Source organism: candidate division WOR-3 bacterium, assembly GCA_039804165.1.
Lineage (GTDB): Bacteria > Hydrothermota > UBA3072 > UBA3072 > UBA3072 > JAFGHJ01.
In genome coordinates this window covers 1-47,262 of the sequence record JBDRZZ010000013.1, presented here as the reverse complement: position 1 = coordinate 47,262, position 47,262 = coordinate 1, and the positions used below count along the sequence as shown (strand labels likewise).

Annotated in this window: 56 protein-coding genes and 1 pseudogene; 47 read left to right on the top strand and 10 right to left on the bottom strand. The window is 35.5% G+C overall.

Going from position 1 to position 47,262, the window contains the following annotated elements; genetic code table 11:
* From tuf to ABIN61_05770, 35 genes and pseudogenes are all read left to right on the top strand, one after another.
* The coding region (gene tuf, locus ABIN61_05940) for an elongation factor Tu (protein MEO0293745.1) at positions 1-126 on the top strand (126 nt) is incomplete at its 5' end.
* Complete coding sequence (gene rpsJ, locus ABIN61_05935) at positions 127-432, top strand: 30S ribosomal protein S10 (GenBank protein ID MEO0293744.1); 306 nt, start codon at positions 127-129, stop codon at positions 430-432. It begins immediately after the preceding gene.
* A 12-nt stretch (positions 433-444) separates the two neighbouring features.
* Positions 445-1,047: pseudogene (gene rplC / locus ABIN61_05930) on the top strand (50S ribosomal protein L3).
* 160 nt (positions 1,048-1,207) lie between these two features.
* Positions 1,208-1,837 (top strand): 50S ribosomal protein L4, encoded by a 630-nt coding sequence (gene rplD, locus ABIN61_05925; GenBank protein ID MEO0293743.1) that lies wholly within the window; start codon positions 1,208-1,210, stop codon positions 1,835-1,837.
* A complete protein-coding gene (locus tag ABIN61_05920) occupies positions 1,834-2,127 on the top strand; it encodes a 50S ribosomal protein L23 (GenBank protein ID MEO0293742.1) in 294 nt (97 codons plus the stop codon). Before rplD ends, ABIN61_05920 begins: the two co-directional genes overlap by 4 nt.
* A 2-nt stretch (positions 2,128-2,129) precedes the next feature.
* Positions 2,130-2,969, top strand: a complete 840-nt coding sequence (rplB, locus tag ABIN61_05915) for a 50S ribosomal protein L2 (protein MEO0293741.1) — start codon at positions 2,130-2,132, stop codon at positions 2,967-2,969.
* A 2-nt stretch (positions 2,970-2,971) separates the two neighbouring features.
* Positions 2,972-3,244 (top strand): 30S ribosomal protein S19, encoded by a 273-nt coding sequence (rpsS, locus tag ABIN61_05910; GenBank protein ID MEO0293740.1) that lies wholly within the window; start codon positions 2,972-2,974, stop codon positions 3,242-3,244.
* Positions 3,234-3,584 (top strand): 50S ribosomal protein L22, encoded by a 351-nt coding sequence (gene rplV / locus ABIN61_05905; GenBank protein MEO0293739.1) that lies wholly within the window; start codon positions 3,234-3,236, stop codon positions 3,582-3,584. The genes rpsS and rplV overlap by 11 nt, the downstream gene beginning before the upstream one ends.
* Positions 3,584-4,198 (top strand): 30S ribosomal protein S3, encoded by a 615-nt coding sequence (gene rpsC / locus ABIN61_05900; GenBank protein ID MEO0293738.1) that lies wholly within the window; start codon positions 3,584-3,586, stop codon positions 4,196-4,198. The genes rplV and rpsC overlap by 1 nt, the downstream gene beginning before the upstream one ends.
* A 3-nt stretch (positions 4,199-4,201) precedes the next feature.
* Positions 4,202-4,621: a 50S ribosomal protein L16 gene (gene rplP, locus ABIN61_05895; protein ID MEO0293737.1), complete on the top strand. Its 420-nt coding sequence runs from the start codon at positions 4,202-4,204 to the stop codon at positions 4,619-4,621.
* Positions 4,622-4,639: 18 nt separating this feature from the next.
* The gene (rpmC, locus tag ABIN61_05890; GenBank protein ID MEO0293736.1) at positions 4,640-4,843 is read left to right on the top strand and encodes a 50S ribosomal protein L29; all 204 of its coding nucleotides are present in this window, start codon (positions 4,640-4,642) and stop codon (positions 4,841-4,843) included.
* Positions 4,812-5,120, top strand: coding sequence for a 30S ribosomal protein S17 (gene rpsQ, locus ABIN61_05885; GenBank protein ID MEO0293735.1), 309 nt, complete (start codon positions 4,812-4,814; stop codon positions 5,118-5,120). Before rpmC ends, rpsQ begins: the two co-directional genes overlap by 32 nt.
* Positions 5,083-5,451 carry a 50S ribosomal protein L14 gene (rplN, locus tag ABIN61_05880; protein MEO0293734.1) on the top strand — a complete coding sequence of 123 codons (369 nt, stop codon included), beginning with the start codon at positions 5,083-5,085 and terminating at the stop codon, positions 5,449-5,451. The genes rpsQ and rplN overlap by 38 nt, the downstream gene beginning before the upstream one ends.
* The gene (gene rplX, locus ABIN61_05875) at positions 5,451-5,765 is read left to right on the top strand and encodes a 50S ribosomal protein L24 (GenBank protein MEO0293733.1); all 315 of its coding nucleotides are present in this window, start codon (positions 5,451-5,453) and stop codon (positions 5,763-5,765) included. Before rplN ends, rplX begins: the two co-directional genes overlap by 1 nt.
* A gap of 1 nt (position 5,766) precedes the next feature.
* Positions 5,767-6,321 (top strand): 50S ribosomal protein L5, encoded by a 555-nt coding sequence (gene rplE / locus ABIN61_05870; GenBank protein MEO0293732.1) that lies wholly within the window; start codon positions 5,767-5,769, stop codon positions 6,319-6,321.
* Positions 6,321-6,506, top strand: a complete 186-nt coding sequence (locus ABIN61_05865) for a type Z 30S ribosomal protein S14 (protein ID MEO0293731.1) — start codon at positions 6,321-6,323, stop codon at positions 6,504-6,506. Before rplE ends, ABIN61_05865 begins: the two co-directional genes overlap by 1 nt.
* Positions 6,507-6,515: 9 nt before the next feature.
* Positions 6,516-6,911: a 30S ribosomal protein S8 gene (gene rpsH / locus ABIN61_05860; GenBank protein MEO0293730.1), complete on the top strand. Its 396-nt coding sequence runs from the start codon at positions 6,516-6,518 to the stop codon at positions 6,909-6,911.
* Positions 6,912-6,920: 9 nt separating this feature from the next.
* Positions 6,921-7,454, top strand: coding sequence for a 50S ribosomal protein L6 (gene rplF, locus ABIN61_05855; GenBank protein MEO0293729.1), 534 nt, complete (start codon positions 6,921-6,923; stop codon positions 7,452-7,454).
* The gene (gene rplR / locus ABIN61_05850) at positions 7,454-7,822 is read left to right on the top strand and encodes a 50S ribosomal protein L18 (GenBank protein ID MEO0293728.1); all 369 of its coding nucleotides are present in this window, start codon (positions 7,454-7,456) and stop codon (positions 7,820-7,822) included. The genes rplF and rplR overlap by 1 nt, the downstream gene beginning before the upstream one ends.
* Before the next feature lie 20 nt (positions 7,823-7,842).
* Positions 7,843-8,379 (top strand): 30S ribosomal protein S5, encoded by a 537-nt coding sequence (gene rpsE / locus ABIN61_05845; protein MEO0293727.1) that lies wholly within the window; start codon positions 7,843-7,845, stop codon positions 8,377-8,379.
* On the top strand, positions 8,366-8,548 hold the full coding sequence (rpmD, locus tag ABIN61_05840; protein MEO0293726.1) for a 50S ribosomal protein L30: 183 nt from the start codon (positions 8,366-8,368) through the stop codon (positions 8,546-8,548). The genes rpsE and rpmD overlap by 14 nt, the downstream gene beginning before the upstream one ends.
* Complete coding sequence (gene rplO, locus ABIN61_05835; protein MEO0293725.1) at positions 8,544-8,990, top strand: 50S ribosomal protein L15; 447 nt, start codon at positions 8,544-8,546, stop codon at positions 8,988-8,990. The genes rpmD and rplO overlap by 5 nt, the downstream gene beginning before the upstream one ends.
* Positions 8,980-10,293: a preprotein translocase subunit SecY gene (gene secY / locus ABIN61_05830; GenBank protein ID MEO0293724.1), complete on the top strand. Its 1,314-nt coding sequence runs from the start codon at positions 8,980-8,982 to the stop codon at positions 10,291-10,293. Before rplO ends, secY begins: the two co-directional genes overlap by 11 nt.
* A complete protein-coding gene (locus tag ABIN61_05825) occupies positions 10,290-10,937 on the top strand; it encodes a nucleoside monophosphate kinase (protein ID MEO0293723.1) in 648 nt (215 codons plus the stop codon). Before secY ends, ABIN61_05825 begins: the two co-directional genes overlap by 4 nt.
* Positions 10,930-11,154 (top strand): translation initiation factor IF-1, encoded by a 225-nt coding sequence (infA, locus tag ABIN61_05820; protein MEO0293722.1) that lies wholly within the window; start codon positions 10,930-10,932, stop codon positions 11,152-11,154. Before ABIN61_05825 ends, infA begins: the two co-directional genes overlap by 8 nt.
* Before the next feature lie 9 nt (positions 11,155-11,163).
* Positions 11,164-11,277: a 50S ribosomal protein L36 gene (gene rpmJ, locus ABIN61_05815; GenBank protein ID MEO0293721.1), complete on the top strand. Its 114-nt coding sequence runs from the start codon at positions 11,164-11,166 to the stop codon at positions 11,275-11,277.
* A 9-nt stretch (positions 11,278-11,286) separates the two neighbouring features.
* Complete coding sequence (gene rpsM / locus ABIN61_05810; GenBank protein ID MEO0293720.1) at positions 11,287-11,670, top strand: 30S ribosomal protein S13; 384 nt, start codon at positions 11,287-11,289, stop codon at positions 11,668-11,670.
* Between the two features lie 10 nt (positions 11,671-11,680).
* Entirely contained in the window at positions 11,681-12,070 is a 390-nt protein-coding gene (gene rpsK / locus ABIN61_05805; protein MEO0293719.1) for a 30S ribosomal protein S11, read from the top strand.
* Entirely contained in the window at positions 12,070-12,699 is a 630-nt protein-coding gene (rpsD, locus tag ABIN61_05800) for a 30S ribosomal protein S4 (protein MEO0293718.1), read from the top strand. The genes rpsK and rpsD overlap by 1 nt, the downstream gene beginning before the upstream one ends.
* 20 nt (positions 12,700-12,719) lie before the next feature.
* The gene (locus ABIN61_05795; GenBank protein ID MEO0293717.1) at positions 12,720-13,679 is read left to right on the top strand and encodes a DNA-directed RNA polymerase subunit alpha; all 960 of its coding nucleotides are present in this window, start codon (positions 12,720-12,722) and stop codon (positions 13,677-13,679) included.
* Between the two features lies 1 nt (position 13,680).
* Entirely contained in the window at positions 13,681-14,034 is a 354-nt protein-coding gene (rplQ, locus tag ABIN61_05790; GenBank protein ID MEO0293716.1) for a 50S ribosomal protein L17, read from the top strand.
* A 2-nt stretch (positions 14,035-14,036) separates the two neighbouring features.
* Positions 14,037-16,241: a hypothetical protein gene (locus tag ABIN61_05785; GenBank protein ID MEO0293715.1), complete on the top strand. Its 2,205-nt coding sequence runs from the start codon at positions 14,037-14,039 to the stop codon at positions 16,239-16,241.
* Positions 16,242-16,244: 3 nt separating this feature from the next.
* Positions 16,245-18,860, top strand: coding sequence for a valine--tRNA ligase (locus ABIN61_05780; GenBank protein MEO0293714.1), 2,616 nt, complete (start codon positions 16,245-16,247; stop codon positions 18,858-18,860).
* Between the two features lie 9 nt (positions 18,861-18,869).
* Positions 18,870-19,976, top strand: coding sequence for a redox-regulated ATPase YchF (ychF, locus tag ABIN61_05775; protein MEO0293713.1), 1,107 nt, complete (start codon positions 18,870-18,872; stop codon positions 19,974-19,976).
* Between the two features lie 8 nt (positions 19,977-19,984).
* A complete protein-coding gene (locus tag ABIN61_05770) occupies positions 19,985-20,845 on the top strand; it encodes a histidinol-phosphatase (GenBank protein ID MEO0293712.1) in 861 nt (286 codons plus the stop codon).
* On the opposite strand, the gene ABIN61_05765 is transcribed toward ABIN61_05770, so the two are convergent.
* A complete protein-coding gene (locus ABIN61_05765) occupies positions 20,835-22,037 on the bottom strand; it encodes a cofactor-independent phosphoglycerate mutase (GenBank protein ID MEO0293711.1) in 1,203 nt (400 codons plus the stop codon). The two genes, ABIN61_05770 and ABIN61_05765, sit on opposite strands and share 11 nt — an antisense overlap.
* Positions 22,038-22,088: 51 nt before the next feature.
* On the opposite strand from ABIN61_05765, the gene ABIN61_05760 reads away from it, so the two are divergent.
* A complete protein-coding gene (locus tag ABIN61_05760) occupies positions 22,089-24,875 on the top strand; it encodes a HEAT repeat domain-containing protein (GenBank protein ID MEO0293710.1) in 2,787 nt (928 codons plus the stop codon).
* Between the two features lie 6 nt (positions 24,876-24,881).
* Here ABIN61_05760 and alr read toward each other — a convergent pair whose 3' ends face one another.
* Positions 24,882-25,973 (bottom strand): alanine racemase, encoded by a 1,092-nt coding sequence (gene alr, locus ABIN61_05755; protein MEO0293709.1) that lies wholly within the window; start codon positions 25,971-25,973, stop codon positions 24,882-24,884.
* Between the two features lie 69 nt (positions 25,974-26,042).
* On the opposite strand from alr, the gene ABIN61_05750 reads away from it, so the two are divergent.
* The gene (locus ABIN61_05750; GenBank protein MEO0293708.1) at positions 26,043-27,110 is read left to right on the top strand and encodes a tetratricopeptide repeat protein; all 1,068 of its coding nucleotides are present in this window, start codon (positions 26,043-26,045) and stop codon (positions 27,108-27,110) included.
* Here ABIN61_05750 and ABIN61_05745 read toward each other — a convergent pair.
* The gene (locus ABIN61_05745; GenBank protein ID MEO0293707.1) at positions 27,107-27,328 is read right to left on the bottom strand and encodes a NifU family protein; all 222 of its coding nucleotides are present in this window, start codon (positions 27,326-27,328) and stop codon (positions 27,107-27,109) included. The genes ABIN61_05750 and ABIN61_05745 overlap by 4 nt on opposite strands.
* Positions 27,329-27,466: 138 nt before the next feature.
* Between ABIN61_05745 and ABIN61_05740 the strand changes: the two genes are divergently transcribed.
* The 7 genes from ABIN61_05740 to ABIN61_05710 all read left to right on the top strand — a co-directional run bounded on the left by ABIN61_05740 (position 27,467) and on the right by ABIN61_05710 (position 37,371).
* On the top strand, positions 27,467-29,488 hold the full coding sequence (locus tag ABIN61_05740) for a sialate O-acetylesterase (GenBank protein MEO0293706.1): 2,022 nt from the start codon (positions 27,467-27,469) through the stop codon (positions 29,486-29,488).
* Between the two features lie 121 nt (positions 29,489-29,609).
* Positions 29,610-30,434, top strand: a complete 825-nt coding sequence (locus tag ABIN61_05735; protein MEO0293705.1) for an SUMF1/EgtB/PvdO family nonheme iron enzyme — start codon at positions 29,610-29,612, stop codon at positions 30,432-30,434.
* Between the two features lie 342 nt (positions 30,435-30,776).
* Positions 30,777-31,841 (top strand): glycoside hydrolase family 11 protein, encoded by a 1,065-nt coding sequence (locus tag ABIN61_05730; protein MEO0293704.1) that lies wholly within the window; start codon positions 30,777-30,779, stop codon positions 31,839-31,841.
* Between the two features lie 497 nt (positions 31,842-32,338).
* Positions 32,339-33,436 carry a glycoside hydrolase family 11 protein gene (locus ABIN61_05725; GenBank protein ID MEO0293703.1) on the top strand — a complete coding sequence of 366 codons (1,098 nt, stop codon included), beginning with the start codon at positions 32,339-32,341 and terminating at the stop codon, positions 33,434-33,436.
* Positions 33,437-33,530: 94 nt separating this feature from the next.
* Positions 33,531-35,033, top strand: a complete 1,503-nt coding sequence (locus ABIN61_05720) for a hypothetical protein (GenBank protein MEO0293702.1) — start codon at positions 33,531-33,533, stop codon at positions 35,031-35,033.
* 95 nt (positions 35,034-35,128) lie between these two features.
* Entirely contained in the window at positions 35,129-35,614 is a 486-nt protein-coding gene (locus ABIN61_05715; GenBank protein ID MEO0293701.1) for a TspO/MBR family protein, read from the top strand.
* Between the two features lie 197 nt (positions 35,615-35,811).
* Positions 35,812-37,371 carry an alpha-N-arabinofuranosidase gene (locus tag ABIN61_05710; GenBank protein ID MEO0293700.1) on the top strand — a complete coding sequence of 520 codons (1,560 nt, stop codon included), beginning with the start codon at positions 35,812-35,814 and terminating at the stop codon, positions 37,369-37,371.
* A 63-nt stretch (positions 37,372-37,434) separates the two neighbouring features.
* On the opposite strand, the gene ABIN61_05705 is transcribed toward ABIN61_05710, so the two are convergent.
* From ABIN61_05705 to ABIN61_05685, 5 genes are all read right to left on the bottom strand, one after another.
* Complete coding sequence (locus ABIN61_05705; GenBank protein MEO0293699.1) at positions 37,435-38,244, bottom strand: ZIP family metal transporter; 810 nt, start codon at positions 38,242-38,244, stop codon at positions 37,435-37,437.
* A 108-nt stretch (positions 38,245-38,352) separates the two neighbouring features.
* A complete protein-coding gene (locus tag ABIN61_05700) occupies positions 38,353-39,039 on the bottom strand; it encodes a peroxiredoxin (GenBank protein MEO0293698.1) in 687 nt (228 codons plus the stop codon).
* A 211-nt stretch (positions 39,040-39,250) separates the two neighbouring features.
* Complete coding sequence (locus ABIN61_05695) at positions 39,251-39,643, bottom strand: class II SORL domain-containing protein (GenBank protein MEO0293697.1); 393 nt, start codon at positions 39,641-39,643, stop codon at positions 39,251-39,253.
* A 34-nt stretch (positions 39,644-39,677) separates the two neighbouring features.
* Positions 39,678-40,124: a Fur family transcriptional regulator gene (locus ABIN61_05690; GenBank protein ID MEO0293696.1), complete on the bottom strand. Its 447-nt coding sequence runs from the start codon at positions 40,122-40,124 to the stop codon at positions 39,678-39,680.
* A gap of 798 nt (positions 40,125-40,922) precedes the next feature.
* Complete coding sequence (locus tag ABIN61_05685; protein MEO0293695.1) at positions 40,923-43,526, bottom strand: glycoside hydrolase family 9 protein; 2,604 nt, start codon at positions 43,524-43,526, stop codon at positions 40,923-40,925.
* 246 nt (positions 43,527-43,772) lie between these two features.
* Between ABIN61_05685 and ABIN61_05680 the strand changes: the two genes are divergently transcribed.
* Positions 43,773-43,904, top strand: coding sequence for a hypothetical protein (locus ABIN61_05680; protein MEO0293694.1), 132 nt, complete (start codon positions 43,773-43,775; stop codon positions 43,902-43,904).
* A gap of 699 nt (positions 43,905-44,603) precedes the next feature.
* On the opposite strand, the gene ABIN61_05675 is transcribed toward ABIN61_05680, so the two are convergent.
* Entirely contained in the window at positions 44,604-45,059 is a 456-nt protein-coding gene (locus ABIN61_05675; protein ID MEO0293693.1) for a hypothetical protein, read from the bottom strand.
* The gene (locus ABIN61_05670; GenBank protein MEO0293692.1) at positions 45,047-45,955 is read right to left on the bottom strand and encodes a hypothetical protein; all 909 of its coding nucleotides are present in this window, start codon (positions 45,953-45,955) and stop codon (positions 45,047-45,049) included. The genes ABIN61_05675 and ABIN61_05670 overlap by 13 nt, the downstream gene beginning before the upstream one ends.
* A 330-nt stretch (positions 45,956-46,285) precedes the next feature.
* On the opposite strand from ABIN61_05670, the gene ABIN61_05665 reads away from it, so the two are divergent.
* Positions 46,286-46,615 (top strand): metalloregulator ArsR/SmtB family transcription factor, encoded by a 330-nt coding sequence (locus tag ABIN61_05665; protein MEO0293691.1) that lies wholly within the window; start codon positions 46,286-46,288, stop codon positions 46,613-46,615.
* Between the two features lie 4 nt (positions 46,616-46,619).
* On the top strand, positions 46,620-47,262 hold a 643-nt coding region (locus ABIN61_05660; protein ID MEO0293690.1), incomplete at its 3' end, for a permease.

Sequence of the window (47,262 nt, the reverse complement as noted above, 5' to 3'; positions counted from 1 at the left end):
GGAGATCATGTAGAGATGGATGTAGAGTTGATATATCCTGTTGCTATGGAGAAGGAGCTTCGTTTTGCTATAAGAGAAGGTGGAAAAACTGTTGGTGCTGGTGTTGTAACAGCAATTGAGGAGTAAATGTCTAAACGTATTAGAATAAGAATGAGATCATACGATCATAAAATATTGGATGAAGCTATGAGAGAGATTGTAGAAGTGGCAGAGCGAACTGGAGCCGAAGTTGTTGGACCGATTCCTCTTCCTACTAAAAGAAGAGTCTATACAGTCCTTCGTTCTCCTCATGTTGATAAGAAATCAAGAGAACAATTTGAGATAAGAATTCATAATAGACTTATTGATTTAAATAAACCATCCCAGCAGACAATAGAAGCTTTAACAAAGATGGATTTACCTGCAAGGGTTGAGGTTGAAATTAAGTATTGAAAGAGGAATAAGATGTTAATAGGAAGAAAATTAGGAATGACAAGGGTTTTTACAGAAGAGGGTGAGCCTATTCCAGTGACTGTTATAAAAACTTCTCCTTGCTTTGTTCTTGATAAAAGGACAAAAGAAAAAGATGGTTATGAAGCCTTTGTTTTAGGTTTTGGAAGGAAAAAAGAGAAGAATGTAAAAAAACCAATCTTGGGTTTGTGTAAAAAGGCAGGGGTTTCCCCTGTTGAAGTTATTAAAGAGTTTAGAGTTAAAGACATTTCTTCTTTTGAGGTTGGAGAAGAGGTGCCCGTATCTATTCTGCAAAAAGGGGATAGGGTGGACGTTGTGGGATGGACAAAAGGAAGAGGATTCCAGGGAGTTGTTAAGAGATGGGGTTTTGCAGGAGGTCCTGCTTCCCGAGGTTCTCGTTTTCATAGAGCCCCAGGTTCAGCAGGAGCTCATACGTTTCCGGCAAGGGTTATAAAAGGTAAGAGATATCCTGGAAGAATGGGTAATGAAAGAGTTACAGTAAAGAATCTTGAGGTAGCAATTTTGGATGAAGAAAATGGTCTTCTTGGAGTTAAAGGAGCTGTTCCTGGAGCAAGAAATGGAATAGTTCTTGTTAAAATGAAAGAAAATATTGATGTGGCGGAGAGAAAGAAAATGGCAAAAGAAGAGAATGAGAAGAAAAGAAAGGAAGAGAAGAAAATAGAAGCTAAAGAGAAGGAAGAAAAGAAAAAAGAGGAAGCTTTAAAGGAAGAGCCTACATCTAAAGGAGAAAATAAAGATGCCAGTTGAGGTAAAATGTTATAATAAGATAGGTAAAGAAGAGGAAAGAATTACCTTAGAAGGAGAACTTTTTGAGTCAAAGTTTGATGAAACTGCTGTTTATTATGCTGTTTTGGATTATCTTGCAAAACAGAGGCAGTTCACTGCTAAGGTAAAGAATAGGGGAGAAGTTGCTGGAAGTGGGAGGAAACCCTGGAGACAAAAGGGAACGGGTAGGGCTAGAGCCGGTTCACGAAGATCTCCGCTTTGGGTGGGAGGAGGTGTTGTTTTTGGTCCACGACCAAGAGAGGTAAATTTTAAAATTAATAAAAAGATTAAAAGAAAAGCTCTTAAATCAGCAATTTCTAAAAGAGTATCTGATGGACATTTTATAGTAATTGAAGAAGAAAGGTTTGATAAGCCATCAACGAAGAAGATGGCTGATACCCTAAAGGCAATTGGAATTTATGGAGAGAAAATTTTATTGCTTTATAAAGGTGAAAATGAGAATTTCTATAAGTCTTGCAGAAATATAGAAGGTGTAGATATTATCCCGGCGAGTCTCGTTAATGCTTATAAGGTTTTAGAGAATGATTGGTTAGTTCTAACTAAAGATGCTCTCGGAACTCTTGTGGAGGTTTTTAAATGAGGAGTAAGGATTATAGAGATATTGTAATAAGACCTATTATCACAGAAAGAGCGAATTTAGCTATGTCTTTAGGGAAATATGTTTTTGAAGTTGCTATGGATTCCAATAAACATGAAATAAAAAAAGCAGTGGAAGAGCTTTTCAAGGTTCATGTGGAAGAGGTGAATACTGTGATTGTTAAGGGTAAACGGAGGGGTTTTGGAAGATCCTTGGGAAAGAAAAAAGATTGGAAAAAGGCTATCGTTTCCCTAAGGGAAGGGGAATCTATTCCTTTATTTGAAGGAGCGTAATTATGGTAGAACAGAAAACTCGTCCTGTAACTCCAAGTAGCAGATTTTATATACCTCAAGACTTTTCTGATATTACAAAGAAGGAAAGTGAAAAGAGATTAACAAAAAGCTTGCATAAAAAGGGAGGTAGAAATTCAGAAGGTAGAATTACTGCTAAGCATAGAGGTGGGGGAGCAAGGCGGAAGTATAGAATAATAGATTTTAAGAGAGATAAGTTCGGGATAAAAGGAAAGATAACAGCTATTGAATATGATCCTAATAGAAATGCTCGGATTGCTCTTGTTACATATGAGGATGGAGAGAAAAGATATATTATTGCTCCAGAGGGGATAAAAGTTGGAGATGTTATTCAATCAGGGCCTGGTTCTCCTTTAGTGATAGGAAATTCTCTCCCCCTTTCAGAGATTCCTGCTGGGACTTTTATTCATAATATTGAGCTTGAACCTGGGGAAGGTGGAACTCTTGTAAGAGGAGCAGGAACTGCTGCTCAGATACTTGCAAAGGAAGGTAAATATGCTCATATTAGATTGCCTTCTGGGGAAGTTAGATTGATACTTTCTTCCTGTAGTGCAACAATTGGGAGGGTGGGAAATGTTTCTTTTGATACAATATCAGATGGTAAGGCAGGAAGAAGTAGATGGAGAGGATGGAGGCCGAGAACTCGAGGAGTCGCAATGAATCCTATTGATCATCCTCTTGGGGGTGGAGAGGGAAAGACATCAGGAGGTAGACATCCCGTTTCTGCCACAGGAGTTCCAGCGAAAGGTTATAGGACGAGAGATCCTAAGAAGATTTCTTCAAAATTTATAATTAAGAGAAGAAAATCTAAGAGGAAAATTTAAATATGTCTAAAGGAAAATACGTGGATGAGAAATTGTTGAAAAAAATAAAAAATTGGAAAGAGGGGGATCCTCAGATTAAGACTTATAGCCGCAATTCTACAATTACGAAAGAATTTGTAGGGCATACAATTGGGATACATAATGGAAAGGATTTTATTTCGGTTTATATTAGACCGGAAATGATAGGACATAAATTGGGAGAGTTTGCTCCCACTCGGAAATTTATAAAACATGGCGGACAGAAAGAGGGAGTTGTAAGAAGAGATGGAAGCTAAAACTGTGCAGAGAAATGTTCCAGTATCAGCCAAAAAAGCAAGAAGGCTTATTCCTGTGGTTAAAGGAAAACCTGTTGTTGAAGCTAAGATGAGGTTAGATTTTATGCCACAGGCGGCCGCCAGGATTCTTAAAAAGTGTATTCATACCGCTGCAAGTAACTATTTGGATAAAGCAGGAGAGGTAGATTTGAAAGAGGAAGACTTATTTGTTAAGTCTGTTATAATTGAAGAAGGACAAAAATTGAAGAGGTATGTCCCTATGTCTTTTGGGAGAGCAGGAATTATTAGAAGAAGATTTTCTCATATCACAGTTATAGTTGATAAACTTGGAGAGAAATAATGGGGCAGAAAACACATCCAATTGGTTTTAGAGTAGGTATTAATAAAGATTGGAAGTCAAGATGGTTCTTCGGCAAGAAATTTAGAGAGCCATTAATAGAAGATATTGAGATTAGGAAATATTTAAAGAATGAGTTTAAAGACGCCTGGATAGCTGATATAGAGATTGAGAGAACACCAGAGAATGTAAGGGTTATAATAGAGACAGCAAGACCTGGAATGATAATTGGAAAGGGAGGAGAAGAGATTAAGAAGGTAAGAGATAAATTGACAGAACTAGTTGGTAAGAGCGTTTATGTTGATATAAAGGAATGTAAAATGCCAGAGCTTAACGCTTCTCTTGTTGCACAATCAGTGGCAAGGCAGATAGAGAAAAGAGTTTTGCAGCGTAGAGCTATGAAAAGGGCTGTAGAAGAAGCAATAAAAATGGGAGCAAGCGGAATCAGGATTCAATGTAAGGGTAGACTTGGTGGGGCAGAAATTGCAAGAAAAGAATGGTATCTTGAGGGAAGAGTTCCTTTGCACACAATAGATGCTGATATTGATTATGCTGAAGAAAATGCTATTACAAAGTCAGGTGTTATAGGGGTTAAGGTTTGGATTAATAGGAGTTAAACTATGTTAATGCCTAAGAGGGTTAAATATAGAAAGAGTCAAAGAGGCAAGCTTAAAGGGAAAGAAACTTCTTCAGCAGTGAAGCTTGATTTTGGGGATTTTGGTCTAAGAGCTCTTGAATCAGGATGGATTACTGCTCAGCAGATAGAAGCGATGCGAATTACTGTAACACATTATTTAAAAAGAGCTGGAAAGGTGTGGTTACGGATTTTCCCTGATAAACCTGTTACAAAAAAACCAGCAGAAACGAGAATGGGAAAGGGAAAGGGAGAACCAAGTCATTGGGTATTCCCTTGTAGGAAAGGGAGAATTTTGATAGAATTGGAAGGTGTTTCTGAGGAGCAAGCAAGGGAAGCTCTTAAAAGAGCCAGTGCAAAACTCCCTATTAAAACCAGATTTATAAAAAGAGAAGGAGTTATATAAGGAGCTTGGTGTTGTATGATGAAGGCTAAAGAACTTAGAGAAATGACGGAAGTGGAATTAAATTCGGTTTTGCATGATTTGAAAGAAGAGTTATTTACTTTAAGATTTGATAAGGCAAGAGGAAAGTTGACTAATCCGGCGAGGTTTAAGCAGTTGAGAAAGGAAATTGCGAGAGTTTTGACAGTCTTAAATGAAAAGAGGAGAAGTAAGAGTGAAAACTAGGAAAATTGGAAGGGTCGTTTCTAATGCTCCAGCTAAAACCATTGTGGTTTTAGTAGAAAGGATTGTTCAGCATCCTATTTATAAAAAGTATATTAAAAAAAGAAAGAAATTTTATGCACATGATGAACATGAGGAAGCTTCTGTGGGAGATGTGGTTAGTATAATTTCTACAAGACCTTTATCTAAGTTAAAAAGATGGAGACTTGAAAGAATAATAGAAAAAGCAGTTGAGGGTAAAAGTGATACAGCAAGAGACAATTCTGAAGATAGTAGATAATACTGGTGCTAAAGAAGCCTCTTGTATAAGAGTATTAGGAGGCTCAGCGAAGAAATATGGCACCTTGGGTGATATTATTGTTGTGAATATAACTAAAGCTACACCTGATTCTACGATAGAAAAGGGTAGTGTCCAGAAGGCAGTGATTGTTCGGGTGAAGAAAGAGGTAAAAAGAAAGGATGGAATTATAGTGAGATTTGATGATAATGCTTGTGTTTTACTTGATGCAAATAAGGAACCAATTGGGACAAGAATTTTTGGGCCTGTGGCTGAAGAATTGAGAGATAAAGGGTTTATGAGGTTAATTTCTCTTGCTTCGGAGGTTCAGTGATGAAGATTAAAAAAGGAGATACTGTCTTAGTTATATCTGGTAATTATAAAGGGAAAAAGGGGAAAGTAATAGAAGTGATTCCTAAGGAAAATAGATTGATTGTAGAGGGAATAAACAAGAAAAAAGTTCATAAAAAGCCAAGAAGAACAGGAGAGCCGGGTGGTATTATTGAGAAAGAGCTACCAATTTCTATTTCTAATGTTAAATTTATATGCCCTTCTTGTGGAGAGGCAGTAAGGGTTGGTTTTAAGTTTCTTGAGGATAAGAAAAAGGTTCGTTATTGTAGAAAGTGTAATGAAGTTGTGGAGAAGTAAAATGGGTTACATTCCAAGATTAAGGAAATATTACGAAGAGGTGATTAATAAAGAGCTTACAGAAAAATACGGAAATCCTATGAGAGTGCCGAAACTTCAGAAGATAGTTATTAATTGTGGTTTGGGTAAAAGAGGTAAAGAGCGAGCTATCTTTGAATCTGCTGTTGAAAGTTTGAAAGAGATAACAGGCCAAAAGCCTGTTACAACCCGTGCCAAGAAGTCAATTTCTGCTTTCTATCTGAGGGAAGGAGACCCTGTTGGTTTAAAAGTTACTTTAAGAGGAAATAGAATGTATGAGTTTCTTGATAGACTTGTGAATGTGGCAATTCCGAGAATTCGTGATTTTAGAGGTTTGAGCCCAGACTCTTTTGACGGTAGAGGAAATTATACCTTTGGTATCTCAGAGCAATTCATTTTTCCCGAGATAGATTATAATAAAGTTAAAGAGGTTATAGGAATGGATATTACAATTACAACCACTGCTAAAAATGATGAGGAGGGCTTAGAATTGCTTAAAAGATTTGGTTTTCCTTTTAGGATTAGAAAGGGTGGATAATGGCGAGAAAAGCATTAATTGAAAAGTGGAAAAGACCCCCAAAGTATAAGGTTAGGAAGAGAAATAGGTGTTTTAGATGCGGAAGAAGTCGTAGTTATTTAAGGGATTTCGGTTTGTGTAGGATTTGTTTTAGAGAACTTGCACTTAAAGGCGAAATCCCTGGGATTAGAAAAGCTTCTTGGTAGGAGGTTAGTTTGTTAACAGATCCTATTGCTGATATGATTACAAGAATCAGAAATGCAGTTAAGGCAAGACATAGACATGTAGAAGTGCCTTCTTCTAATATGGCTAAGGAAATAACAAGAATTCTTTTAGAAGAAGGATATATTGGGAATTTTGAAATTATTGAAAATGAGAAAAAACAAGGGGTAATAAGACTAACTCTCAAATATATAAAAAATGAGTCTCCAATTCACGAGATTAAAAGAATCTCAAAGCCTTCAAGAAGGGTTTATGTTGGTAAAGATGAAATTCCTCTTGTTCAAAGAGGATTTGGTGTTGCGATTTTATCTACTCCCAAAGGTGTGGTAAGTGACGCTAGGGCAAGAGCTTTAGGTGTTGGTGGTGAGGTTCTTTTGGAAGTGTGGTAAGGAGGCAAAATGTCAAGAATAGGGAAGAAACCAATTGTTTTACCAGAAGGAGTGGAAGTTAAGATAGAGGGAAAAAAAGTAATAGTTAAAGGGAAGAAGGGTGAGTTAGAAAGTATTATTCCTGAAGGAATAGCTGTGGAGGTTAGTGATGGGAAGATTGTGGTGTCTCCAAAAGGAGATCCAAAAGAGTTAAGCCCTCTTTGGGGTGTAACTCGGTCTGTTTTGAATAATATGGTGATAGGTGTAACTCAGGGTTTTACAAAAACGCTTGAAGTTAATGGAAGAGAATATAAGGCAATTCTGAAAGGAAAAGATTTGGAACTTGATCTTGGTTTTACTCATACAATAAAGGTTTCTCCTAAAAAGGGGATTGAATTTAAGGTTGAAGAGAATAAAATAATAGTTAGTGGAATTGATAAGGCTTTGGTTGGAGAACAAGCTGCTGAGATTAGAGCTTTGCGTCCTTGTAATGTTTACACGGGTAAGGGAATAAAATATGAAGGTGAATACGTGATCCGGAAAGAAGGAAAGAGAGGTCTCTAATGGGAGAGGTTGAAAGGACTAAAATAAGAAGACAGAGGAGGAAGTTGAGGGTAAGAAGTAAGATTTTTGGAACTTCAGAGAGGCCTCGTTTATCAGTTGTGAGGACGAACAAACATATATACGCTCAAGTGATTGATGATTTTAAAGGTCATACTTTGGTTCAGGCAAGCACTTTGGATAAGGAAATAAGAGAGAAATTAAAAGGGAAGACATTAAAAGAAAAGGCAAAAGAAATTGGTATCTTTTTAGCTGAGAGATGTAAGAAAGAAAATATAGAAAAGGTGGTTTTTGATAAAGGTAGATTTGCTTACCATGGTTGTGTTAAAAGTCTCGCTGAAGGTGCGAGAGAAGGAGGTTTAAAATTTTAAGTGAGTTTGTAAAATCTCGGTTGAAAATAGATCCTCGGGAGTATGAATTTGAAGAGAAGGTTATTAGCATTAACCGTGTTTCGAAGGTTGTGAAAGGAGGGAAGAAATTCAGATACTCCGTATGGGTTGTAGTAGGAAACCGAGCGGGTATTGTTGGGTATGGGCATGGTAAGGCTGATGAAGTTCCAGCGGCAATTCAAAAGGCGATTAAAGATGCAAGAGGTAGATTAATAAGAGTTCCTATTGTTGGGACTTCGATTCCTTATTCTTTAATCACAAAGTATAAATCGGCAAAAGTTTTGATAAAGCCAGCAACTCCTGGAACAGGTATTATTGCAAATGATAAACTTAGGGCTATATTTGAACTTGGAGGGTATAAAGATGTTCTTACAAAATGCCTTGGTTCAAATAATCCATTTAATAACATAATTGCTGTTTATAACGCCTTGCTTAGGATGAGAACTCCTGAAGAGTTTGCAGAACTTAGGGGAAAGTCAATAGAGGAGATGTTGAAAGGTAGAAGGAGAATTGAGGTGATAAAAGATGCTTCGAATTAAGCAAATTAGAAGTAAGATAGGTTCAAATAAGAGACAAAAAGCCACATTAAAAGCTCTTGGGTTAAAAAAGATTAACGATGTGGTTGTTCATAAAGATACTCCTAGCATAAGAGGAATGATTAAGAAAGTTTCTCATCTTGTAGAAGTGGAGGAAATTAATGGGAATTGAGCTAAGCAGGTTGAAACCTCCAAGAGGAAGCAGAGAGAAGAGAAAAAGAGTTGGTCGTGGACCAGGTTCCGGAATGGGAACCTATTCAACAAGAGGAATAAAAGGGCAGAATGCAAGAAGTGGTAGGGGCCCTAGGTTGGGTTTTGAAGGAGGGCAAACACCTCTTACAAAGAGGATTCCTAAGAGGGGTTTTAGTAAAAGAGAAGAGGAGAAAATTGCAATTGTTAATCTGGTTACTTTAAGTAAGATTTTTAAAGAAGGAGATGAAGTGACGATTGATAAATTAAGAGAAGAAGGTTTGGTTGGGAAAAGAGAAAAAGTTAAAATTCTTGGCAAGGGCGAGATAGATAAAAAGTTAATTGTTCATACTAATATGATTTCTAAATCCGCAAAAGAAAAGATTGAAAAATTAGGAGGAAAGGTAATTATAAATGGCTCTTGATGCTTTTAGAAATATCTGGAGAATTGGAGATATAAGAAGAAGGATATTAAATACAATCCTTCTTTTAGCTATTTATCGTCTTGGTAGCCATATTCCAGCTCCTGGGGTAAACATTGGAGTTCTTTCTGCGTATTTTGAGAGAATGAGTGGTTCTGTTTTGGGTTTATTTGATCTATTTGTTGGAGGGAATTTAAGTAGGGCTACTATTTTTGCTCTTGGCATTATGCCTTATATTAGTGCTTCAATTATTTTACAGATTTTAGGAGCGACGATACCATATTATCAGAGATTGTCACAGGAAGGCGAGGAAGGTAGAAGGAAGATGACGCAACATATAAGGTATCTCACTGTGGGTATAGCTGCTTTTAATTCGATATCATTCGCGATTTTTTTGCAGAATCTTTCTGTAAATGGGGTGCCTGTTTTACCGAACCCAAGTTTTTTTGTAAAATTTTCAATAGTTATAACGATGACAGCTGGCACTATTTTCTTAATGTGGCTTGGAGAACTTGTTACAGAAAATGGGATAGGTAATGGTGTTTCGCTTCTCATTATGTTTAGTATTCTTGCAAGGGGACCTGCACAAGTTATTCAATTATTGCGTAGTATAAAGGCTGGAACATTAAGTTTGATTGCTTCTATAATTTTTGCGGTCGTAGCTGTTTTAATTATTGCTGCAGTGGTTCTTGTTACCCAAGCTCAGAGGAGAATACCAGTTCAGTATGCTAAAAGAGTGAAAGGGAGAAAAATATATGGTGGACAAGCGACACATCTTCCATTAAATGTTAATACTGCTGGTGTAATTCCTATAATATTTGCTCAATCAGCTTTAATGATTCTTCCAACTTTCGCAGGTTTCTTTAGGGGTCAGGCTTGGGCTGATTGGCTTGTTAATATCTTTTCGCCAAGTGGGTTCTTATATAATTTTCTTTTTGTGTTATTGATTGTAGTTTTTGCTTATGTTTATACTGCAATTGTAATAAACCCACAAGAACTTGCCTCAAATCTTAAAAAATATGGAGGGTTTATCCCGGGAGTAAGACCAGGTAGAGCCACTGCTGAGCATATTGATCGTGTTCTTTCAAGAATAACACTCCCTGGAGCTTTATTCTTTGCTTTTGTGGCTATTGTCCCTATATTCTTTGCTGTGAAATGGAACTTCCCTTTTTATTTTGGAGGAACTTCAATAATTATTGTTGTGGGGGTTGCCCTTGATACTGCAAGTCAACTTGAGTCTCATCTTCTTATGAGACATTATGAAGGTTTTATGAAGACTGGAAGAATTAGAGGGAGGAGGAGATGAGAATAGTTTTCCTTGGCCCCCCAGGTGTTGGGAAAGGAACTCATGCAAGTCTTCTGGCAAAAGATCTAGGTATTCCTCATTATTCTACTGGGGATATTTTTAGAGAGATTTTGAAAAGCCCTTCTCCTTTAAGAGACGAGCTTAGAAAGTATATTGTTTCAGGGAGTCTTGTCCCTGACAATATTGTGTTTGAGACTGTCAAGAAGGTGCTTTCTGATAGTAAGAATAAAGAAGGTTGGCTTTTGGATGGTTATCCTCGGAATAGAAACCAAGCTGAATTATTAGATAATTTTTTAGATAGTAGAGGAGAGGAATTAGATTATGCAATTTATCTTTATGCTTCTATGGAGACTCTTATTACTCGCTTGTCTAATAGAAGAGTTTGTTCAGAATGCGGAGCGATTTTTAATATTGTAAATAATCCACCCAAGAAAGATAATATTTGTGATAGATGCGGTGGAGCTTTGATTCAGAGAGAAGATGATAAAGAGGAGACAATAAAGAAGAGAATTGCAATTTTTGAAAAAGAGTTTAAACCTTTAAAAGATTATTATAAGAAACGAGAAATCTTGATAGAAGTAGCTGCAGAGGGAGAACTTTCTGATATTGCGGGTAGGATCAGAGAAGGGTTAAGAATTGGCTAAGAAGGAAGTAATAAAGGTTAAGGGACAAGTGATTGAGAAATTACCAGATTTTAAATTCAGGGTAAAGCTTGATGTAGAAGGAGAACCTGTTGTTCTTGCTTATTTGTCGGGTAAAATGAGAATGAATTATATAAAAATTGATGTGGGGGATGTTGTGGATATAGAACTTTCACCATATGATCTTACAAAAGGTAGGGTCGTTTATAGAAATTCTTAGGAGGAAAAGATGAAAGTTAGAGCATCCGTTAAAAGATTGTGTAAAGATTGTAAAATAGTGAGACGTAAAGGTAGGATTTATGTGGTTTGTAAGAATCCAAAACATAAGCAACGACAAAATTAGGAGGTTTGAATGCCAAGAATAGCTGGGGTTGATTTACCTCTAAATAAACCTGTTTTTATTGGACTTACAGCCATTTTTGGTATTGGAAGATCTACCTCTTTGAAGATTCTTGAGAGAGTGAATGTGGATAAAGGTAAAAGGGTTAAAGATTTAACAGACGAAGAGATTGATAAGATAAGGCATATAATTGAAAATGAATATAAAATAGAAGGAGAATTAAAATCTGAAATAAGGCAGAACATAAATCGTTTAAAAGATATAAAATGTTATAGAGGAATTAGACATATGAAAGGCTTACCTGTAAGGGGTCAGAGAACAAGGACTAATGCAAGAACAAGGAAAGGACCAAGGAAGGGCGCAATTGCCCTTAAGAAAAGAGAAATTAAAAAGTAAGAGGTAAAAAGTGGCTAAAAGAAGTAAAGGTACTGGAAAAAAGAAATTTAGAGCTCCTGAGTCTGGGATTATCCATATACATTCTACTTTTAATAACACTATTGTTACTGTGACCGATAAAAATGGGAATACTCTACTGTGGGCTTCTGCCGGCACAATCGGATATAAGGGCACTCGTAAGGGAACTCCATATGCTGCTACAAAAGCGACTGAGGCTGCTGTTCAGAAAGCTCTTGAACTTGGGATGAAAAATGCGGAAGTTTGGGTTAACGGACCTGGAAGGGGAAGGGAATCCGCTATTAGGACTGTTCAGGCTGTTGGTATGAATGTTACTGCTATTAAAGATGTAACTCCTCTTCCACATAATGGTTGCAGACCGCCTAAGAAAAGGAGAGTGTAATGGGTAGATATACTGGACCGAAGTGTAGAAGATGCAGAAGGCTTGCGATGAAATTATATTTGAAAGGAGATAGATGCTACTCTGATAAATGTCCTATTAAAGGGGATTATATAAAAAGTCCTGGCGAACCTCCAAAGAGATGGTTTGGTGGAGAGTCTTCTTATGGAATACAACTTAGAGAAAAACAAAGAGTTAAAACAATCTATGGATTAAGAGAGAAACAATTTAGGAATCTTTTTGAAAGAGCTTTGAAGGTGAAGGGTGGAATAACAGGAGAGGAACTCTTAAAATTTTTAGAAAAAAGGTTGGATAATGTCGTATATCGTTTGGGTTTTACCACTTCGAGAAATCAGGCAAGACAGGTTATTCGCCATAGACATATAAGAGTAAATGGTAAGAAGGTAGATATTCCTTCTTATGAGGTTTCTGTAGGTGATGTTATTTCAATTGATGAGAAAAGTAAGAATTTGTCTTTATTTACCACTGCTTTGGCTCATGAGGTGGAAGTTAAGGAGTGGTTATCTCTTGATAGAGAAAAGATGGAAGGGAAGGTGGTAGGAGAACCTACAAGAGCAGATATTGAGTATCCTATTAAGGAGAATTTAATTGTTGAGTTGTATTCTAAGTAAGTTGGTAAGGGAGGTAAAAATTGAAGATTAGATCATTGGTTATGCCAGAAGGAATAAATGTTCTTCGAAAAAATGAAAGTTATGGAAAGTTTTCTTTATCTCCTCTTGAAAGGGGATATGGAGTTACTATTGGCCATGCTTTAAGAAGAATGTTGATTTCTTCAATTCAAGGCGCTGCGATTACAGCTGTGAAGATAGAAGGAGTAATGCATGAGTTTTCAACAATAGAGAATGTTAAGGAGGATGTTTCTCAGATTGTGTTGAATCTTAAGAAGGTGAGATTTAGATGTAATAGCCAAGAGATTCCTCAATATGTTATTCTTGAAGAAAAAGGTCCAGGGGAAGTGAAAGCTTCTTCTATAAAGTTAACCCCAGGTTTAGAAATAAGTACCCCAGACCAACATATTGCTACTTTAGAAGAGGGAGGAGAGATAAAAGCTACTTTGAGAGTGGATGTTGATAAAGGGTTTAAACCCAGAGAATATTTTAAGGATTCTAAGATGGGAGAAGGAACGATTTACTTAGATACCAATTTTTCTCCGGTAAGAAGGGTTAAGTATGAGGTTAATAATGTTAGAGTGGGGCAAAGAACAGACTTTGAAGAGCTAGTTATGGAAGTGTGGACAGATGGTTCTATTTATCCGGATGAAGCATTGTCTCTTGCAGCAAAGATTATAAGAGATCACATTAACTTGTTTATAGGAAAAGAGGAAATGTTTGAAGCGGAAGAACTCTCTCTTGAAAAAGAAGAAAAGAGGAGGATTTTAGATTTATCAATAGAAGAATTAGATGTAGGAAATAGAGTGAGCAACGTTTTGAAAAGCAAAAATATTACTAAAATAAGAGACCTTGTTAAGTATTCAGAAGAAGACCTTCTAAAGTTTCCTAATTTTGGGAAAGTTTCATTGAAAGAAGTAAAAGATAAATTAGCCCAATTTAATCTTACTTTAAATATGGACTTAAAAGCTTTGGAGAAGTGAAATGAGACACGGGAAAAAGATTAAAAAATTAGGTAGAACTAAAGCCCATAGAGAGGCAACTCTAAATAACCTCTTTTGTGCTCTTATATTAAATGAGTCAATAAGGACTACAAGAGCTAAAGCTGTGGCTTTAAAAAGGTATGCTGAAAAAGAAATAGCAAGAGCTCTTAAGGCAGACCTTAATGTGAAAAGAAAACTTAAAAGCACTCTTGGTTCGAGACAAGCTTATTATAAACTTTTTGAAACAATAGTTCCTCAGTATAAAGATAAAAAGGGTGGATATATTCGTATTACCGATCTTTCTTTAACTCGGAGAGGAGATGGGGCCCCTGAGAGCTTAGTAGAGTTTGTCTAAAAGTGATTGATGAAGAGAAATCTTCCTTAGAGAGAAAAATAGAAGAAGAATCAAAATTCGCCGAAATCCTTAAAAGCAAATTCGGTAGGAAATTATACCTGGATTTTCTAAAAGGATTACTACTCAAGGTATTTGATCCTTCAGAAATAAAATTTTTAATGGATAAAGAATTCTTAATTTATCTCGTTTTTTCCGAGGAGAATCAAAAGCAATTACAAAAAGGATTAAAGACAATGAAATCTTTTTTAAGTGAAGGTGAAAAGGAATATTTGACAAGTCAGTTAAATGAGTTTACTCAAACTTTAGGTAAGATTTTTGAAGATGGGGTAAAAGCTGGAATTCCTCCAGTTTTGATAGAATTGGCCTTAAAAAGATGGTTAAAAAAACAAATTCCACTAGGAACTCCAAGTTTATTTTATAAAAAAGTGAATCTTTCTTTAAGGTTTTTCACAAAAAGGGAACTTAATAAAGTTAAAATTGGGAAAAGGATTTTAGATGTTTTGGAAGATGTTCTACCAATCCCGGTTTCTTTAAATGAGGTCAATTTAGATCACTTTTCTGAATTTATAGAAGATGGCGATTTCTTCTCTAATGTCCTTAGGATTTTTGCTGATTATTTTATAACTCAACCAAAGCTTGAAGTTCCAAGATTTGACTGTGAAGAGCTAAAAGAGAAGATAAAGAATACTCAGGCTTTGGTTAAGGGAGAGGCGAAAAATAGGATTGTAGCACTTTTGGGTAAAATTGATAGTTTAAGTGATGTAGAGATTTACGATGAGATTGAAGAGATTGCGAAATATATAAAAGCTGGGGAGTCAAAAGTTAGGGTTTTTAAGAATCAATTGTTTAAAATGATGGAGCTTTCTCAAGCTGAAGAAATAAAACTTCCTCCAATTCTTAGATATTTTGATTATAGCCTTACAAAGAAAGTTCAGGATAATATTAATACTTCAGTGTCTTTACTTGTAAATAAGTTAGATAAAGTTCCTTCTTCTTTTTTATCTCAAGGTTTTTTGGGGAGAAAACCAAATTATGAAGGGATTATAGATTGGTTTGTTAAAAATTATGATGAGTTATTCATCCCAACCATTTTAGAACTTATTTTTGAAGAAGTGATAAAGATTTTCCCTGAGTCGGAAAATGATTCCTTAGAAGAGGCAAGATGGGTAGGACTTCTTGCAAGAAAGGAAGACCCTTTTAATGTTTATTTTATTCCAGAGATAGAGAGAGTTCCTTCTGAGAAAGAGAGATTAATTAGAGATTATCTTGAGGTGGTTTCAGTAATGGTATATGATATTAGGGGGTCTTCTATAATGGGGGAGAAATTAATGAATGCAGAAATGGAAGATAGGATTAGAAATGAATTTCAGTTGGAGCTATCTAAGGCGGTAGAAGAAACGGGAGGTTTTTTTGTAAAAGATACTGGAGATGGAGGAATTGTTTTATTCTCGGAAGAAAGCAGAGATTTATATTTTAGACAGATTTCAAGTTCAAAAAGTGAGAAAAAGGGCTTAGATTCTTCCAAACTTGAGCTCAAAGCTTCTCCAGATGCTGCAGTTAGAGCTATAAGATGTGCTAGTAGAATGCTTGAATATTCTGAGGGTTTTGTTAGAAAAAATTTGAAAAGATACAAAGAGTGGTTTAGAGAATTTGAAGAAAAAAAATTGGATTTTGGAGGAATAACTTATGAGAAACTCCCACCAGAATATAGGAAAATATTCCAAATTGGTATTGGGATTGCTTCTGGCAAACCAAACGAAGAGGTTTTTTTGGGTGTAAATATACTGGGGCAACTTGATCTTACTGGAAATCTTGTTCGAAGGGCTCATATTTATTCTACGGTTCATCATCCAGATCGCTCGGTAATCCTTGTGGAAACTTCTACAATGTGTAACTTTTTACTCCAAGTAGAATCTTTCAAACCTCTTGAAGAGGGAGAGAGAATAGGAGATGATTATTCTTTACCTACTGAACAATTGAGAGAGGAAATTATCCGTTGGATGAAAGGAATCCCTGGAGGTTATTTTATTGATGCTTATAAAGTTGCTTTAAAGAGGATTGATTATCTTCTCGATGAGAAAGGAAATGTGGGAAAGGTGGAGGTGCCCGAGGCATCAATTGGTATTAGAAAAGAGCGACCTTTTTATGATACAAAGACAATGGAAGAGAGAGTTCTTTATGAGATTATACCGGTAAAAAGGGGGTAGAAGATGATACTTTCTAAAAAGTATGATCCAAAGATTGTAGAAAGTAAATGGCAAAAGAGATGGGAGGAAGAAAAAATTTTTATTGCAGATGTTAATACAGATAAACCTCTTTATATAATTCTATTGCCTCCTCCTAATGTTACCGGTATTTTACATCTTGGGCACGTATTAAATATGACAATTCAAGATGTCTTTATCAGAATTTATAAAATGCGAGGTTTTGAGGTATTATGGCTCCCTGGGACCGACCATGCTGGAATTGCTACACAAAATGTTGTTGAGAGAAGGCTTGCTCAAAAGGGGCTTTCAAGATTTGATCTTGGAAGAGAAAAATTTGTGGAAGAGGTATGGAAGTGGAAAGAGGAGTATCATGGTAGGATTGTTTCTCAGATGAAGTCTCTTGGGCTCGGTTGTGATTGGAGTAGAGAAACATTTACCCTTGATGAAAGCTTCTCTAAGGCTGTTGAGGAAGCTTTTATAAGGTTGTTTGAAAAAGGCTATATTTATAGAGATGAATATATAGTAAATTATTGTCCTCGTTGTGAGACTGTAATTTCTAACGAAGAAGTTGAAGATAAGGAAATTGAAGGGAAACTTTATTATATTAATTACCCTTTAAAAAAAGGCGGAAAACTTACAGTCGCTACAACTAGACCTGAAACAATGCTTGGAGATACAGGTGTTGCAGTTAACCCCCTTGATGAAAGATATGAAAAATTTATTGGAGAGGTAGTGGTGCTTCCTTTGGTGGAGAGGGAGATCCCTGTAATTTCAGATTTAAGAGTTGATAAGAATTTTGGAACAGGAGTTGTTAAGATAACACCTGCCCATGATCCAGTGGACTTTGAGATTGGTAGAGAACATAATCTTTTACCTATAAATATTCTTGACAGAAAGGGATTTATTAATGAGAATGGTGGAAAGTATAAGGGGATGAGTAGATTTGAGGCTCGGGAGAAGATTGTAGAAGATCTAACTTCTTTTGGACTTTTAGAAAAGGTCGAAAATTATACACATTCTGTGGGACATTGTTCAAGATGCAAGACAATTGTGGAGCCTTACATCTCAAAGCAATGGTTTGTAAGAATGGAGGAGATGGCAGAAAAGGCAAAGAAGGCTGTGGAAGATGGTAGGGTGAAATTTTATCTTCCAAGATGGGAGAAAGTATACAATCATTGGCTTAGTAATATTCGTCCTTGGGTTATTTCAAGACAGCTTTGGTGGGGTCACAGGATTCCAGTTTATTATTGTGGAGATTGCGAAGAAATTATGGTTTGTAGAGAAGCTCCCTCGGAATGTTCAAAATGTGGAAGTAAGAAGATCTCTCAAGAAGAGGATGTTCTTGACACCTGGTTTTCTTCTTGGCTTTGGCCTTTTGCTCCTTTTGGGTGGCCAGAAAAGACGAAGGAATTAGAGGTGTTTTTCCCTTCCACTACTCTTGTAACAGGATGGGATATAATCTTTTTGTGGGTTGCAAGGATGATCATGGCTTCTCTTGAGTTTATGGGAGAAGTTCCTTTTAAGAAAGTTTATTTCACAGGGATGATTCGGGATTCAAAAAGGAGACCGCTTTCTAAATCTTTAGGGAATTCTCCAGACCCTCTTGATTTAATAGCTGTTTATGGGGCAGATGCTTTAAGAATCGGTATTTTGAGAATTACTCCAGAGGGTAAAGATGTTATATATAAGGAAGAAAGTATCGCTCAAGGGAGGAATTTTTTAAATAAAGTGTGGAATGTTGCAAGATTTTTAATGGCAAATTGTAAGGAGGGAGATAAAGGAGAGATAGAGAATATAAGCTTAACTAAGATGGATAAATGGATTATATCAAAAGTTATGGGAGTTATTAGAGAGTTGGAAGAAATGATTGATTCCTTTAAAATAAGTGAGGCAAGTAGATTAATTTCTTTGCGTTTCTGGGATGATTTTTGTGATTGGTATCTTGAGATGATAAAGCCTCGAATTTACTCAAAAGACGAAACAAAAAGAAAAAATGCAATTTCCGTTGCTTTATGGGCTTTTGAACAATACCTTAAATTAATGCATCCTTTTATTCCCCATATAACTGAAGAAATCTATGGGATGCTTCCTTATACGAGTTCTCTTTTAATTAATTCGGAGTGGCCAACTTATAGGGAGAATTATAGGGATTTAGATCTAGAAAGGGAAATGGATTTACTAAGGGAATTCGTTTTTAATATTAGAAATTTAAGAGGTGAACTTAACCTTTCCCCAGATTTAGAATTAGAGGTAGTTGTTGACTGTAAGGAGGATTTTTTTAATCTCCTTAAGGAGGAAGAAGAGTGGATTTTAAAGCTTGGAGGTATTAAAGAGCTTAAAAAAGGAGAAAAAATTTCGAATGCTGCTTTCTTCCATTTGAAGGGAATGGATGTGTTTATTCCTCTTGTGGGGTTAATTGATTTTGAAAGAGAAAGAGAGAGATTAAAAAAGGAAATTGAAAGTCTTGAAGGATTAATCAAAGAGTTAGAAGAACAACTCCTAAGAAAAGATTTTCTCACAAAAGCACCTCCAGAAGTTGTTAAAAAGACTAAGGAGAAGCAAGAAAGGCTTAAGGAAAAGCATAAGAAACTAATTGAGAATTTAAAAAGAATTTCTTAATTCTTTAAAATGAGCTTAAATTGTGGAATTGTTGGGCTCCCAAATGTGGGTAAATCTACTCTATTTTCTGCTTTAACTTCTCTTTTGGTAAAAGTAGAAAATTATCCTTTTTCTACTGTGGATCCTAATATAGGTGTTGTGGAAATTCCTGATGAGAGGTTGTCAAGAATAGCTGAGATACTTAAGATAGAGAAGAAGATTCCAGGCACAATAGAGTTTGTTGATATAGCAGGACTTGTTGAGGGAGCCTCTAAGGGAGAAGGTCTTGGAAATCAATTTCTAAGTCATATAAGAGAAGTTGGTATTATAATACATGTGGTTAGATGTTTCCAAGATCCGGATGTTTCTCATCCTTATCCAGATATTAATCCAGAACGTGATATAGATGTAATCAATATGGAATTGATGCTTGCGGATCTTAATACGGTGGAAAATAGGATACAGAAGAACAAAAAGTTGCTTAAAAGCCAAGATAAATTGATTCAGAAAAATGCTATGTGGGCAGAGCCTTTGCTTTTGAAAATAGAAGATGGTTTAAGAGAAGGGATTCCAGTTAATAGAATGGATTTTAAAGAAGAAGAAAGACATTATATAAAAGAATTAAATCTACTTACAAATAAAAAAGTGATTTATGTTTGTAATATAGATGAAAAGAGTATAAAAATTGGAAGTGAATTTACAAAGAGAGTTAAGGATTATGTAGGAGAGAATGTTCCTGTTATTGAGGTTTGCGGAAAGGTAGAAAGGGAGCTCGCTTTAATTGAAGATGTCTTCGAAAGAAAAGAATTAATGGAGCTTTTTGGCCTTAAAGAACCAGCTTTAAATAAACTTGTAAAAGAGGCCGCTCGTCTTTTAGGTCTTAGGACCTTTTTTACGGAAAATGGTAAAGAAGTTCGTGCTTGGATGATTAGAGAAGGGACAAAGGCTCCGGAGGCTAGTGGGGTTATTCATAGTGATTTTCAGATAGGGTTTATTAAAGCAGAGGTATATCATTGTGAGGATTTATTTAAATATGGATCGAAGGCGGAAATAAAAAATCATGGAAAGTTGAGGTTTGAAGGTAAAGATTATGAAGTTAAAGATGGAGATGTTATTTTCTTCCATTTTAAAGTGTAGGGGTGTAAATGAGCTGGGCTAATTTTCATACTCATTCTAATTTTGATGATGGGAAGGTTTCTCCTCTGGAATACGTAAAAGAGGCTTTAAATCAGAATGTTCGTATCCTTGGCTTTAGTTCCCATAATTTTCTTCCTTTTAATGTAGGTTGGACTTTAAAAAGAGAAAATTATAAGAATTACTGCGGAGTAATTAAAAAGCTTTCGGAAAAATACAAGGATAAAATTGAGATATTGCTAGGACTTGAGGTTGATTTTCTCCCAAGGTATGATTCTTTTTATAAAGAGATTAATTTATCCGTTTTAGATTTTGTAATTGGTTCTGTTCATTTTGTAAACTTCTTTAGCAGAGATAAAGCCTGGGTAATTGATGAGACGGAAGAGGAGTTTGAAAGAGGAATAACCGAAATTTATAAGGGTGATATAAGAAGGGCGGTGGAGGATTATTATGAACTAATAAAGAGAATGGCCCAAAAGGAGAAGTTAGATATAGTTGGACATCTTGATTTGATAAAGATGAATAATAAAGGTGAGAAATACTTTTCTGAGAAAGAAGATTGGTATAGAAAAGCTGTTTTCGAGACCTTAGAGATAATTGCAAATAAAAATTTAATATTAGAGGTAAATACAGGAGGAATTGCAAGAGGAAAGACAGATTCCCTATATCCAAGTTTATGGATTCTTGAAGAGTGTTATAGAAGGGGAATTTCTATAACTTTGTGCTCTGATGCTCATAGTCCCGAACAGATTACTGCTAAATTTAAAGAAGCAGCTTCTATTCTTAACTCTATTGGGTATAAAGAATTGTATATTCTTACTAAAGGGAAAGGAAGAGCTTGTTCTTTTTCGAAAGAAGGTCTTAATATTTGAAGAGCGTTTTTAAGAATGTGTATTTTTCCAAACGCCCAAATTTCCCTTTTAAAGCTGTTCTCTCTGTAAATTTTGTGTTTCCGTCCTTTGGAACAGTTTCTCCAGATATGAGAAATGGAACTGGTGTTCTTGTATGTTTTTTTAGTTTTACTGGAACTGGATGATCTGAGAGAACTGCAACTGTAACATTTTTATTAATTTTTTCAATAATTGGTTTTACCAATCTTTTATCAAACTCTTCTATGGTTTTTATCTTTAGATTAAGGTCTCCCATATGGGAACATTCGTCAATTGCTTCAAAATGAAGATAGACAAAATCGTTTCGGTCTAAAGCAGAAAGGGTGGCTTTAACTTTGTTTTCATAATTTGTGTCTATAAATCCGGTTGCCCCTTCTGGTTTTATTACTTCCATATTTGTTAATTTCCCAATTCCAAGGATAACGTCTACTGCTGAAATAACAGCACCCTTTTTTTGGTATTTTTTTTCAAAAGGTTCAAAGTGCGGTTTTCTCCCGGGACTCCAAGGCCAAATACAATTTGCAGGTTTGTTTCTGTTTTTTATAAGAGTTAAATTTGTGGGAGCTTCTTTCAAAATCTTAATGCTTTTTTCAATCAAATCTCTTAGTAAATCCGCAGTTTCTTTTCCTTCTTCGGTTCCTGGGTATGGTAAAAGTTCTTTCCATTTCTTTCCTTGATTTGAATCAGGTTTATAATAACCAATCTTGTCTGAGAATTCTTTTCCTTTAAGAATTAAGAGATTTCTATAACTAACCCCAGAATAAAATTTAATTTTTTCATTCCCTAATTCTTTGTTTAATAAATCTATGAGCTCCTCTGCACTATCCTGAGTGATTTGTCCAGCTGAATAATCTTCGAGGATATCTCCATTAATAGTAATTAAATTACATCGGAATGCTATTTCGTCTTCTTTTAGTTGGATCCCTCTGCTTGCAGCTTCAATAGGACCTCTTCCACAATAGTCTTTTTCAAGGTCATATCCCAAGACAGATAAGTTTGCTGCATCGCTTGAGGTAGGAAAGGGATTGGGAATGGTTATTAGAGTTCCTTGAGCACCATTTCTTGCAAGGAAATTTAAGGAAGGTGTATTTGCAACCTCAAGGGGTGTTTTTCCTCCTAGTTCAGGAATGGGTTCATCAGCCATTCCATCTGCCAAAAAAACAAGATATTTCATAATTTTTTAATTTAACTTTTTATGTCTATTTTTCAAGTGTCTTGAAAAATTATGAGAAATTGTTATAATTTTATTTATTGGAGGAGGAAAATAGAAAAAGAAAAATTAATTAATTTTCTTAAAGAGCTTGCTCTTGGAGTAAATTATAAAATTGCCTATCCTGGGGATCATCCTATTGTAAAAGAACAAGAAAGGAAGATCATAGATTTACTTAATACTTTCGCGGAAGAAACAAATGAAATCTCGATTGTCTTTTTAGGGGATAATGTGATAATGGAAGATTTAAATGTTGATATCTCAGGCTTCCCGAGTATTGAAATATTTGTAAAGAGGTTAACCCGATTAAATGTTGAAAGCTTAACTTTTGATACGAGCTGTAATGAGATGGATGTGGGAGGATTTCTGGATATTTTAGCCCATCCTCCAAAAGATATCCGATTATATGATGATGTAAACACTCTTTTAATAGAAAGGAAAGTTGATAATATCTATTTCAATACAGTGGAATTTCGGATAAAGGCAAAAGGAGAGGAAGTCCCGATTGGTTTAGAGGGGATGGTTGAAGGGAAAGAGGAGAAATCAATTTCTAAGGAAGAAGAATTTAATCTAAAGGAATTTTTTGAAAATATTTGTGGAATAAAAAAGGAGGATTCTCCTATTGAAGAAGCAGAAAAAATTACAAAGGGTCTCGTTAATTTATACGACAAGATTTCCTCTTTTCCTGGTGAAAAAGGAATTGGAACACGAAAGGCTATTTTTGAGAAAGTTATGAGCTCAATACCTCCCGAGGTAAAGAGATTTATAATTCAGGATAAAATTAAACTTAAACAGATTTCCTCAATAATAAAGTCTATAATAATGAGTTTTTCGGATGAGGAGATAGTAGAGATTTTTGTTAGTAGAGTTAAAGCCTTAGGATTGGCTGATGCAGAAGATTTACTTATAAATCTTACTCCAGAGAGGTTGGATAGAATTTTGCCACAAATAAAGGAAAATTTAAAATTAATGGATGTGGAAGAGAAATATATAATAGAACTTGAGAAAAGAGTGAAAGAGAAAATTGAGAAGGGAAAAGGTCCTGAAGAGAGAATTTCTGCAAAGGAGGGTGCCTTAAGTGAGCTTTCCGATTTCATAAAAAATTTTTCCGAGGTAAAGGAAGAAGATTATGGAACTTCGGAAATTGCAAATTTTTTTGAATCGGTTTTTCTAATTAAAAAAGGAGAGGAGGAAGATAAGGAAAAGGTTTATATAGGTTTTGAGAATTTTATAAGAGAATTTGTAAGACAATTTGGAGAGGATAAACTATTTCTTCAATCTTTGAAAATTAGAAAGGCTATGAAAGAGGTTCCTTTAAGTGTTAGAAAAGAGGTGTTTTTTAGAATTATAAAAAGTGATAGTCCCTTAAAACTTACAATGGCAAAGATTTTATTGCCAATTATGGATGATGAAAGTGTTGTTTCCCTTCTTATTCACTTGGTTGAAGAGGGAGAAAGGGAAGGCTTAGAAGGCTTTTTGTCTTCTCTTTCTTCGGATAGGTTAGATTTTATTAAAGAAATTTTAAGAAAGGAAGTGGGTAAAAAAGGAATTAAAGACGAACTTTTTTCTAAGTTTTGGGAGAAGTTGACCCATCCTCCTGAAAAGATAAGGCCGATTGGAGGAGTTAGTAGAACAGCTTATACTCGTCTTAAAGATAAATTGAAAACGAGTATGGAATTAGGAGATGTGAAGGCTTTACTTGATTCTATTTATAAAAATCTTGAAGCAGAATCTAAGGAAGTTAAGTTAAGCTCCTTAGGAAATATTAGGGAGCTTATAGAGCAGTTTTTTAAAGGAGGAAAGACAATTATTATCCGGAATATTGTAGAGAAATTAATTGAGTATTCGCGGAAGGAAGAAGAGAAAGAGATTTATGAGGAATATATAAAACTTCTAAGTGAAATAGGAATTAAAAGTATAACAATGGAGTATTCTTTTTTATCAAATAATGTTGTTTCATTTTTTGCGGGAGAAGTGAGTAGTGTAGAGAAAGCGAAAGTTATTGTTCCATATCTTGTGAAATTTAATTCTAAAGAAGCTATAAATGTTTTGCTTTCTCTTTTATGGGAAAAAGATTTAAGAGAGATTGTGTTAAAAGAGGTTAATGAGTTTGGCGTGGATTCTGTCCCTTATTTAATGGAATTGCTTAAAGACTCGGAGGATAAAGAAGTTAGATTTTCACTTTTAAAGATAATAAGAGGTATTGGTAAACCTGCTGTTGATTTTGTAAGGAAATACTTGCATGACCCGAGATGGTATGTAAGAAGGAATGCCGTTTTAATTATAGGTAGTATTGGAGGAAGAGAAGTTTTAGATGAAATATATGCACTAAAAGATGACCACCCAAAAGTTCAAATAGAGATTGTGAGAGTACTAAAGCATATTTTGAAAGAAGATGCAGAATCTTATTTATTACCTTTTTTAGATTCGGCTTATCCTGAGGTTCAGCAATACGTTCTTTCTACACTTCAAGGAATTATTTCTGAAGAAGGGTTAAAGGCTTTAAATAGAAGATTACTTTTAAACACTTTTCCCAGGGAATGGGAAATAGAGATAAAGAAGCTTATTTGCGATATACTTGCAATAAAAGGTAATAGTGAATCAATAGATGCTTTATCTCAAATAATAAGAGCAAAAAAGGTGTTTGGAATTCCGGAATTTCCAGAAGATCTAAGGTATAAAGCTACTAAAGCTGTAGCTGAAATAGGAGGGGTAAAAGCCGAAGAAATTCTTAAATCTTTGACAAAGGATTACTCTAAAAAGATAAGGACTTTGGTTTTAGAAAGCTTATCTAAGGGTTAATAAAATTTAGACATATAATCTTGGAAGTCTTTTCCCCATCCTTGAAATGATTTCGTAAGGGATTGTTCCACTAGCCTTAGCAATATCCCAAGCAGTTATTTTCTCATTCATGACTATTACTTCATCTCCAATCTTTACTCCTTCAATGTGAGAGATATCTATCATTGTTGTGTCCATTGTAACATTTCCAATAACTGGAGCTTTTTCCCCTTTAACTATCATCCAGCCCTTATTTGAAAGAGATCTGTCATAGCCATCCGCATACCCAATAGGAACTGTAGCGACTGTTGTGGGTTTTTGGGCTATAAATGTTCTACCATAACTTACAGAATGCCCTGGAGGAATAGTTTTGATAAAAGAAATCTTACTTTTTACACTCATTACAGGTTTATAATCCAGTAGGGGGAAATCCTCAATAGGTGAAATTCCGTATAATAAAAGGCCGAGTCTTACCATATTGAATAAAGAGTCTTTATAAAGTAGAAAAGCCGCAGAATTTGCAATGCTTTTTATTGGAATTTCTATTCCAAGATTAGAGGCAACCCTTATTAATTCTTTAAAATTTTTGAGTTGCTCTCTTGTAAAAATTTCATCCGAATCAGCACTTGGGAAATGTGAGAATGCACCTATAAGTTTTACAAATTTAAAATTTTTGATAAGTTTTATAAAATATATAAATTCATCAGGAGAAACTCCAAATCTTCCCATTCCTGTGTCTACCTTAAGGAATATTGGGACTTCTTTTTTTTGTCTCTCTCCTTCTTTTTCAAGGCTTTCTAAGAAATCTCTCGAGCAAACAGTTGGTATAAGGTTAAAAAGTAGAATTTCTTCTGCTCTTTCTTTTAATTCTTGGGATAAAATTACAATATTTGCTTGTATCCCTGCATTTCTTAACTCAATACCTTCTTCTACTATTCCTACCCCAAGAAAATCCACCCCCATGGCAATAGCTCTGGAGGAGATAGCAATTGCTCCATGTCCATACGCATCTGCTTTTACAACAGCAAGAAGTTTTTTTTGATTCCCTAATTTCTCTTTCGCTATCCTTATATTATTTTCCAAATTTCTTAAGTTTATTTCAACTCTGGAAGGTCGCATAAATGGATTATAACAAATAGTTTATTTTTTTCAAGTCTCTAACTTGACAGTTGAGAAATTTAACTTAATATATCCAACTATAATGAAGGAGGAAAAATTAAAAGAATATTTAATATAGTAATACTTTTTCTTTTTTGGGGTTGTGAAAAGGAATGTAAGTTAAGAGGGGATCTTTTTATTAAAAGTGAACAATATGAAAAGGCGATTGTCCAATTTAAGAATTGGATAGAAATAGAGCCTGAGAATCCCCAAGCTTATGTTTCTCTATCTGTCCCTTATTATATGAAAAAAGATTATAAAAATTCTGCGGAATACTTAAAGAAAGCTTTTGATATTAATAAGGATTCAACAGAAGAAGGTATAAAATATTATGAAGAACTGTTAGGAATCTCAGGTTATGGTTTTTCGGTTTTCTATAATGGGGCGGAGTCTTTCTTTTTGGATGGGGAGAATGAGAAAGTTTTGGAAATGTTAGAAAAATTGGAAGAACTTGAACTTCTTTCTTATCAAAAAATTCAAGCTTATCTTCTTAAAGGGAAAGCATTAATTAGAGAGGGGAAAGAGGAAGAAGCAGTTAATTGTATTTCTACAATTTTTGAATGGGATTCTCTAAATTTTGAAGCCCATCTTGCCTTAGGAGAGATCTATACAGATAAGGGAGAGAATGAAAAAGCCATTTTTCATCTTAAAAAAGCTAAATTTGTTAATTCAGAAAATTTTGAAGTGAATAAGTTACTCGGGAGGAATTACCTAAAGCTTGGGCAATACAATCTTAGTATAGACGCTTTAGAGAAAGCGCTCTCTATTAGAGAAGATGATCCAGAAGTGCTTTATAGTCTCGGATATGCTTATTTGGAAAAAGAAGATTATACTCGTTTGAAAAATATAGCTGAGAGAATTCTTTCTTTGCCTCTTAACTCAACTAAAAGAGCTGATGCTTACATTCTTCTTGGATTAGGGGAATTTTATGGGGAGAAATATCAAGAAGCAATTTCAGCTTTAAAGGAAGCTTTAAAGATTGATTCTACCAATTGCGATCCATATAAAATTTTGTCAGATATTTACGAGAAAGAAGGTAAAAGTGACTCTGCTCGAATTTTTTCCCAGATATGGAAAAGATGTATAAATAAAAATTAAGATATAACTTTTTTTATTTCAGGCACTTTACTTTTTAGAGCTCTTTCTACAAATCCTCTTAAAGTCATTTCTGCCATTGGGCATCCACCACAGGCTCCTATAAGTTTCAATTTTACTATTCCATCTTCAGAGACGCTTATTAATTTCACGTCTCCACCGTGACTTTTTAAATACGGTTTTATCTCTTTCTCTAAAACTCTTTTTATTTTCTCTTCCAAAATTTCCTCTTATTTAAAAAATAACAAAGAAATTTCTTAAGTCAAGAGGAAACTTTTAACCTAAGGGGATAATATATTTTATCTCTTGATTTTAAAGAAGAAATAATATAAATTAACCAAAAATAAAGGAGGAATTTTATGAAGCAATCTCTCTTCTTTTTATTTTTTATAGGAATCTTTACTTTAAACTTAAGGGCCCTTGAGATACCTTCGATTTTTGGAGATAATATGGTTCTTCAACAAGAAATGGAAGTTCCAATCTGGGGGAAAGCAAAACCTTTTGAGATTGTAGAAGTTATTTCAAGTTGGGGGGAAAAGGCAATTGGGGAAGCTGATTCTACTGGGAAATGGATGATAAAACTTAGGACTCCTAAACGAGGGGGACCTTACGAAGTAAAAATAAAGGGGGAAAATAGAGAAATTGTATTTCAAAATGTTCTTATAGGAGAAGTTTGGGTTTGTTCTGGACAGTCTAATATGGAGATGCCCCTTATGGGTTGGCCTCCACGAGATACTATAAAGAATTCCGAAGAAGAAATAAAGAATGCCAATTATCCTGAGATTCGCCTCTTTACTGTTTCAAAAGGAATTTCTCTTAAGCCAAGAGAAAATTGTAAGGGTTTTTGGGAAGAATGTTCTCCGGAGCGAGCGAAAAATTTTAGTGCGGTGGCATATTTTTTTGGAAGAGAACTTCATAAAGAACTTGGGGCTCCCATAGGGTTAATTCATACAAGCTGGGGTGGGACTCAAGCAGAGGCTTGGACTCCATTCTCTTATATTAAAAAAGTTGAAGGGTTTTCAGATTTTATAGAAAACTTTGATAAGCTTTCTTCTCTTGAAGAAGAATATGTAAAATGGCTTAATTCTCATCCTGTAATTACTCCAGAAAAAGAAGAGGAGAAAGCAGGAAAGAATGTATCTTTTGATGATAAGAATTGTCACCTTCCAGAGTTTAAAGATTCTTATTGGAGAAGGATGTCTCTTCCAACACAGTGGGAGAATAGTGAATTGGGAGTTTTTGATGGGGTTGTTTGGTTTAGAAAGAAAGTCAAATTGCCTACTGAGTGGATGAATAAGGATTTAATTTTGGAGCTTGGACCGATTGATGATATAGATATAACCTATTTTAATGGGGAAAAGGTTGGAGGTTATGAAGGTATGGGTTTTTGGACGGTTGAACGGAAATATAAAATTCCTAAAGAAATTGTTAAAAGAGGGGAGAATTTGATTGCCGTGAGAGTTATAGATCTTCAAGGAGGCGGAGGTCTTTATGGAAAAGAGTCGCAGATGAAGATTTATCCTATTGATGAAGAAGAAAACTTTATTAAGCTTTCTGGAGAGTGGAAGTATCTGCCTGTTGCCGAGTATAGAGAGGGAAATTTTTACGTGTTTGGGGTAAAGAAAAACGACTTTTATAAAAACAGACCTAAGTTTAAAGGAATTACACAAAATACTCCTACAGTTTTGTTTAATGCGATGGTTAATCCTTTGATTCCATATGGGATTAAAGGAGTAATATGGTATCAAGGAGAATCAAATGTTGGTAGAGAAAGACAATATAAAGAACTTTTCCCTGCCTTAATAGAAGGATGGAGAGAAAGTTGGGGAGAGGGTGCTTTTCCTTTTTATTTTGTTCAAATTGCCCCTTATTTGTATGAAGGAGAAAACTCCACTACTTCCGCTAAACTTAGGGAAGCTCAATTGGTTAGTATGTTAACTGTCCCGAATACAGGAATGGTTGTAACTCTGGATATAGGAGATTTGAATAACATTCATCCTTCGAACAAAGTTGATGTGGGGAAAAGGCTCGCTTTATGGGCTCTTAACAAGAGTTATGGGAGAGAAAACGTTGTGTGTTCTGGCCCTATTTTTAAAAGTATGGTTAAAAAAGGGAGTAAAATAATCCTTTACTTTGATTATATTGGTAGCGGCTTGGTTTCAAAAGAGGAGAAACTTAAAGGATTTAAAATTGCAGGAGAAGATAGGGTATTTGTGGATGCTGAAGCTTATATTAAAGATAATACTGTTATTGTTTATAGTAAAGAGGTCTATGAGCCTGTGGCTGTTAGATACGCCTTTACGGATGGCTCGGAAGCGAGTCTTTTCAATAAAGAAGGCCTTCCAGCTTCTCCTTTTAGGACAGATGATTGGGAAGATTGATTTTTGGCGACTTGACTTTCTGGGATTATTAATTAATATTGATTGTAGTAGGATTAGGGTAAAAAACCGTTTATTAATTAGAAAAAGGGTAATATAAAAAGTTTCTCAAAGGAGGTATTTAATGAGGAAAAATTTATTTCTTCTTTTGTCATTTTTAGCTATTACAAGTTCTTGTTCACGAGGAAAGCCTGGAGATCTTGTTCTTGTAAAAGGTGGGCCTTTTAAGAATACGAAATCCAACTATTATGGAAAAAACGTAATAATCTCGGATTTTTATATTGGTAGATACGAGGTTACCCAAAAAGAGTGGGTTGAGGTAATGGGTAATAATCCTTCAAAATTCAAAGGAGATAATTTACCAGTAGAAATGGTAAGTTGGTATGATTGTATTGAATATTGTAATAAGAGGAGTATAAAAGAAGGCTTGGAACCCTATTATAATATAGATAAAACAAAAAAAGATCCGGAAAACAATAATGATATTGATACTATAAAATGGATAGTGACAATCAATCCGAACGCAAATGGTTACCGCCTACCCCGAGAGGTGGAGTGGGAATATGCTGCAAGTGGAGGGCAGAAAAGCAAAAATTATACATATAGCGGAAGCAATAATGTGGATAAAGTTGCTTGGTATTGGAGGAATTCTGGAGATGAATACCTAAAAGGATATTGGTCTTGGCCTATTATAGAGAATAATAATAATAAAACAAAACCTGTGGGTCTTAAGAAGCCGAATGAACTTGGGCTTTATGATCTATCAGGTAATGTAAGAGAATGGTGCTGGGAATGGTATGAGGGCGATAGAACAGAATCTAAGGAAAGGGTTTGGAGAGGTGGGGGTTGGATGGGTGCTGAGTATTGCTGTGAGTCTTCTTTTAGAGGTAGCTTTGAAGCAAGCGGTAAGGGTCCTGATCAGGGTTTTCGAGTATGCCGAAGTAAGTAAATAAGATAGGCAATTGTAATTATAATCCAAATACCCCCTCAAAGATAAGGAATTTTCCTAAATTGACTTTTTAAATATTTTAATTAAAATAAGAGTAGAAATTAAGATAAAAATTATTTAGGGGTGAAAAATGGTTAGATTTTGGTTTTTAGTTGAAGTAAAAAGATCAAAAGAAGTTGAGTTTCATTTATTGGAGAAGAATAAATTTATTTAATTACCCCTTTCCTTTCCTAAATTACTTAGGTTAGAAGGAAAGGGAGATTTGGAAAGGAAAGGGGGCAAAGGAAATTAGAGGTGTTTTTATTTAGAAGTTTTTAAATTTAGATGTTAAAAGGAGGATAAATGAGTTTAAGGCGTTTATTAATAATATTTGGAACAATTGTTTTAGCAGCAATAGTCTTCATCTGGGGATGTCAGAATCATCCAACAGCTCCTGAGTCAAAGATAGATGCAGGAACCAAAGTGAGAGGATATAGTTCAGGTAGCTGTTCCGGAACTTTTAAAGTTACTTTCCAAAATGCAGTTTTTACTGCTGGTCAAGGGTGGAGTTCAGGAGCCTCTAGAACTATAAGCTGGTCCGGTAGCTGTAGTGGTTGCAGCTGGGGTCTTGGTGTTTATGGATGGTTGCAGAACCCACTTGTAGAATATTATATTGGGAAGAGTGGAGGGTCAAGCAAAGGTTCTTATTCCTGCAATGGTCGTTCATATACCCTGCAGATAACTACCCGAAACAATGCGCCTTCCATTGAAGGAACTAAGACTTTCCAGCAGTATAACTGCAGTGGAAGTACAGCAAGCCCTGTTGATATGGGTTGTCACTTTAACGCTTGGAGGAATCTTGGAGCTTCTGTAGGAAGTCAGAATTATCAGATAGTGTTGGCAGAAGGTTGGAGTGGGAATACTGGAAGTGCTACTATGACAGTTAGTGGTGCGAACTGGTATTCAGTTTGGTCTGAATCTGGTTCAGTATCTTATTCTTGCGGTAGTAGTGGCTCAACAACAACTACGACTACAAGTGGCTCAACAACAACTACAACGACAAGTGGAACAACCACTACAACTAGTGGTGGCTCAAAAACCATTGTAGTGAGGGCAAGAGGAACATCTGGGAGCGAGCAGATTCAGTTGACAGTAGGTGGAAGCACAGTTGCTACCTGGACTTTATCAACGAGTATGTCAAATTATACTGCTACTACTACAAGAAGTGGTGGAACTAATGTATGCTTTACCAATGATGGAAGTGGTAGGGATGTTCAGGTAGATTATATTCAGGTGAATGGCTCAACCCGTCAGTCAGAAAACCAGAGCTACAATACAGGATGCTGGGATAGTTCAAATAATAAGTGCGGCAAGAGCTACTGCGAGTGGTTACATTGCAATGGTTGCATTGGTTACGGTGACATTTAGTTGAGGGTAAGTAAACTGTAGTTGTAATTCCGAAGAAAACTGCCCGGTTTTTCCGGGCAGTTTTCTTAAAATTAAGGGAGATTTAAACGTTTGTAAAATTTAATTTTATAGAGTTAAGAAAGCATTTTTATAGCAACAAGAAGTGAAGCTTTATTTTTGTTGATAAAAAGGTAATGAGAAAATTGTTGGAAAAATTAACTGATTATCATAAATTTTAATGAGAAGACTATATCTTAAGTAATCCATTTGCTTATTCAAAAGTAAGGAAATTGCTCTTATTGACTTTTTGTTTTTATCAATTTATTTATTAAACAATAATTAAAGGGGGAGAAACGTTTAGGTACTGGTATTTAATTTTAAGAAATAAGTTTATTTGACTAGCCCCCTTCCTTTCCAAGTTATTTTAGAAAGAAGATTTGGGAAAGGAAAGGGGGTGAAGGAAATTAGAGGTGTTTTTATTTAGAAGTTTTTAAATTTAGATGTTAAAGGAGGAATAAATGAATTTAAGGCGTTTATTAATAATAATTGGAACAATTGTTTTAGCAGCAATAGTCTTCATCTGGGGATGTCAAAATCATCCAACAGCTCCGTCAAAAATGGATGTAGGATCTGGTAAGACGAGAGATGACTATTCATCAGGTAGCTGCACCGCTGGGAGTTTTAAGGTTACTTTCAGTAGTGCTAATTTTGTTACAGGTTTAGGTTGGAGCACTGGTTCAACAAGAACCATAAGTTACTCTGGTAGTTGCAGCGGTTGTAATTGGGGACCAGGGGTTTATGGTTGGCTTCAAAACCCGCTGGTAGAATATTATATCCCAAGGAGTGGAGGCTCAACAAAAGGTTCTTATACTTGTAGTGGGACAACTTGGACAGTGGGGACAGAGCAGAGGGTGAATCAACCTTCTATTGAGGGTACTGCGACTTTTACTCAGTATTTTGCTAGTGGAGGTAGTCAACCTATAGATATGAACTGTCATTATAATGGGTGGAAAAGCCTGGGATTAAGTGTGGGTAGCAATAACTATCAAGTGGTAGCAGTGGAATCTTGGAGTTCAGGTAGTGGTAGTGCTACTGTCTCTGTTCCTAATAGTGAGTGGTATACTCATTGGGTTGGATCTGGAACAGCTACCTTTACTTGTGGTGGAGGTGGTTCGACAACCACTAGCACTTCAACTACCACAACAACAAGCGCTACTACCACTAGCACTTCAACTACCACCACGACAAGTGGTTCAACAACTACAACCAGTGGATGGTGGTGGTGGTGGCCAAGCACAACAACTACTACAAGCGGCACAACAACAACTACGACTACAAGTGGAACAACGACGACGACAAGTGGAGGTGGAACTGCACCCTGCAGTAATCCGACTTCAATAAGTGCGCCATTCACAAAAGATGGCTCAGGAACTTTCTGCTGGTCTTTGACTTCCTGCAACTACATTAACTCCTGGAATCTACAGGAACTCAATGTGAACGGAGTTGATCTCACAAATAAATATGTTTCAGCCAGTCAGATGCCAGCAAAGATAAATGGAGCGTGGATTATTAAATATGTTGGTAATTATTCCTGGAGCCACTTTGAGGCGAAGTAAGCAAAGAAGATAAATTTATCTGCTGCCCGGTTCCAAATATAGGGACCGGGCAGAACTTTACTGAAACAAATAAAGGTAAGAAGGAGCTTTTGTTATGGAAAGAAAAAGAAGAGATGCATTGTTTGTTATAGTGGTCATTCTATTAGGCTTAATGATCGGATGCAAAAAAGGGGTTTCTAAAGCTGAAGAAGAAAAGATAGCTATAGTGGCACGTAGTCAAGATGAATTACATGTAGCTTGGGCTGAGCGAAGGGAGGATGGTAAGTTGGTGATGGTAATAGACGGAAAAGTTGATTCTATTGAATATGACAATATAGGAGCTATTGTGTTTAGTGGGGATGGGAAGAGAATAGCTTATACCACGAAAGGTGGAGAAAAATGGTCAATAGTTGTGGATGGTGTGGTAAATCCAGGTTTTAGAGCATTCCCTGGTTTTGAAGATATTAATATGAGCTCTCTTACCTTTAGTCCAAGTAGTGAACACTTTGCTTTTGGTGCACAATTGGGAAATAGATGGTTTGTTGTGCTTGATGGGGTAGTTATGCCTCAGGGAGGGCATGATTTTGTAGGTTATTGCACTTTTAGTCCTGATAACGAACACTTTGCTTATATGGCAAGAAAAGGGAATAAACAATGTATTGTCTTTGATGGAAAGGCTGGTAAAGAGTATAACTTTGTTTCTGAACCAATAATTAGCCCTTGTGGCGAACACATCGCATATGTTGCAACAGACAGTAATAATTTACAATGTGTGGTTTGGGATGAGAAGGAAGGGAAAAAATATGATTGGGTAGATAATCCTGTTTTTAGTCCTGATGGAAAGCATATTGCCTATAGTGCAATGAAGGACGGAAAACACATTGTAGTGATTGATGGGAAAGAAAGTCCCAAGTATGAAATGTACACAACCATACATCCTGTTAAATTTGGACCTAAGGACAACAGGATTGCATATGCGGTGATGAAAGGGGAAAAGTGGGTTGTGGTTGTAAATGGTAAAGAGGGTCCTGAATACGATGCTATTGGAGGTAATGGCGAGAGTATTACTCTTTCTCCTGACGGTAAAAGTTTTGCTTATGTTGCAAATAGAGGTCAAAAGTGGTTTGTTGTAACAAATGGAAAGGAAGGTCCTGAATATGATGATATCTTAGTTCGTACCCCGATATTTAGTCCTTGTGGTAAACATCTTATTTACGGAGCAAGGGAAGGGGAGAAATGGTTCGTTGTGCTTGATGGAAGTGTAGTGTCAGAGAAATATGATGAGATTGGTTATGTTCAGTTCAGTCCTGACAGCAAGCACTTTACTTTTAGGGCGAAAAAAGATAACAGATGGTTTGTTGTTTTGGATGGTAAAGAAGGGCCTAATTATACTAATGTGTTCAAACCGATTTTTAGAGAAGAGGGAGTGGAATACCTGGCTGAAAGCAGCATTCCAGGTTGGCTCCTTCGGTGCAGATTATCTTATCCTAAAAGCGACGGTAAAGTTGAAAAATCGGAGGAGAGAATTGGTTGGTTAGTAGAATCTATTGTGGGTAAAGAGACAAAGGGATGTAAACCTTGTGAGAGAAAAAAACAGGAGCAACAAGAGAAAAAGTGATTTTTTCTATTTTTAGTTTTTAAAAAACTTTTTATTTTTAATAAGCTGGTCTAACCCCCTCTGTCATTCTTTGGTGGGGATATTTAAGGAGGAAAATGTACAGAAGTAAAATAAATGAGATTTTAAATTTTTTTATAAGTATAATAATTTGTCAATTTGCAGGTCTTATTGGTTCTTTATTTACAACCCCTTCAATTCCAGGTTGGTATGCAAATATAAATAAGCCTTCATTCACTCCTCCAAACTGGGTCTTTGCGCCAGTTTGGACAATTTTGTTTTTATTAATGGGGATCTCTTTATATTTTATTTTAAGGATTGGATTAAGTGATAAGAATGTAAGAATAGCAATTATGGTTTTTATTTTACAACTTGCTTTTAATATATTATGGTCTTTTTTGTTTTTTGGGTTAAGGTCTCCTTTTTTAGCTTTTGTTGAAATTATATTTTTATGGATAGCCATACTTATGACAATTATTCTTTTTTATTCTTTGTCTAAAGTAGCAGGTATATTGTTGATTCCTTATATTCTTTGGGTGAGCTTTGCTTCGGTTTTAAATTTTGCAATATGGAAAATGGGTTGAGGATTTGGTAAATAAAAGTAAAACGTTTATAATATTAAATTTTGTGGAATTAGAAATCTTAGATAAATTTTTGCTTTCTAAATAAGAAGATCTTTTAGTCTTGACCTCTTTTATTTTTTATTTTATAATTACAAATAAGAATTAAGACGGCTTTAGAAAGATAGTTTAAAAGGAATTTTTAAATTAGGAGGTTAAAAATGAAGAGATATTTTATAATTTGTTTGGTGTTATTTTTTGCGTTAAATGTTTTCGCTCAACGTCCAATTAATAAGTTGGTCGTAAGAGCGGACTCGGCCGAACAAAAAATTAGCAAGTTTATATATGGGCATTTTGCGGAGCACCTTGGACGTTGTATATATGGTGGTATATGGGTTGGGAGAAATTCAAAAATTCCTAACATTCGGGGATATAGAAAAGACGTCCTTACTGCTCTTAAGGCTATTCATGTTCCTGTTATTCGTTGGCCCGGTGGTTGTTTTGCAGATACTTATCACTGGAAGGAAGGAATTGGTCCATACAGTAAAAGACCGAGAATCGTGAATACAACTTGGGGTGGAGTTGTTGAAGACAATAGTTTTGGAACTCACGAATTTTTGGAATTTTGTGAGTTACTTGGTGCTGAACCTTACATTTCGGTTAATGTTGGAAGTGGCACGGTAAGAGAAGCAAGTGAGTGGGTTGAATATGTAAATTCTACTTATGATATACCAATGGTTAAGTTAAGACACAAAAATGGTAGATTAAAGCCATGGAATGTGAAATTCTGGGGAATCGGCAACGAAACATGGGGTTGCGGTGGAATTATGTCTGCGGATTACTATGCTAATGTTTTATCAAGATATTCTTTTTTTATGAAGAATTATGGGGAGACGAAATTATACAAAATTGCCTCAAGTGGACTTCCAGAAGACTTTAACTGGACTGAGATAATAATGAAGAAATGGAAAAATACGGATACTTGGCTTCAGGATTATATGAGTGGTTATTCTTTGCATTATTATACAGTAATAGACTGGAACAAAAAGGGGTCTGCAATAAACTTCACTGAAAAAGAATGGTTTATAATATTGCAAAAGGCTCTCTATTTAGATGAATTAATAAAAAAACATTCAGAGATAATGGATAGATATGATCCAGAGAAGAGGATTGGACTTGTAGTAGATGAATGGGGGACTTGGTATGATGTAGAACCTGGGGTTAATCCGGCTTTCTTATATCAACAGAATTCTCTTCGCGATGCAATAGTTGCGGCAATAAGCCTTAATATTTTCAATAATCACTGCGACCGAGTGAAGATGGCAAATCTTGCTCAATTAGTAAATGTTCTCCAATCTGTAATTATAACAAAAGATGAACAGATAGTGTTAACACCGACGTATTATGTATTCAAAATGTTCTCGGTTCACCAAGATGCTACATTATTGCCGACTAAGCTGGAGTGTGAGGAATATTCATATGGTGAAGAGAAGATTAAGTCTTTAAATGTATCAGCCTCAAGAGATAAAGATGGGAAAATTCACATTAGTATAGTAAATCTTGATCCTAATAATGTTAAGGAACTTGAATGTAAGATTCTTGGAAGTAACGTAGAAAAGGGTTCCGCCGAGATAATTACTGCTGAAAGAATGAATGCTTTTAACGACTTTGGGAAGACCGAGGAGGTCAATATAAAGCCTTTTGAAAAATTCAAATTAGAAGATGATAGACTAATAGTAAGTTTACCCCCAAAATCTATAGTGATGTTTGAATTGGAATAGATTAGGAGAAAGTCAAGGGAAAGCAACTTTTTATTTTACATTCTTTAGTCCCCAAAAGCTTTTTTATCCGAAGGTAACATCCAAGATCATCATAATTAAAAATCCGATAATTGTGCCACCCGTAGCAAATTCTACATTACCATTTCGTTGTGATTCAGGTATTACCTCTTCCACAACCACGAAAATCATAGCACCTGCTGCAAAACTCAATGCATAAGGTAAAAGGAAATGTGCCCATAACACTGTAAAACAACCAATAACTGCAGAGATTGGTTCTACAACACCTGAAAGTTGACCAAACCAGAAACTTTTAAATCTTGTTAATTTTTCACGGTAAAGAGAGATTGAAACTGCAAAACCTTCAGGAATATTCTGAATTCCTATCCCTAACATCAATGCGGTTGCTCCTCTTAATGTTGCTTCTGGAAGGTCTTTGGTAACAGAGCCAAAAGCCACTCCTACAGCAAGCCCTTCAGGAATATTGTGAAGTGTAATTGCCAAAACCAACAAAACACTTCGATGCCAAGAGGTTTTTATCCCTTCTGATTCTATAATAGGAAAGCCTAGATGAAGATGAGGTAATATTATGTCTATGATTCTTAATGAGACTGCACCTAATATAAATCCAACCGTGGGTGGTAACCAGGAGAGATTAGGAGTAGTTTTTTTTGATATTTCAATTGCTGGCGCAAGAAGAGACCAAAAGCTTGCTGCAATCATAACCCCACCAGCAAAACCCAACATGCTATCAAAAAACTTTTGACTTACTTCTTTTGTTAAAAATACAAGCATAGAGCCAATAGCAGTTAGGCCCCAGGTGAAACAACCAGCTAGAAGAGCTAATATGAGAGGGTGAAGTTTCTGAATACTCATTTCCATTTTTATTAATTTACATCAAAATTATTATTTCAACAATTAAAAAGTAAAATATGGGGTACCAGAAATTAATCTGATACCCCATATTTTCAACTTTACCTTTTGTCATCTTCTTTTTTCGTTTATTTTTAGTTTCTTATGACAGAGCCACCAATCAAAACACTCAAATTCACCAATTTTTGCCTTTTTAACTCTATCTTTTGCTGTTTTAACATCCTTTGGAGGAGGAACAATCACATGGTCTTTTACAATTTCATTGTTTGGCCAATTTGCGGGCATTGCAACCCCATATTTATCGGAAATCTGCATCGCCTCAAGAGCTCTTAAAATCTCATCTATATTCCTACCAAGTTCTTGGGGATAGTAAAGAATTATTCTTATTTTGCCTTTGTCATCTACAATGAAGACCGCCCTGACAGTATTCGTTCCTTTACCAGGATGAATAAGACCAAGAGTCTCAGCTACCGCACCTGTATCGGCAATAATTGGAAATTGAATCTCAATACCTAATTTCTCTTTTATCCATTCTTCCCATTTGATATGAGAAAAGACCTGATCAACGCTAAGTCCTATGAGTTCACAATTCAATGCTCTGAATTTTTCATATCTTTTCTGAAAAGCAACAAACTCAGTTGTGCATACTGGAGTAAAATCCGCCGGATGGCTGAAAAGGACAAACCATTTGCCATAGAAGGTCTTTGGTAATTTCATAACACCAAGGGTTGTCTGCACTTCTATCTCTGGGAAATTGTCTCCCAAAAGGGGCATTCTTTTTTCTGTTATTTTGTCCACAAATTCCTCCTTTTTAAAACTTGCTAAATTTATTGTTTGGTGCTCCATAAGTATCCTTACATTTCTTTATACATTTTTATATGAATTTTTCTGTTTTAAGTGATAGGAGTTATAGTTTTTTCTACGCTTTTTCCATTTTATAAAATTCTAAATTTTGTGTATTATTTGTGGCATCCGCCCTCTTCAAAAGAACGATTGCTCTCGCTTAAAGTTATTCTACCTTTATCTCTTGGGAGTTTTGCCAAAGTCCATGGATATTACAATAAGAGAATGCAATAATAGTTCCAGGCTTTTCTGTCTTAAATGTCAGGGTTACTTCTGGATGAGTGTAGACCGTGCTTGTATTTGGGCCATTTGTCGAGGCTCCATGAGATAGAAATTCAAATCTCCCAATATGATAAGGAAATTTTTCGGCTTCGGGGTGGAAGTATAAATCAATCCAAACAATATGATGTTCTGTTGTATTGGGATGAGGAATCTCTTTTCCAACACAAACTGTCACTTTAAAATTTTCTCCTTTTTTTGCCTTTAAAGGTGCTTCAATCACTGGTGTATGTTTTTCTTTTTTCCAATCCGCAGTTTGGAATATATTATTAAGGTTCATCATAAATCCTCCTTTTTATTAACTTTACCATTATTTATTCTTTTGTTTCTTTTTTAGTGGTCTCTAAACAATTTTTACAAATTCCTTTAAAATATCCATGCACCTCATCAATTTTATGACCCTCAATAGTTTTCTTTTTCTCGTTACCAAAAGGGCATTTGATTTTAATGTCGTAAATTTTATGACAATTATTACAATAGAAATGGTGATGGAGAGATAAGTTTGGATCGTAATGGGTGTCTATTCCTGTAATGGTTAAGGCTTGAAGGAGTTTTTTATTTAACATTGCATTCATCGTATTATATACTGTAGTCATTGAAATAATAGGTAGTTCGTTTTTAAGTTCATTGTAAATTGTTTCAACACTTGGATGTTCATAACGATATTTGTAAATAGTCTCGATTATTCTTATCCGCTGGTAGGTTGGTCTTAAACCTGCTTCTTTTAAAATATCTTTTATTTGTTTTAAACTTGAAATCATTTCAATCACATAATAATTATAATCAAATTTAAAATAATGTCAAGGGGTATTATGAGGAGATAGTGTAGGTGCTCTAAACTTTTGAGAAGAAATTTATTTTTATTCTTAATTTGTTTTTGTTCGAGCGGTGTTTTGCCAAATTGCCAAATTGGGGTCAGGTCTTGATTTTTGAACAACTCTGATTATTCGAGATGGTTTCCGATAGGTCTAAATGGATGGGGTGAGAGAGACTTTATCGCTACAGTCTATTCTAGAATAGGAGGTGAATTTTTATCTTTCTACAGCATAGGTAGAGTGTATTTTTGGTCTAACCCAGGTTTGCCATTTCTCCGAGAAAACAACTAACTGCTCTCTGAAAAATTTTATACCCATATATCTAGTATTTGCAAATGTTAAAAGCGAGTTTTCTTTGAAAGTAAAAAAGTTAAGCGAATACCTCTATAAATTCTATTTTTGTGTTTTCCAAAATATATAAAGTTAAAGGGTTTTTGTTTAATTTTGGATCCTCCGTTGTCTTCTCTTATGGCCTCTTACCTAACGGAGAGAGGTAACGGATAGGGCTGTGCTTAATTTAGGAAATACTAAATTACCAAAGAAAAATGAAAGTTATTAGGAGTTGGATAATTATATACTCTTTTTTAAATGTAGAAGAATGCTTTTCATTATTTAAAAAATATTTGAAATTCTAGCTCAATTGAGGCAAAAAGAACAAAAATTTAGAACCTGTAATTCTGAAAGGTCAAGGCCCTTGTTTCCGGTATGTTATAGAAATTTTTAGTAAATTTGGGTTAGATTTTTTTATTTCAAGAATATCACCTTCTCAGAAAGGGATTCTCTTCTTTCTCCGCTGAGTCGGCAGAAATATATACCACTTGCAACCTTATTCCCACTTTCATCTGTCCCGTCCCAGGTCTTAGGATAACTGCCCTCCGAAAGATATTCATTAAGTAGAACTTTGATTTCTCTACCAACTAAATCGTATATCGCAAGTTTAACTTTTCCTCCCCCTCCTACAGTAAAATTAATAGTAGTGGTTTCATTAAAAGGATTCGGGTGAGGAGGGGACAACAGAAAATATAAACCGATAGGCGGAGAAGGTGGCCAGTTATCAGGAGGGTTTGGGTTGGTAAAATTGTCGGCATTTGGGTCTTCGGATGCATTGTAAAGAAACGCATACATAAGTGCGTTCCATAAGGTTTTATCTGTTCCAACCTCATCGCAAGAAAAGAACGACCATCCATCTGCCCAACGCTTATAATAAGGTAAACTCTCCCAACTTGGGTATAGCTTGGTTGCAACCCTTTGACTACTTGGGTTTGAACTATATCCCCATGCAGTACCAAAAATCAGAAGGCCTGGAACATTACCTTTCGGTTTCCCGACGTGATCAGATGTTACCCCGTCTGAAAGTCCGTTCTTTGTGTAGTAAGAATCATCATGAGTGGGACAAACAGGTTGAACAAAACCTAATCCTGTTACAAACGACATACCAAGTGGATTTAATCCGATGGCGTAATCTGCAAACTGACTTATGATATCAAAGTATTGTTGTTTCTTCTCAGCATCGTTTGTTAAAAGGTAAGCGAATACATAAATATCTGCGTAGATACCCTGACAGGTTGCTGCTCCCCATCCAATAGATTGCATACATCCGCTTGGATAGGATTCATTTTCAGGGAAAAATTTCATATATCCACCACGATCCACAGCTTTAAAAATTATATTTTTAAGTCCTTGAGCAGTTGTCTCGTCAATCGGGTATTTCTGGGGGAGAAGATAACTGATAAAATGTGAAGTCCCTGCATGGGTATATGGATTACCACCTCCCCAACACTCAGGATATTTTGCTGCAAGTGTATCCGGATTAATAAAACAATGGTCCGCAGCAACCTTAAAGATGTTATGATACTTCTCTTCACCTGTTAAAAGATACATTTGAAGAGCCGCATAGGTGAAACCATAACGATGACTAGTTACAGCATTAATATCAAGTTTGCGCTCTAAATATTGCCAAGCCAGTTCCGCTCTTGTTCTTAAATCTGCAGCCTTCTCAGGTAACCACCCTCCTTCTGTTAGGAGTCTTGAAATCTGCGCAAACAAACCGCAGGATTTTGATGTTACGTCTATTGTTACTTCCCATGTACCGTAAATAAGCCCCAGGACAGTTTCTTCTGTAGCTGCACTAGCCCAACCGTAACCTGTATATCCGTCCATTTCAGTTCCGCTTCTTACTCCACCATAGTCTGGGTCAGTTGGGTCAGTTACCTGAAGATATTCCCAAACAAGAGCTCCCCACATTGCTTCATCGAATATATCGGGAATACCATTACCTGACTCCGGAATATTGTACTGTCCATCAATAAAATGGTTCTTGAAAGCCTCGTAATAACCAAGCATAAAAATAGGCATATCTACATGAAGAGGACGACGGTCATAATCTCCAGCATCGTGGTAACCTCCTCTAATTTCGAATATTGGCTTATCATAATCGAAAATTGGTATCTTATCGTTTCCTTCAAGTGGATATCTAATATCTTCCGCATGTGTATGACAAATTGCTCTTGTGTATTCGGTAAATGGTTGTTCAAGAGCAATTCCGCATCTTTGGTGATACATACCTCTCATATATGTATATGCAATAAATCTTGTGTAATCCGTCCCTACTCCAAATGGCCAGGACCTACCAAAACCGGGAATTGATACATAGTAAGGACCTCCTTCCGGAATCCCTCTCAAATCTAACCTGTAAACAAATTCTCCACAAGTAGCAGGATATCTAATGATTGCAGTATCAGCCTTAATGAAAACAGCAGTCCCGGACTTTACAATAGCTCCATCTGACTCTCTTATTACCTCATAAGTTGGCAAAGTCTCAAACTCCCGTGAACCACCGTCCCCAAGAAACACTCCCAATACCGCATAACGAACACGGCTGTCCTTGTGATAACCAACCTGATTTACCTTAATTGCCTCGCACAATGTTGTTCGATCATTGTAAATTAGAGTTGTATCTCCATAAGGTGTTGAGATTGAATAAAGATGATTATTCTCGAAAGCCTTACCAATATCCAGATATATACGGTGACGAACCGTTACCCAGTAATCGCGTTGGGGGTCCCCCCAATCGTAAGGAAGCTCATCGTAGGGAACCGAATAAAGGTAAACCGCAACAGGATTCTGTCCATCAACTTTATAAGAAGATGTAGATTTATCAATAGGATTAACATAATCACTGCCGTGTGGACCTGTTTGGACAATAACAGCAATCACTCCGGGCGCAGCAGTTCGAACTTCGACAATGGTTGGTTCTTGAGGTGGAGGTGGGATTGCATAAGAAAGTAAAGACCTTAACAATGTAAACATTGTGACCAAAATAAACAATAAATTTTTAAAAGATTTCATAACTCCCCCTTTTATAAGACTCATTTTTTGTACTTATAAACTCTTTTCTGTCTTTTATAAAATAAGTACACCTCTAGACTTTTCCTGCTTTTTGAGTCTGGCTATATACGCCTAAAACTTTGACGTTTTTCTAGACTCGTTTTTTATTTTCTCCCCGAGAAAATCCTGAATATATGTGTAATATTAGGAGAGTTATTAATATTTGTCAATACCTAGGCAAGTTACGAGTCAGGAGTTTAAAAATAATTGGCAGTAATATTAAACACAAAGCCAGTAGAAAATAATGTTTTACTTATTTTGACTCTAGACTTAAGGCCGATGGTTCGTATCTTAGATGGCAATGCAATGAAGAATGAACAAATCTATTTTTTTTTTTAATATTTTAGTGGCAGGACTTTCAGAAAATTTATCTCGGCTTCGTCAAGAGCATCTATACCCCAGGAAGCCGCTTTCTTCGCATAGCTATTGAAGTCTTTCTATATCTCTTAGTAACCCACAAAATCATAATTGCCGGCAAGAATAACATCGGAAATTTCTCTGGTAATATTTATGCACTCCCCATGGTCAGATCCATAACCAACAATGTCTTCAAGACTTATCTATCTTTTCTTCATAATTTTCAAGATACAGAACCATGGCAAAAAGAGATTCTAGATTTCCGTGAATGCCCGAAATTAAAGCGAACATCATAGCAGTTTTTGTCTCTCGCAACGGGTTCAAGAATACCGTTTACAAAATATTACCGATTTCTCCGTGGAGAATGTGATATTTATCCTTGTAGAATAAAGAGCTTGTATTCTCTCAAGGGTTATTAAAACCACTTCCTAAAAATTTGGGGCAAGGTCTCTTTTTGAATTTTTGAGCGGAATTTTGTTTTTATTTAATTCCAGAACAAATATAAGAGCAAGCACCTTTATTTCAAAAAGTCCAATTCTGTAATAGAGAAATTTATCTTTTTCGGTTTTACTAATTTTGCGTTTTCTCTTAAGAGTTTTTATATTGACCTGTTTGTTTTTTGTTATAATTATAATAGAAATTGGGTGGAGTAAATCCCTTAAAAAGAAGCGTTAATTAAATTCAAAATTCAAGACCTGACCCCAAATAGGCATAGAGGAGACTATCAGCAGAAGGGAAAAAACAGGGATTTCTTCCTTCTACTATTTTGGCAATTATTTCCTCACTTTCTCTTGAAATTATGCAGAGGGTATCATTTAATACTACGGCAATTTTCTTGAGGTCATTCGAAACATCCAGTGAACCCCATGTGCCTTGAGGTGGCTCTCTAAACAAATAAATTTCCTCTTCAAAATTGGTCTGAATGTTTATTCCTACTATTGCCCTCCTTTGAGGGGGATTTGACCCTTCGTAATAACCACCCAAAAAATTGAAAGTTTGACAAGATAAATCTGTTTCTTTAGAAGTATAAATGAAATTCTCTTTGGAGCCACATACATTGGAATAGGTGACCTGATAGACAGTTCGAGAACACGACAAAAGAAGCAGAGATAAAAGAATGTTACTTATTTTCTGCATAATTTTAATCCTATCTCCATTATGTTACCTTTTACCACCTTTTTATCTCCTCCAAAATAATAAGAAAGTGAAATACCTGTCCCCCAATCTCTTAAGAAAAATTCATAAATTCCTTTAATTTCTATGCCACCAATTGAAAAGCCAACTATATTCCCTGTAGTCAACAGGTCTTTTTTTGCTAATGAAATACCCCATAAGTAATTTTCTTCTCTTTCTCTTATTCCTAATTCCGCGAAAAACGAATATCTAACCCATATACCTTGTTCGGGATTGTAGATATTATAACTAAATATGTAAGGCTTAAGTCCTGTTTCGAAAGAGGAATTAAGATTAATCCCTGACAAAAGAGGAAATTCATCACCCAATATTAAAGAACCTACCACATAAATTTTATCTGAAAGTCCAGAACGTAACATTTTAAGTCCAAGAGAAACGAAATTAATACGCCGGTTGTTGTTATCTTGAGAAAAGAATAAAAATTCACTGCCTGCCTGCATAAAATTTACTGTTTCGTCACTGCTGGACAAACCGCCATACGCTCCAGAGAATCGTAGCAAAAAGTTATTTGTATAAACACCAAAAAAGAAAGGATAAAAATTGTCCTTAATTATATAATTTCCTTTGAAAGCGAAAGAGCAACTTTTCTCTAATCCTCCAATAATATTAAAAGACTTACACCCAAAAGAAATGTATAATCTCTCCGGTATGAAAACATAATAATTATAAGATAAATCTTTTTGCGGATCTTTGTAGTCTAATGATTGAATGTTCCATTTCTGGTATACACCCTGTAGGAGAAATTTAGAGGTTATATCTCCAGGTTCCGGATTTTCAAGAGGTATACCACCTATAGGCGGAAAGTATACAAATATAACAAAAACGAATAGATTTATCATAATATTAAATAAGAATAACCTGAAATTTGAACTATCGTTAGCCCCAAATAGCTGATTCTTTTAACCAACAATCTCTTCGATGAATCATTAAATCTCATAGATTTTTATTTTCCCTTTTTCGTACTTTTTTAATTTTACAAAAATTCAATTATGTTGTCAAGAGGCACACTTTCAGGAATCTAACGATTTTAAAATTGCAATCCCTTAAAATATTTCATTATGTTTTTAAACAAAAATCGTAAATTTCGGATACTAACCCACTTGACAAAAACGGATAATATATTAATATATTACAATATTTTAATATATTTAAATTAAAAGGAGAAAAAGATGGAGAAATTTTTGAAAATTTTTAATGCTCTTTCGGACGAGACGAGGTTGAGGATTTTTCTTTTGCTTACCCGGAGCGAGCTTTGTGTTTGTGAATTGATGAATATTCTCAATATGAAACAACCGAGAATTTCACATTGTTTGAGAATCTTAAAGGAGGCGGGGTTGATTGAGAATAAAAGAGAAGGCCAACGGATTATTTATTCTGCAAATCCGGGGATATGCAAAAGTAAATTGATTGATGAATTGAAAAAAGAGGTGGTTCTTTCTCCGGAAGATTTGAAAAATCTGAAAAGATGCAGAAAAAAAGAAATCAGGAAGAAGGAGTAAAACAATGTTTTTGGAAATAATAAAATCTGGATTTTTAGCGTTAAAGGACTATGCTGCCACACATATTCTGACCTGTCTTGTTCCGGCATTTCTTCTTGCAGGGGCAATTGTAACATTCATTAATCGCAATGCTATTTTAGAGCATCTTGGCGAAGAAACAAGGAAGAGCAGGTCTTTTCCTCTTGCGAGTATTTCGAGTTTCTTTCTTGCAGCTTGCTCCTGCACTGTTATCCCTGTTGCGAGTGGTCTTTACTACGGAGGTGCAGGAATTGGAGTTGCCTTTATTGTTCTCTGGGTTGCACCTGCCGCTAATATCCTTGCTCTGACCTACACTGGAAACATCCTCGGCGGAGGAATGGTTATTTCAAGAATTGTAGCTGCTCTTTTTATGGCTTTTATTGTCGGCTGGGTGATGAGTTTTGTCTTTCGAGGAGAAAGAAAAGAATCTATAACCACTACGGAAGAAACACAAAAAAAGACAATCATCGAGCGGAAAGGGCTGGTTTTGCTCCTTCTTATCCTTCTCTCCCTCCTTTTACCCAACTATCTCGTAAGAGGAGGAGCATATATTTATAAAGTTCTGGTCTGGTTAATTTCTTCTCTGGTTATGTTAATCTATGCCATTAAGGTTTTCTCGAAAGAAAAAC

Bases quoted from the DNA above. Each gene is read 5' to 3' on its own strand.
- rpsJ (MEO0293744.1), top strand. From the start codon at position 127: ATGTCTAAACGTATTAGAATAAGAATGAGATCATACGATCATAAAATA.
- rplD (MEO0293743.1), top strand. From the start codon at position 1,208: ATGCCAGTTGAGGTAAAATGTTATAATAAGATAGGTAAAGAAGAGGAA.
- ABIN61_05920 (MEO0293742.1), top strand. From the start codon at position 1,834: ATGAGGAGTAAGGATTATAGAGATATTGTAATAAGACCTATTATCACA.
- rplB (MEO0293741.1), top strand. From the start codon at position 2,130: ATGGTAGAACAGAAAACTCGTCCTGTAACTCCAAGTAGCAGATTTTAT.
- rpsS (MEO0293740.1), top strand. From the start codon at position 2,972: ATGTCTAAAGGAAAATACGTGGATGAGAAATTGTTGAAAAAAATAAAA.
- rplV (MEO0293739.1), top strand. From the start codon at position 3,234: ATGGAAGCTAAAACTGTGCAGAGAAATGTTCCAGTATCAGCCAAAAAA.
- rpsC (MEO0293738.1), top strand. From the start codon at position 3,584: ATGGGGCAGAAAACACATCCAATTGGTTTTAGAGTAGGTATTAATAAA.
- rplP (MEO0293737.1), top strand. From the start codon at position 4,202: ATGTTAATGCCTAAGAGGGTTAAATATAGAAAGAGTCAAAGAGGCAAG.
- rpmC (MEO0293736.1), top strand. From the start codon at position 4,640: ATGAAGGCTAAAGAACTTAGAGAAATGACGGAAGTGGAATTAAATTCG.
- rpsQ (MEO0293735.1), top strand. From the start codon at position 4,812: ATGAAAAGAGGAGAAGTAAGAGTGAAAACTAGGAAAATTGGAAGGGTC.
- rplX (MEO0293733.1), top strand. From the start codon at position 5,451: ATGAAGATTAAAAAAGGAGATACTGTCTTAGTTATATCTGGTAATTAT.
- rplE (MEO0293732.1), top strand. From the start codon at position 5,767: ATGGGTTACATTCCAAGATTAAGGAAATATTACGAAGAGGTGATTAAT.
- ABIN61_05865 (MEO0293731.1), top strand. From the start codon at position 6,321: ATGGCGAGAAAAGCATTAATTGAAAAGTGGAAAAGACCCCCAAAGTAT.
- rplF (MEO0293729.1), top strand. From the start codon at position 6,921: ATGTCAAGAATAGGGAAGAAACCAATTGTTTTACCAGAAGGAGTGGAA.
- rplR (MEO0293728.1), top strand. From the start codon at position 7,454: ATGGGAGAGGTTGAAAGGACTAAAATAAGAAGACAGAGGAGGAAGTTG.
- rpmD (MEO0293726.1), top strand. From the start codon at position 8,366: ATGCTTCGAATTAAGCAAATTAGAAGTAAGATAGGTTCAAATAAGAGA.
- secY (MEO0293724.1), top strand. From the start codon at position 8,980: ATGGCTCTTGATGCTTTTAGAAATATCTGGAGAATTGGAGATATAAGA.
- ABIN61_05825 (MEO0293723.1), top strand. From the start codon at position 10,290: ATGAGAATAGTTTTCCTTGGCCCCCCAGGTGTTGGGAAAGGAACTCAT.
- rpmJ (MEO0293721.1), top strand. From the start codon at position 11,164: ATGAAAGTTAGAGCATCCGTTAAAAGATTGTGTAAAGATTGTAAAATA.
- rpsM (MEO0293720.1), top strand. From the start codon at position 11,287: ATGCCAAGAATAGCTGGGGTTGATTTACCTCTAAATAAACCTGTTTTT.
- rpsD (MEO0293718.1), top strand. From the start codon at position 12,070: ATGGGTAGATATACTGGACCGAAGTGTAGAAGATGCAGAAGGCTTGCG.
- rplQ (MEO0293716.1), top strand. From the start codon at position 13,681: ATGAGACACGGGAAAAAGATTAAAAAATTAGGTAGAACTAAAGCCCAT.
- ABIN61_05780 (MEO0293714.1), top strand. From the start codon at position 16,245: ATGATACTTTCTAAAAAGTATGATCCAAAGATTGTAGAAAGTAAATGG.
- ychF (MEO0293713.1), top strand. From the start codon at position 18,870: ATGAGCTTAAATTGTGGAATTGTTGGGCTCCCAAATGTGGGTAAATCT.
- ABIN61_05770 (MEO0293712.1), top strand. From the start codon at position 19,985: ATGAGCTGGGCTAATTTTCATACTCATTCTAATTTTGATGATGGGAAG.
- ABIN61_05765 (MEO0293711.1), bottom strand. From the start codon at position 22,037: ATGAAATATCTTGTTTTTTTGGCAGATGGAATGGCTGATGAACCCATT.
- ABIN61_05760 (MEO0293710.1), top strand. From the start codon at position 22,089: ATGAGAAATTGTTATAATTTTATTTATTGGAGGAGGAAAATAGAAAAA.
- alr (MEO0293709.1), bottom strand. From the start codon at position 25,973: ATGCGACCTTCCAGAGTTGAAATAAACTTAAGAAATTTGGAAAATAAT.
- ABIN61_05740 (MEO0293706.1), top strand. From the start codon at position 27,467: ATGAAGCAATCTCTCTTCTTTTTATTTTTTATAGGAATCTTTACTTTA.
- ABIN61_05735 (MEO0293705.1), top strand. From the start codon at position 29,610: ATGAGGAAAAATTTATTTCTTCTTTTGTCATTTTTAGCTATTACAAGT.
- ABIN61_05730 (MEO0293704.1), top strand. From the start codon at position 30,777: ATGAGTTTAAGGCGTTTATTAATAATATTTGGAACAATTGTTTTAGCA.
- ABIN61_05725 (MEO0293703.1), top strand. From the start codon at position 32,339: ATGAATTTAAGGCGTTTATTAATAATAATTGGAACAATTGTTTTAGCA.
- ABIN61_05720 (MEO0293702.1), top strand. From the start codon at position 33,531: ATGGAAAGAAAAAGAAGAGATGCATTGTTTGTTATAGTGGTCATTCTA.
- ABIN61_05715 (MEO0293701.1), top strand. From the start codon at position 35,129: ATGTACAGAAGTAAAATAAATGAGATTTTAAATTTTTTTATAAGTATA.
- ABIN61_05710 (MEO0293700.1), top strand. From the start codon at position 35,812: ATGAAGAGATATTTTATAATTTGTTTGGTGTTATTTTTTGCGTTAAAT.
- ABIN61_05705 (MEO0293699.1), bottom strand. From the start codon at position 38,244: ATGAGTATTCAGAAACTTCACCCTCTCATATTAGCTCTTCTAGCTGGT.
- ABIN61_05695 (MEO0293697.1), bottom strand. From the start codon at position 39,643: ATGAACCTTAATAATATATTCCAAACTGCGGATTGGAAAAAAGAAAAA.
- ABIN61_05690 (MEO0293696.1), bottom strand. From the start codon at position 40,124: ATGATTTCAAGTTTAAAACAAATAAAAGATATTTTAAAAGAAGCAGGT.
- ABIN61_05685 (MEO0293695.1), bottom strand. From the start codon at position 43,526: ATGAAATCTTTTAAAAATTTATTGTTTATTTTGGTCACAATGTTTACA.
- ABIN61_05675 (MEO0293693.1), bottom strand. From the start codon at position 45,059: ATGCAGAAAATAAGTAACATTCTTTTATCTCTGCTTCTTTTGTCGTGT.
- ABIN61_05670 (MEO0293692.1), bottom strand. From the start codon at position 45,955: ATGATAAATCTATTCGTTTTTGTTATATTTGTATACTTTCCGCCTATA.
- ABIN61_05665 (MEO0293691.1), top strand. From the start codon at position 46,286: ATGGAGAAATTTTTGAAAATTTTTAATGCTCTTTCGGACGAGACGAGG.